Origin of the sequence: Actinobacillus lignieresii (assembly GCF_900444945.1) — a bacterium.
GTDB classification, from domain to species: Bacteria; Pseudomonadota; Gammaproteobacteria; order Enterobacterales; family Pasteurellaceae; genus Actinobacillus; species Actinobacillus lignieresii.
In genome coordinates, this window is the sequence record NZ_UFRM01000001.1 from 1,456,297 (window position 1) to 1,513,967 (window position 57,671).

Sequence of the window (57,671 nt, forward strand, 5' to 3'; positions counted from 1 at the left end):
GCATTAAACAACGTGAAGCGATTGCCTTTGCTCGTAAAGCGAATGCGCTTTCGATGCCGCATCCGGATCGCCGCCCGAATAAAAAGGAACGCCGTGATTTGGTAAAATTTAGAGATCAAATATTGTAATTTATCAATTCGCCCCTATATTGAACTCGATTTGACGGCACACAGTTTACGGTGTGCCTTCTTTTATTTTAACAAGCGGTCAAATTTGTACATTTTTTTGCAAATCACACCGCTTTCATTAGGAAAAACCATGAGTTATACAAAAGACAACGACAAGCTTTATCGCTATTTATTCCAAAACCGTGCCGTGCGTGGCGAATGGGTTCGTTTAAACGATACCTTTACCGAAACGCTGAATACCCACCAATATCCGAAAGCGGTACAAAATTTATTAGGCGAAATGTTGGTCGCAACCAGCCTACTTACTGCGATTATGAAATTTGAAGGGACGATTACCGTCCAAATTCAAGGTGACGGTCCGCTCAAATTAGCGGTGGTAAACGGTAATGAAAAACAACAGTTACGTGCATTAGCGCGTACTCAAGCGGAAATTGCCGATAATGCGAGCTTAAGCGAAATGATCGGCAACGGCGTATTGGTCATTTCGATTATGCCGAATGACGGCGAACGTTACCAAGGGGTGATCGCGTTAGATAAACCGACTATTCGTGAATGTTTGGAAGATTATTTTATTCGTTCCGAACAGCTTCAAACGCATTTAGTGATTCGTACCGGCGAATATGAAGGTAAAGCGGTTGCCGGCGGTTTATTATTACAAATTATGCCGGACGGTACGGGTACGCCGGAAGATTTCGAGCATTTAATGACGCTTGCCGAAACGGTGAAAGACGAAGAATTATTCGGCTTAGAAGCGGAAGAACTTTTATTCCGTCTATATCACGAAGAACAGGTTGAAGTCTATCCGCCGCAAGAGACCGAATTCCATTGCGGCTGTTCCCGCGAACGTTCGGGTAATGCGATTTTATTGTTACCGATGGAAGAAATCGATGAAATGCTTGCTGAGAAAAACGGTGTCATCGATATGCAATGCGAATGCTGCGGCACGCAATATTTCTTTGATAAAAACGCCATTATGGAATTTAAACAAGAAGCGGATAAACTCAATCAATTAGGTTTATAACGCAAAAAATAAGCGGTTCGATTTTGTATAAATTTTACTAAATCGAACCGCTTACTTTATTGAGTCATTAAATCAGAATATTTGCTAATGCAATACCCACACAACATGCGGTAATTACCCCGACTAAACCTGGCGCCATAAAGCTGTGGTTGAAGTAGTATTTACCGATTTTGGTTGTACCTGTCACGTCAAAGTTTACCGTTGCAATATCTGACGGATAGTTAGGAATAAAGAAGTACGCATAGGTTGCAGGCATTAAACCGACTAATAACGGTGCCGGTAAACCGATGGCAATACCGACCGGTAATAACATTTTCGCCGTTACCGCTTGGCTGTTTACCACTACGGATACTGCAAATAATGCGAAGGCGAACGTCCAAGGCTGCGCTTTAATCATTTCGGTTACACCCGCTTTAAATGAAGGCATCGCATAACTGAAATAAGTATCGCTCATCCACGCAATACCGAAGATTGCGATAGTCGCCACCATACCGGATTTAAATACTACGCCGTTCGGTACTTTTTTCACATCGGTTTTGGTTAATACTAAGATTAAACCGCCGAAAGTCAGCATCACGATTTGAATGATTTTATCCATACCGGCCGTTTTGCCCGTATCCGCCATCACCGGTTTAATTGCCGGCACCATTGCGATAATAACGATCGTTGCGATTGCCGCTAAGAATAGATAAACGGAATTTTTCGCACTTGCCGGTAATTGCTCGTCTAATGAAGTAGAACTGGTTTCTTCAATTTGTTTACGCAATACGGGGTCTTGCATACGACGTTGATATTCCGGATCATCCTCAAGCTCTTTACCGCGACGTAAACTATATAAACACATTGCAAGTACACCAACAAATGTTGCAGACATGGTTACCGCTACGATATTTAAAAGTGTAACGCCTTCAAAGCCCGGTAATTTGGTAATTTCGGTTAAGTAATACGCCACTGCAGCTGAAAGCGGGCTACCGGTAATCCCTAATTGCGAAGCAACCGATGCCGCCGCCATCGGGCGTTCAGGACGAATTTTATTTTTTAACGCAATGTCACCGATAATCGGCATAATTGAATATACCGAGTGACCGGTACCTAACATTAAAGTCATTACATAAGTTACGATAGGACCAAGTAGCGTGATGCGTTTCGGATTACTACGTAAGATACGTTCCGCGATTTGTAACATAAATTTCAAACCGCCCGCCGCTTCAAGTACAGACGCACAAGTCACCACGGCTAAAATGACCAACATTACGTCAATCGGTGCTTTTGAAAGCGGCATACCGAGGAAAAATACTTCCACAAATAAACCGATACCGGAAACAACCCCTAAACCGATACCGCCGTAACGGCTACCCGCATAGAGGAATGCTAATAAAAGCAAAAATTCTGCATAAAGCATATAAACTCCAAAAAATTAAAAATAACTAATCACTGTGCGCAAGTGTACTTGAGCGAGTGCCGTGATTCTTTGCATTTGATCAAAAACAGATTAACACTTTAGTAGTATTTTTTCAAAAATTAAAATATTCTGTTATTCCTATCAAAATATCGCTATAAATTGAGCAATGCTTACTTGACGAGCTCGAAAATGTTATTATTTAAACGATATATTTTTGCTCGGAGGAGCTATGCTCGAAATTTATCTGCTTGCCATCCCGTTTTGTTTTCTGATCGTCTTCTTTTCACAATTCTTTCGTCTTGGTTTGCTTAAAGCCGTATTGTTTAGCTTATTGATTGCCGTCACTTGGCCCGTTTCATTCGTCGTTCTTGGGTTTAACCGACTTTTTCGTTCTCGTTAAAGACCGCAATCAATACGTTTAGTCCGTCATCACTATACTCCTATAAATTTTTATTCAATTATAAACAAAAAGCCTTGCATTTAATGAATAAAAATGCAAAATAAAAGAATTATTATTCACACATAAATTTAGATTGAATTAACGACTTGATAGCAAACGTTTGCTTTGTTAGAATTATGCGCCTACTTCTACGAGAAAGGTTAATGGCGACTCTCAAGTACCAACCCCATAAATTTTTAGGAGTAAAAATGTTAAACCCTACCCTTTTTATGCCCGTAAAAGGCATAACGGATAAAATAGCGAATTCTTTCGCCGTATTTGTCCATTTCATTTCAAAGCATTCTCGTCTTGCAATTCCACATTTTATATATCCACGATCTCGAATAAGTTGTTTCACTTATACAAGCGGTCAAATTTTTAAATCTTTTTACTTATAGAACAGGAGCAATATCATGGCATTTAACCTTAAAAATAGACATTTACTCAGCCTTGTAAACCACACTGAACGTGAAATCAAATTCTTATTAGACTTATCCCGCGATCTAAAACGAGCGAAATATGCAGGAACCGAACAACAACGATTAAAAGGTAAAAACATTGCGTTAATTTTTGAGAAAACTTCAACCCGTACCCGTTGCGCTTTTGAAGTGGCGGCTTACGATCAAGGCGCACACGTAACTTATATTGACCCGACTTCATCACAAATCGGTCATAAAGAATCGATGAAAGACACCGCTCGCGTATTGGGCAGAATGTACGATGCGATTGAATACCGCGGCTTTAAACAATCGGTGGTAAACGAATTGGCAGAATATGCCGGCGTACCGGTATTCAACGGTTTAACCGATGAATTCCACCCGACCCAAATGTTAGCCGACGTTCTCACTATGATCGAAAATTGTGAAAAACCGTTAAGCCAAATCAGTTATGTTTATATCGGTGACGCACGTAACAACGTAGGTAACTCATTACTGTTAATCGGTGCGAAATTAGGAATGGACGTCCGTATTTGTGCGCCGCAAGCATTATTACCAGAAGACAGCCTTGTTGAAATGTGCCAAAAATTCGCAGCGGAAAGCGGTGCAAGAATTACCGTAACCGACGATATCGATACCGCAGTAAAAGGGGTGGATTTCGTGCATACCGACGTTTGGGTATCTATGGGCGAGCCGCTTGAAACTTGGGGCGAACGTATCGATATGCTAATGCCGTATCAAGTTACGCCGGAACTCATGAAACGTACCGGTAATCCGAAAGTGAAATTTATGCACTGCTTACCGGCATTCCATAACAGCGAAACAAAAATCGGCAAACAAGTTGCGGAAAAATATCCGGCTTTAGCAAACGGTATCGAAGTAACCGAAGACGTATTCGAATCACCGGCAAACGTCGCTTTCGAACAAGCGGAAAACCGTATGCACACCATCAAAGCTGTCATGGTCGCGAGCTTAGCGTAAGAAGTAGAAAAAGGAACAAACATGAAAATCGTAGTAGCCTTAGGCGGTAACGCTTTATTAAAACGCGGTGAGCCGATGACCGCCCAAAACCAGTCGGCAAATATCAAAATCGCCGCAGAACAGTTAGCAAAAATCAAACCGAATAATGAATTAGTCATTTCACACGGTAACGGTCCTCAAGTCGGATTAAGCGCATTACAACACGCCGCTTACCACGCGATTGATAACAAAATCGAGCCTTATCCGCTTGACGTGTTAGTTTCGCAAACCGTCGGTATGATTGGTTATATGTTACAACAAGAACTGACCAATCTCGTGCCGGAACATCCGACGCAAACCTTAGTCACTCAAGTGATTGTTGATGCGAAAGATCCGGCTTTTGCCAAACCGAGCAAACCGATCGGACAGGTTTACTCAAAAGAAGAAGCGGAAAAACTCGCCGCTGAAAAAGGTTGGACGGTAATGGCGGACGGTCAATACTACCGCCGAGCGGTGCCAAGCCCGAAACCGCAATCGGTTACCGGTATTGAAGCGGTCAAAGCGTTATTGGCACAAGATCAAATCGTGATTTGCGGCGGCGGCGGCGGCGTGCCGAGTATTCGTGACGAACAAGGTAAATTACAAGGCGTTGAAGCGGTTGTGGATAAAGACCTTGCCACTGCGGTAATTTCACAACAACTGGATGCGGATTTATTTATTATCGCAACCGATGTCAAAGCGGCATGCGTAAACTTCAACAAACCGGAGCAACTACAAATTGCCAAAGCTAATCCGGCGGAATTGGAAAAACTGGCGGACGAATTTGCACCGGGTTCAATGGGACCAAAAGTACAAGCTGTGATTAACTTTGTTAAAGCAACCGGTAAAGATGCTGCAATCGGCTCACTTTCCGATATTCAAGATATTGTAGCCGGTAAAGCGGGAACTCGTGTTACCAACAGTATTTCCGGTATCGAGTTTTATAAGTAAGCAAAAACAAGCGGTCGGATTTTACTAAAATCTGCAATATCAAGGGGGCGTACCGAGTACGTCCCTTTTTCATGCAATTGATTAGTTATTGGGAATATTCGTACCATCGTTTTCTGTGAAGTTCCGTGTCTTCCGTGAATAAAATTCTATTTGCAAAAAATCGAACAAATTTAACCGCTTGTTACATAAAAAAGCCCCTACTTTGATCTGACCCCAAAAAGTTAGACTGTTTTAATTTAAGGACTGAATTCTGTATTGTACAGGGCTCAGTCCTTTTAATTTCACTTGAATACGCTCATTGTTGTAATAATGAATGTACTCGTGAATCACTTTCTCAAGTTGTTCGAAAGTGTCAAATCGCTTACCAAAGTAACATTCCGTTTTCAATCGCCCAAAAAAACTTTCCATTGCCCCATTATCCAAACAATTCCCTTTTCTCGACATACTTTGTTTAATATGATGTTTTCTCAGCATTTCTTGATAGTCTGCCATCTGGTATTGCCAGCCTTGGTCGGAATGTAAAATCGGTTTAGCGTTCTTAGGCAGTTTTGCGACCGCTTGCTTTAGCATCCGCATCACTTGCTCAAAGTTCGGACTTCTTGCTAAATCATAAGCAAGAATTTCACTATTAAATAAGTCTTTAATGGGGGATAAATAGAGCTTGCCTTCCGCACATTTAAACTCAGTGATATCCGTTACGAGCTTTTCATTTGGCGAGTCTGCGTGAAAATCCTGTTGCAATACATTCTCGGCAATTTTACCCACTTCACCTTGATAAGAACGATATTTCCTCTGCTTACATTTCCCTTTTAAATCAAGCTGTTGCATTATCCTTTGAATACGCTTATGGTTAATCGCACCAAAAAAATCACGTAACTTTAACGTAATACGACGATAGCCATAATTGCCATCATTATCCTAATAAATCTCAATCACTTTCTGCCTCATCACTGCATTTTTATCGATTTTAGGCGGTAAGTGATAAAAGAACGTACTACGTTTTAAACCCGTCAAAGGGAGGAGGATTTCTAAGGGAAAATCCACTCGCAACGTTTTTACGATGGCTGCTTTTGCCGCATTTTTTGTTGGTTGAACTCCCGCAGCTTTTTTAGGTAAGCTACCTCCGCTTCCAGCTCTAAAATACGATAACGTAAGCGTTCTTCTTCAGTTTTAGGTGGAGGAGGCATTTTCGGGTATTTCGGTTTCATTGTCGGACGACCTTTTGGTTTGGGTAATAAGCCGTTTATACCTTGTTCTTCAAAGATGTGCAACCATTGGCTAATCGAACCTGAATTAGCAATACCAAAATGAAGGGAGGCGCTTTCCGCAGAAAATTGCCCTTTTTTGACCGCTTGTATGACGGTTAATTTGAATTCGGGGGAATATTTTTGCTTCTTACCCATCACCGCTAGTCCATTGATTCCGTTGTGATTAAATTGAGCAATCCACCGAGTTAAGGTTTTCTTGGATAATTGAAAATGTCGTTGAGTGAATAAACGTTTTTTATCATTTTGGAGATAAAACTCGATGACTTGTTGTTTGAATAGCGAGTTATATTTAGTCATAAAAAAATCTGCACCTTAATCCGTTGGAGGTTTAGTCCAACTTTTGGGGGGCAGATCAAACCGCAAGATTTAGGGGCTTTTACTATATTCATCACTAATTATTTAGCTTGCGCTTTTTTCACCCATATCGCTGAGATTGAGAACGCAACGATAAATGAAATCGCCATACCTACCGAGTACATCGCAAGGCTGTCCGGCTTAATTGAAGGCACGCCTAAGAAGCCTGCCGCACCTAATGCGATTGCTTTTACGTTAAAGAATGCGATAAACGCAGAAGCTAAGCCAGATCCTGCCATCGCAGCGATAAATGCTTGGCGGTAACGTAAGTTTACACCGAACATTGCCGGTTCTGTAATACCTAATAATGCCGAGATACCGGACGGCACGGCTAAACCGCGTACTTTCGCATCTTTCATTGCGAACGCTACCCCTAAACACGCCGCACCTTGTGCGATGTTAGACATTGCAGCAATTGGGAAGATAAATGTACCGCCGGTATTCGCCATTTCCGCTAATAATTGCGTTTCTACCGCAATAAAGGTTTGGTGCATACCGGTGATTACGATTGGTGCGTAAAAAGTACCGAAGATTGCCCCGCCGATAAAGCCTAAGCTGTCATATAACCAAGTTAAACCCGCTGAAATCGCCGAACCCGCTTCACGACCGAACGGACCGATTACGGTAAACGCCAAGAAACCGGCGATAAATAACGACATCATAGGGGTAACTAAGTTATCCAAATAAGAAGGCACAAATTTACGGAAACCTTTTTCAAGCGTTGCCAATACCCACGCCGAAACGATAGTCGGGATAACCGTACCTTGATAGCCCACTTTTTCGATTTCTAAGCCAAGTACGTTCCAGTATTTGATATTGCCTTCCATTAAGGTTTTTGCGTAGTTCCAACCGTCCGCTAATGCAGGGTGAACTAACAGCATACCGAGCGCCGCACCTAGGAACGGGTTACCGCCGAATTTACGCGTTGCGGAGAAACCGAGTAACACCGGTAAGAAGACAAACGGTGCGTTTGCAATCGTATTGATAAAATCAATCAGATCCGCAAATTGCGGATATTTACTTGCAACCGACTCACCTTCCCAGAAGAAACCGACCGAAGTCAGCATCGAGTGGATACCCATCAGCAAACCGCCTGCCACGATAGCAGGAATGATCGGCACGAAAATATCCGCTAAGCCTTTCACTAAACGTTGTAATAAGGGTTGGTTTGCCGCACCTGCCGCCGCCACTTCGGAAGTGCTCATATCGCCGATACCCATTTGTTTTTGCATTTCGGCGTGTACTTTATTTACCGTACCGGAACCGAAAATAATTTGGTATTGACCGCTGGTTGAGAATTGACCTTTAACGCCTTCGATATTCTCAATCGCTTGTTTATCCACTTTTGCCTCGTCCGCAAGCGTTAAACGCAAACGTGTCGCACAGTGCGCAAGCGTGGTAATGTTTTCTTTGCCACCGAGCTTAGCAATCGTTTGCTCGGCAATTTTAGGGAAGTTCATAGTTTGCCACCTATTTTTATATAAAAAATTAAATGCACTTATTCTAACTAAAACGGTTTAGCTAAAACAGAAAATTTTGCTAAAACGTTTTAGTTTTGTCGATTAGATCACAATTTTAGTAAATTCAGCCCTTTGCATAGTATAAAATACATACAGAAAATAATGAATTAAGTAAAAAGTAAAATCAGTTAGACAATTAATTTATCCGTTAAAACTTTTCCGTTTTCAATCGTCAAAATACGATCAAATAACGATTTACTTTCTTCAAATTGGTGAGTGACCATCAATAAGGTTAAATTTTGTTGTCGGCAAATCTTTGCCACTAACTCTTGCAGTTCGTTTCTACGTTTTGGATCCAGTGCCGAAAACGGCTCGTCGAGCAGTAAAATCGGTTGCTTGCGTAATAAGGTTCTTGCCAATGCCACCCGCTGTTTTTGTCCGCCGGAAAGCTGATCCGCTCGTCTATTCAGTAAATCGGCAATCCCCATCTGTTCGGCAATTTGTCGAACCTGTGTTTTTTGATCCTTATTAAGTTTTAAACTCGGAATTAACGCCAATCCGATATTCTGCTCGACAGTTAAATGCGGAAACACGTTATTATCCTGAAACAACATTGATACCGGGCGTTCCGCCACTTCCGTTGCGGTATGGTTGCAAGCATTCAGCCAAATTTGACCACTTGTCGGTATTTCAAATCCGGCAATCAAATTTAATAAAGTGCTTTTGCCCGCACCGCTTTCCCCGACAATCGCCACACGTTGTCCTTGCGGCACTTCTAATACAAAGTGCATCGGAGTTTGTTCATAATCAAAACGAACATTCAAGCGAATCATTTGATTTTCTCTTTCTGTGCTATAAATAAAAACGGCAATAATGTGAATAGCATCAATACTAAAGCGGTTACCGCCGCATCTTCGGTTCGGTAGCTCCCTAGCTGTTGATATAACAAATAAGGCAGCGAACTGAAATCCGGGCCGCCGAAAAAAGCAATCACTGCGAAGCTGCCCAAACTGGAAGATATCGCTAAAGCAAACGCACTGACAAGCGGTCTGATTAAGTAATTTTTTTCCACAATCCACCAACGGCGGAATCCGCTCAACCCTAAACTACGCGCTAATTTATCTTGTGCGGTAAGCGAATGCCACATCGCGGCAAAAATAAGGCGATAAATATAGGGTAATAAGGTTAAACCGTTACAAATCCCGACTAACCATAATAAATGCGATGTGCTTAATTCAACATCCATCAATAATAGGAATAAACCGACCGCTAATAGAAATACCGGTAAAATCAAAGGATAAGTCGCAACACCGTTCAAAATACCGTATTGCCATTTTTGATGTTTAAATGCCAATTGTCTGGTTTCCAAGGCTAGTAAATAGGCAATAAATAACACCGAACAAGAGGCAATCAGACTGAGTAAGAATGAAAACCAAGCGGCTTCCCATAACGCCGAATTTAGCAATCGCTCACTGAAATTGGAAACGGAAATACCGGACCAAACCACACTGGCAAGCGGTAAAATAATCAATAAACTTTGCAACAGCAGTACGATTTGTAATCCTTTCTTTTGCCACCCCAGCGGTTTGGGCTTCCAAATCATATCCACTACCGGCGTATATTGTTTGGCGTTGTTAAAGGCATACTTGGCGGTAAAGTCCATTAGCAGTTGCAACAAGATACCTACCGCTAATTGAACCATAATCAATATAACCGCTTTTGCAAAATCAAACTCAAAAGTCACCGCTTGATAGATAGCGACTTCCAATGTGCTGTATTTCGGACTACCGCCTAACATTAGCACGATAGGGAAACTGGTAAAACAAATTAAAAAGACGTTTGCAAAAGCATAGGGTAAAGTCCCGCTTAACATCGGTAATTCGACGATCTTAAAATAAGACCAGCCTTTCAGATTCATTTGTGCGGCTAAACGATGTTGGCTGCTTGGAATAAGAGTTAAACTCTCCACACAATATTTTGTCACTAACGGCACATTAAAAAAAACATGGGCGAGCAAAATGCCTTGTAAACCATACAGTTGAAATTGCCACTCAATACCCAACCATTTTAGAAATGCCGCCATCCATCCCGAATTTCCCCAAAATCCGATTAATGCGAAAATAACCACAAGCGAAGGTAACGCCCAAACAAAGGAAAGAATTTTATACAGATAAGATTTTCCGATAAAGTCCAAATAAAAAAACGCTCTGGCTAATAAAACGCCTAACATACAGGTAAGAACCGCCGATAATCCGGCCTGTAAAAAACTATATTTTAAAATCGGTAATACATCGGAAACACTCCACATACTGTCGTCTTGTCGATGTGCCATTAATGCAAACAGGCTCATGGCATAAATCGCAACAATCGCGAGATACACCAACCAAGCACTACATTTGGATAAGGAACGAGACGGATTTTCCTTTGCCGTAAACGGATGAATAATTTTTAACATGTTCTCAACTATTTTTTACGCAATCGTTTAATTAGCGCTTATTTCCCGAAATTGACGTGAGGCAAAATTCACTCCTTTTGATTAATTAATACGCGTATATTTAATATTTATCAAAAGATTTTCAGGTTTTAAGCGTGTTTTTAGATCTTTTTTGTAGTAAAGTTAGCACAAATAGTAATGGGTTTTAATTACTTAAACCGATTTTTTTCACTTTAAAAATTTAAGAGGAATCTTATATGTACTCAAAAGACGTTGTTATTACTGCACCTAACGGTTTACATACTCGCCCTGCAGCAGAGTTCGTTAAAGCGGCTAAAGGTTTTGCATCGGATATTACGGTAACTTCCGGCGGTAAAAGCTCAAGTGCGAAAAGTCTGTTTAAACTCCAAACATTAGGTTTAACGCAAGGTACGACAATCACTATTTCTGCAGAAGGTGAAGACGAGCAAAAAGCGGTTGATTTCTTGGTGGATTTAATTCCTACTTTAGAATAATTTCTTTCCGTTTCTTATTATGTTGTAAAGCAGCCCTATTGCCTTTCCTATTAAAAAAATAGGGATGGAATAGGGTTGTATTGTGCTATATGAGCATTTAATCACTTTTAGACAAGGACATATTATGATTACAGGTATTGCAGCTTCTCCGGGTGTCGTGTTTGGTAAAGCGCTCGTATTAAAAGAAGAACCTATTGTACTTAATACCCAAAAAATCACAGCGGATCAAATTGAAGCTGAAAAAGCCAAATTCTTTGCCGGTCGTGAAAAAGCGGCGGCACAATTGACTGCGATTAAAGAGAAAGCCAGACGCACGCTCGGCGAGGAAAAAGAAGCGATCTTTGAAGGTCATTTAATGATCTTGGAAGACGAAGAACTTGAAGAAGAAATTCTCGGTTATATTGCGGATAATCTCGTTACCGCCGATGTTGCGGCAAGTAAAGTTATCGATATGCAAGCGTCGATGTTAGCGGAAATTGATGACGAATACTTGAAAGAACGTGCAGGCGATATTCGTGATATCGGTAACCGTTTATTACGTAATATTTTAAATATGCACATCATCGACTTAGGTGATATTCAAGAAGAAGTCATTTTAGTCGCTTACGACTTAACGCCTTCCGAAACCGCACAGTTAAACTTAGATAAAGTGTTAGGTTTTATTACCGATATCGGCGGTCGTACTTCTCATACTTCAATTATGGCTCGCTCGTTAGAGCTTCCTGCCATCGTCGGTACAAACGATATTACCGCTCGTGTTAAAACCGGCGACACGTTAATTTTAGATGCGGTAAACAACCAAATTCATATTAATCCGTCCGAAGAAGCACTTGCCGAATTTAAAGCGGTTCAAGAACGTGTCGAAGCTGAAAAAGCGGAACTTGCCAAATTAAAAGATTTACCGGCGGAAACCTTAGACGGTCATCGTATCGAAGTTGCGGGTAACATCGGCACTATTCGTGATGTGGACGGCGTCTTACGTAACGGCGGCGAATCGGTCGGTTTATACCGTACCGAATTCTTATTTATGGATCGTAGCGAATTACCGAGCGAAGAAGAGCAATTCCAAGCGTATAAAGAAATCGTTGAAGCGATGGACGGTAAACAAGTTGTATTACGTACCATGGATATCGGCGGCGACAAAGAATTACCGTACTTAAACCTACCGAAAGAGATGAATCCGTTCTTAGGCTGGCGTGCGGTGCGTATCGGTTTAACCCGTCGTGAAATCTTAGATACGCAATTACGTGCGGTATTACGTGCTTCGGCATTCGGTAAATTGGCGGTAATGTTCCCGATGATTATCTCGGTTGAAGAGATTCGCGAATTAAAAGCGATCGTTTCCGGACTTAAAGAACAGCTCCGTGCGGAAGGCAAAGCATTCGATGAGAACCTACAATTAGGCATCATGGTTGAAACGCCGTCTGCAGCGGTAAATGCTCGCCACCTAGCGAAAGAAGCGGACTTTTTCAGTATCGGTACGAACGACTTAACTCAATATACCCTAGCGGTTGATCGCGGTAATGAGATTATTGCGCATTTATATAATCCGTTAAGTCCATCAGTATTGAACTTAATCAAACAAGTGATTGACGCCTCACATGCCGAAGGTAAATGGACCGGTATGTGCGGTGAGTTGGCCGGTGACGTTCGTGCAACCGCATTATTACTCGGTATGGGCTTAGACGAGTTCAGTATGAGTGCGATTTCCGTCCCTCACGTGAAAAGACTTGCTCGCTCGATTAATTATGCCGATGCGAAAGCATTAGCGGATGAAGCTTTAGCACAACCGACGGCTGCGGATATTGAAAAGCTGGTCAATGATTTTTACGCTAAACTGAACTAATTTTCAATAAATGGCATACAAAGACAAGATTCTCGTATAGAATGTACGGGTATTTTGTCTATTATTAAAATAACGGAGATTTCTATGGGCTTTTTCGACAAATTATTCGGCTCAAAACAAGCAGCCGCAAAAGAGGTTAAAGTATATTCTCCTCTTTCAGGTGAAATCGTAAACATCGAAGACGTACCGGACGTGGTATTCTCAGAAAAAATCGTAGGTGACGGTGTTGCTATTCGTCCGAATTCAGATACCATCGTTGCACCGGTAAACGGTACAATCGGTAAAATCTTTGAAACCAATCACGCATTTTCAATCGAATCGGAAGAAGGTGTTGAATTATTCGTTCACTTCGGGATTGATACGGTTGAATTAAAAGGTGAAGGCTTCACACGTGTGGCGCAAGAAGGTCAATCGGTAAAAGTCGGCGATCCGATTATTAAATTTGACTTGGAATTACTTGAAGGCAAAGCTAAATCGGTACTGACACCGGTCGTAATTTCCAATATGGATGAAATCAGCAATTTAGATAAAAAAGTCGGTCAAGTTGTTGCCGGCGAAAGTGTTGTATTAACCTTAACCAAATAATTTCATTCAACAAAGAAAAGCATATGCCACGGTACTATATCGTGGCATTTTTGTTTGCTAATTTTATTTAGTTATAGCGAAAAAATAAGCAAACGGGTACAATAAACCGAATTTGTGCGTAAAGGGATTCCTCTTTACGCTTTTATTTTTAACTTATTGATATATTTATTATTTTCTAAAAATTATGGCGAAATTGCATATTACGACTTGGGGCTGCCAAATGAATGAGTACGACTCATCCAAAATGGCGGATCTTTTAAATTCCACACACGGCCTAGAACTGACCGATAAACCGGAAGAAGCGGACGTTTTATTACTTAATACCTGCTCAATCCGCGAAAAAGCGCAAGAAAAAGTCTTCTCGCAACTTGGTCGTTGGAAAAACTGGAAAAAAGATAAACCGGATCTGATTATCGGTGTCGGCGGTTGCGTAGCGTCGCAAGAAGGCGAACATATTCGTGATCGTGCGCCGTTTGTTGATATCGTATTCGGTCCGCAAACATTGCACCGTTTACCGGAAATGATCAACAAAATCCGTGGCGGTGACCGTGCGATCGTCGATATTTCTTTCCCGGAAATTGAAAAATTCGACCGCTTGCCGGAACCGCGTGCCGAAGGCCCGACCGCTTTCGTTTCCATTATGGAAGGTTGTAATAAATACTGCTCGTTCTGCGTAGTGCCTTACACTCGTGGTGAAGAAGTTTCTCGTCCGGTGGATGACGTATTATTTGAAATCGCACAATTAGCGGAACAAGGCGTACGTGAAGTGAACTTACTCGGTCAAAACGTGAATGCTTATCGCGGTGAAACTTTTGACGGTGGAATTTGCACATTTGCAGAGCTACTGCGTTTAGTGGCGGCGATTGACGGTATCGACCGTGTACGCTATACCACCAGCCACCCGATTGAATTTACCGACGACATTATTGAAGTTTATCGTGACACGCCCGAATTAGTGAGCTTCTTACACTTACCGATTCAAAGCGGTGCGGATCGCGTATTAACCATGATGAAGCGTAACCACACGGCATTAGAGTATAAAGCGATTATTCGTAAGTTACGTGAAGTTCGTCCGAATATTCAAATAAGTTCGGACTTTATCGTCGGCTTCCCGGGTGAAACGGCGGAAGACTTCGAACAAACCATGAAAGTGATCGAGCAAGTAAACTTCGATATGAGCTTCAGCTTTATCTACTCTGCTCGTCCGGGTACACCGGCGGCGGATTTGCCGGATGATATTTCGGAAGAAGAGAAAAAAGCGCGTTTAGCTCGTTTACAACAACGTATTAACCACCAAGCAATGCAATTCAGCCGCGCAATGTTAGGTACGGAACAACGTGTATTGGTGGAAGGCCCGTCTAAAAAAGACATTATGGAATTAACCGGTCGTACCGAAAACAACCGTATCGTGAATTTCCAAGGTACACCGGATATGATTGGTAAATTCGTGGATATTAAAATCACCGACGTTTATACCAACTCATTACGCGGTGAGGTGGTGCGTACCGAAGACGAAATGGGTTTACGTGTCGTAGAATCTGCGGCAAGCGTTATCGCACGTACTCGTAAAGAAGACGATCTCGGTGTCGGAAAATATGTAGTCAATCTATAATACTCATTCAAGCAGATCTTATTAAATTAAGATCTGCTTGTTTTTCATATACAATTCAACTCTCGCATATTCACTCTTATAATATCCCTCCCTTCTAATCGGAATCTTTATATACTTTGCAAATCTTTTATCAAATTCGACCGCTTTGATCTATAATAGGATTAACTGTATAAACGAACATTAATTAAATACGAGGCGGTAATGGATTTTTCTTTATTATTAGACGGTTTAAATGATAAGCAGCGAGAGGCTGTCGCTGCGCCGTTGGGCAATTATTTAGTATTGGCGGGAGCCGGTTCCGGTAAAACACGAGTACTGACCCATCGTATTGCATGGTTAATCGGTGTAGAAAACGTACCGGAATCGAATATTCTAGCGGTCACCTTTACCAATAAAGCGGCAGCGGAAATGCGTCATCGTATCGAACATACCCTTTCTTCCAGCAGCCATCACCGCCTGTTCGGTATGTGGGTTGGCACGTTCCACAGCATTGCCAACCGTTTGTTACGCTCGCATTATCTTGATGCCGATTTGCCGCAAGATTTCCAAATTATGGATAGTGAAGATCAGCAGCGTTTACTTAAACGTTTGTTAAAGCTGCATAATATTGATGAAAAGCATTTCCCGCCGAAACACGTAGCGTGGTATATCAGTGCACAAAAAGATAAAGGTAAACGCCCGAAAGATATTGAGCATCATAACGACCCGAACGAGAAGAAATTAGTTCAAATCTACCAAATCTATCAAAATGCCTGCGATCGTGCCGGTCTGTTGGATTTTGCCGAATTATTGATTCGCGCTTATGAACTTTTCCGAGACAAACCGCCTATTTTACAGCGCTATCAGCAACGTTTTCAGCAGATTTTGATCGATGAGTTCCAAGATACCAACAATATTCAATATGACTTAATCCGTCTGCTTGCCGGTGAAACCGGTAATGTGATGATTGTCGGCGATGACGACCAATCGATTTACGGCTGGCGTGGTGCGCAGGTTGAAAATATTCAGCGTTTCTTAAACGATTATCAAAAAGCGGAAACCATTCGTCTTGAGCAAAATTACCGCTCAACCGGTCATATTCTCGCTACGGCAAACGAATTGATTTCCAATAACGAAGACCGTTTGGGTAAGAATTTATGGACGGATCAAGGCGACGGCGATCCGGTTGAAATTTATTGTGCTTTCAACGAATTGGACGAAGCCCGTTTTGTTGCCTCACAAATCAAACAATGGAAAGAAGACGAAGGCAGCCTAAACGAATGTGCGGTGCTATATCGTAGTAACAGCCAATCTCGTGTAATTGAAGAAGCATTGATTCAAGCCAATATTCCGTACCGTATTTACGGCGGTATGCGTTTCTTCGAGCGTCAAGAAATCAAAGATGCGTTAGCCTATTTACGTTTAATTGCGAATCGCCAAGACGATGCGGCATTTGAACGAGTGATTAACACACCGCCAAGAGGAATTGGCGAACGCACCTTAGATACGATTCGTCAAATTATTCGTAATCGCCAAATAACCTTGTGGCAAGCGATTCAAGTGGCTGTGCAAGAAGAACAGCTTTCCGGCAGAGCCGCTTCCGCCTTACTACGTTTTGTCGAATTGATTAATGCGCTCGAGCAAGAAACCGAGCAAATGCCACTGTTTGAACAAACCGATTTTGTAATAAAAAAATCCGGTTTATACGAAATGTATAAACAAGAAAAAGGGGAAAAAGGCGAAGTTCGTATCGAGAACTTAGAAGAGTTGGTCACAGCTACCAAACAATTCAGCAAGCCTGACGAAGCGGAAGAAATGTCGGATCTCACCGCATTTTTAACTCACGCTTCATTAGAAGCCGGCGAAGCGCAAGCCTCTCCGCATCAAGATTATGTCGAATTAATGACGTTACATTCGGCAAAAGGCTTAGAATTCCCCCGTGTATTTATGGTGGGTGTGGAAGAAGGAATCTTCCCGAGCGGAATGAGCTTTGACGAAGGCAGACTGCAAGAAGAGCGCCGTTTGGCTTATGTCGGCATTACCCGCGCGAAGAAAAAATTGACGATTAGTTATGCCGAACTCAGACGTTTATACGGCAAAGAAGAGCGTCATATCGCTTCTCGTTTTATTGCCGAATTGCCCGAGCAGCATATTCGCGAAGTACGTTTGAGAGGCTCTATCAATCGTGCGGCAAGTTTTGCCCAAAGCACGCCTTTTGCAAAAAATTCGGCAAAAACGACCGCTTCTTGTTTAGAAGACAATAGCTGGAAAATGGGGCAAAAGGTGCAACACGCTAAATTCGGACAAGGCACGATTGTTAATGTGGAAGGCAGCGGCGAAGCGACCCGTTTGCAAATCGCCTTTGCAGGTAACGGTATTAAGTGGTTGATTGCTAAGATGGCAAATTTAGAGAAAATTTAAACCGCTTGATATAGAGTGAATATCGGCATATATGATTTATTCATATATGCCTTTTTTCTATTTAATAAAAATATCTCCGCTATCTCTTATATACCTAATTCAGGCTATTTTATGGGTATTGTGATCCTGATCAACTTAGCCGAATTGAAAGTATAGTCTAATCTCTATAATGATCATCATACCTTGTAGTTAGGGAGATAAATATGTGTTCGACTTGCGGATGCGGTAGTGCTCAAGTAAGAATCGGAGAATTGCCGCACACTCATTCTAATGATGGAAAAATTCTCTCAATACCTCAACATTCCAACCCTTTCGTTATCAACGGCATTGCCGAAATACAAAAACCGGATACGGCAAACGTTCAAACTCGCTTACTTAAAATCGAACAGGACGTATTAGGCGAAAACAATCAATATGCACGTTTAAATCGTGATTTCTTTAAACAGAACAATATCTTGGCGTTAAATTTAGTTTCCAGCCCCGGTTCCGGTAAAACGACATTACTCGCTTCTACACTCACTTCTTTGAAAGAACGTAAGCAATGTTATGTAATTGAAGGCGATCAGCAAACCGAAAACGATGCGAATCGAATCAGAGCGACGGGAGTGCCGGCATTACAAATTAATACCGGCAAAGGCTGTCACTTGGATGCCAAAATGGTGTTAGAAGCGTTAGCAAAACTGCAACCGAATCCGAACAGTACCGTATTTATCGAAAATGTCGGCAACTTGGTATGTCCTGCCGAATTTGATTTAGGCGAGTTTGCGAAAGTAGCGATTCTCTCGGTAACGGAAGGCGAAGATAAGCCGCTGAAATATCCGCATATGTTTATGGCGGCTAAATTAATGATTATTAATAAAATAGATCTCCTGCCTTATCTCAATTTCGATTTGGAAAAATGTATTGCCTATGCAAAACAAGTGAATCCGAATATTCAAATCTTTTGTCTTTCCGCCACTTCCGGTGAAGGTATGGAAACGTGGTTGGACTGGTTGGAAAGTCAGACGGCTTAAGGAATTATAGAATGCAATTTGTCGATGAATTTAGAGATCCCGTTCTGGCTCGTAAATTAATTACGCATTTACAGCAATTAATGCAAAAGTTGCCGCAATTCAGTAAAAAACGGCCGCTTTATTTGATGGAAGTATGCGGCGGTCATACCCATACGATTTTTAAATTCGGTTTAGATCGTATTTTGCCGGAAAGTATCGAATTTATTCACGGTCCCGGTTGTCCGGTATGCGTATTACCGATGGGGCGAATTGACGTATGTATTGAAATTGCTCTCCGCCCCGATGTTATTTTTTGTACTTTCGGCGATGCAATGAGAGTAAAAGGCAGACTAGGTTCTTTATTGGATGCCAAAGGACAGGGTGCAGATATTCGTATCGTCTATTCGCCCTTGGATGCTCTTAATATTGCTCAGAAAAATCCGGATAAAAAAGTGGTTTTCTTCTCACTCGGCTTTGAAACGACGATGCCTAGTACGGCGATAACGTTACAACAAGCTAAAAAGCAACAGGTCAATAACTTCTTTATTGTGTGCCAAAATATTACGATTATTCCTACACTGCGAGAATTATTACGCCAAGAACAAGTATTAATCGACGGTTTTATCGCACCGGGTCATGTCAGTATGATTATCGGGACAACGCCTTATCAACCGCTTGCCGAGCAATATCATAAACCATTCGTTGTGACCGGCTTCGAGCCGTTGGATTTACTGCAAGCGATCGTGATGTTGGTCGAACAATTCGTTGAAAATCGTTGTGAAGTTGAAAATCAATACAAACGTATTGTACCGTCGCAGGGGAACCTTATCGCACAACAGGCAATGCAAGAAGTCTTTCAACTGAAAAAAAGCAGCGAATGGCGAGGATTAGGTGAAATTGCGGAATCCGGTGTCGAACTTACCGAGCAATATGCGCAATTCGATGCCGAAAAACATTTTAATACGCATGTACATGCCGTGGCGGATGATCCGTTAGCTCGTTGCGGAGATGTGCTTACCGGGAAATGTAAACCGAGCGATTGCCCTTTATTCGGTCAAAAATGTAATCCGGATAGCGCTTACGGCGCATTAATGGTTTCTTCCGAGGGTGCTTGCTCGGCTTACTATCAATATCGGAGAGAAATGTAAGATGAACGATATGATTACTATGTCTCATGGAAACGGCGGATTATTAATGCAGAAACTAATCCGAGAATACTTTATGGAAGCGTTTGATAATCCTCTGCTTTCGCAGGCGGAAGATCAGGCTCGCCTGCCTTTAACCGCTTTAACGTCACAAGGCGACCAACTCGCTTTTAGTACCGATAGTTTTGTTATAGATCCGATCTTTTTCCCCGGAGGGAATATCGGTAAATTGGCAGTATGCGGCACAGTAAACGATGTTGTGGTAAGCGGTGCCGTTCCCCTTTACCTTTCATGCGGTTTTATTTTAGAAGAAGGTTTCCCGCTCGAACAGTTAAAGCAAGTCATTAGCGAAATGGCAAATTGCGCTAAACAAGCCGGAATCCAAATCGTTACCGGTGATACTAAAGTAGTTCCGAAAGGAGCGGCAGATAAAATTTTCATTAATACCAGCGGTATCGGAGTTATCCCGTCTCATATTCAGTGGGGTATGCATCAAATTAAAGCGGGCGATAAAATTCTTGTCAGCGGCACATCAGGCGATCACGGCGCAACGATCCTAAATTTACGAGAGAAACTCGGTATTCAAACGGATTTGATTAGCGATTGTAATGTCCTAACGCCGTTAGTCGATTTACTACGCCCGATAGACGGTATTAAAACCCTCAGAGATGCAACCAGAGGCGGGGTTAATGCGGTATTACACGAGTTTTCGCAAAGTAGCGGACTCGGTATGCAAATTTATCAAGACGATTTACCGATTCGCAGCGAAGTAAGAGGTATTTGTGAGTTGTTAGGCTTGGAAGCGATAAACTTTGCCAATGAAGGAAAACTCGTCATTATCGTTAGTGCCGAAGCGGCACAAGCTGCATTATCTGCGCTACATTCGCATCCGCTCGGTAAAGATGCTGCAGTTATCGGCGAAGTCATTGAGGAGAAAAAAGTACGCCTAATCGGCTCATTCGGGCAAAGCCGCCTATTAGATCTACCGACTATAGAGCCTTTGCCTCGTATTTGCTAACTATAAAAAATCCGTAATATTACGCGGCGATTGAACAAACGGTATTTATAAGGGCGAATATAATTCGTCCTTATTTATATGAATACTAATACTAATAATAACTTGCGATTACCGCCTGCCCTAGAGCTATACCGCCGTCCCCCATCGGAAATTCATGCCCCGCCAATAGTTTTAAATCACCTAACATCGGTTTAATTAAATAACGCAATAATCGGTTATGCCATACGCCGCCGGATAATACGATTGTTTTGATATGATATTTATCCGCTTGTGAACATGCCAAGTTCGCTAATCCTTGAGCTAACGAATAATGAAAAATCCATGCTTTTTCGGCTTCGGACACATCCAAAGCCAACCAATCCGACCAAAAATCCGCTAAGTTTAATTGATTATGTTCATTTAATGAGATAGTAATGCCGTTACAATGTGTTTCTCCCGTTTGAGCATACTGCCAAGCAAGATTTTCCAATTTACACGCCGCTTCGCCTTCCCAAGTTATCCGATCGGTTACAATACCTAAAGCATAAGCTACCGCATCGAATAAACGCCCTGCGGAAGAAATCAACGGCGCGTTAATGTTAGCTTCAACCGCTCTCACTAAAGGCTGCCAATTTTTATCTCGTATCAGTTCTATGATTTTTTCATTATTTTGCCAATTTGGTACAAAGGCTAAACAATGTGCAAGAAAACTGCGCCATGGTTGTTTAGCGGCAATATCTCCGCCAATCAACGCCACTTGAGGCAATCCGCCTAAATATTGACTACCGTTTTGAGAAACCAATAAACATTCCCCGCCCCATAATTGGGAATGCTCCCCCATTCCGATACCGTCTAATGCCAAACCGATAACTTGTTCTTGCAAACAATTATGTTCCGCCAATACGCTAACGATATGCGCGTGGTGATGTAACACCTCGATCAACGGAATATGATATTTTTCGGATAAAGTCTTTCCCAGTTGATGCGTAAAATAACCGGGGTGTGCATCAACAGCGATCAAATCGGGAGTAAATTGATAAATTTGTTCGAATAATGCGATATTATCAATTAATTGCTGTTGTATTTGTTCATTCTGCATATCCCCTAAGTGTTGGGTAATCACGGCATTTTTCTTACGTAATAAACAGAACGTATTTTTTAAATCGGCACCTAATGCCAAAATATTCTTATCGTTCTCAATAGATAAAGCGGTTTCGTTAGGCACATAACCGCGCGCTCTACGTAACGTTTCTTTACCGTCAAACGATACTCTAACCAGCGAATCGTCCGCTCGTTGCACAATATCTCGATTATGCAGCAACCAGTAATCGGCTAAATCCGCTAACGAATCAAGAGCATCTTGATTATTAAGCGCAGGGGGTAATCCGCTACGGTTTGCACTAGTCATAACCAATGGCATATTCACTTCATGCATAAGCAAATGCTGTAACGGATTGCTAGGTAACATAACGCCGATTTCGGCTAAATCGGGAGCGACTAAATCGTGTACTCCGCGCACTTTATGCTTTGCTAATAACACTATCGGTGCCGCACTACTTTGCAATAATAAACGTTCTTCTTCAGCTAATTCCGTTAGCCAATCAAGATTAGGTAGCATTACAGCAAAAGGTTTACTCGGTCTTGTTTTCCGACGGCGTAATAAATCGATCGTTTTCGCTTGGGTCGCATCACAAGCCAGATGAAATCCGCCTAATCCTTTAACGGCGACAATGCAACCTTGACGTAATTTTTCGACCGCTTCTAAAATTGCGGAATAGTGTTGCGTAATCCGCTGTGTTCTATCGCAGAAAATGATATGCGGTCCGCATTCGGGACAAGCGTTAGGCTGTACGTGGAATCTTCTGTCCGCCGGATCTTTATATTCCTGCTTACAGACAGGGCAAAAAGCAAAATCACGCATGGAGGTGTTATGGCGATCATAAGGTATCGAACGAATAATCGTAAAACGAGGACCGCAGTGAGTACAATTGGTAAACGGGTAATGAAAGCGGCGGTTATTTATATCAAAGATCTCATTAAGACAAGCGGGACAAGTCGCCGCATCCGGAATCACTTGGGTATCCATTTGACTGTTTTCGCTTTCACGAATTAGGAATGCATTCGGATCAAGTATCGAATCCCACTCGGTAGGTTGAATTTGTAATGAAGTAATCTGTGCCAATGGCGGAAGTTTATTTTGTAGATCATATAAAAAGGCATCGAGTTTTTTCGTTTCGCTCTCGGTTAATATTCTAATCAAAACACCTTGCCCGTCATTATTTACATCGCCGTATAAATGGTGTTCATTTGCCAATTGCCAAACGAACGGACGAAAACCGACACCTTGTACCTTTCCTTTTACTCGAATTTCAATACCGTTATACGCCGAATTCCCCATGATGATTTCCCCACTTCAAACAACTTTACTTTTGTTAAACTAACCGACGGTAAATTAATACTCCCCGTTCAAGAAAACAATGATTCTTATCAATAAATACCCCCTTCTACAGCAATCTACCCATTCAGGTGTAATTTCTTAAAAACCTTAATTTTTATGAGATAAATCAAATTTATTGCATATTAAAGAGCCTATGATTAGCCCATATATAAAGTGTGTATTTAGGAGTGAAATATGCAACGATATGATGACCTGTTTTCTGCCCTTACCGATGTTTCTCGTCGGGATTTTATGAAATTATGTACCGCCTTAGCCGCAACGATGGGGTTAAATGCTAAAGCAAGCGCAGAAATGACTAATGCCTTAACCAGCCCGCAACGCCCTCCGGTAATTTGGATTGGCGCGCAAGAATGTACCGGTTGTACGGAATCTTTATTACGTGCGACGCACCCTATTGTAGAAAACCTTGTATTGGATTTGATTTCTCTTGAATATCACGAAGTGCTATCGGCGGCTTTCGGTGACCAAGCGGAAGATAATAAACATAATGCAATGCATAAATATAAAGGTCAGTATATTTTAGTCGTGGACGGTTCTATTCCGGTGAAAGACGACGGTATATATTGTATGATTGCGGGTAAACCCGTTTTAGAACATATCAAAGAAGCCGCTAAAGATGCGATGGCAATCATTGCTATCGGTTCGTGCGCTGCGTGGGGCGGCGTTCCTTCAAGCGGTAATAATCCGACCGGTGCAAGCAATTTATCCGATATTTTACCGGGTATGCCTATTATTAATATCCCGGGTTGTCCTCCTAATCCTCATAATTTCTTGGCGACCGTCGCCTATATTATTACCTATAAAAAATTACCGAATATGGACAAACTTAATCGTCCGTTATTCGCTTACGACAGACTTATTCACGAAAACTGTTATAGAAGACCGCACTTTGATGCGGGAAGATTTGCACGCGAATACGGCGATGAAGGACACCGACAAGGTTGGTGTTTATACCATTTAGGCTGTAAAGGTCCGGAAACTTACGGTAACTGTTCAACCCTTGAATTCTGCGATGTCGGCGGTAATAACTGGCCGGTCGGTATCGGTCATCCTTGCTACGGCTGTAATGAACAAGGCGTCGGATTTACCAAAGGAATTTTCCAATTGGCTACGGTGGAAAACCCGACACCAAGAGTGGATAAGCCGAGTGTAAATATCACGGAGGGAAGTCCCGCCTCAAAAACCGTTATCGGTTTACTCGGCGGAGCCGCCGGGGTACTGACCGGGGTGAGTGTGATGACGTTACGCAGTTTGAGTATTCAACATAAAGCTCAACAACAAGCTTCAAATAATTCTCGGGAACAATATCATGAATAGACGTAAGTTTCTAAAAGTAGGCATCGGCGGCGGATTAGCTTCCGGTCTTACACCGAGCGTTGCTAACGCTAAAGCGGAAAATCGTCCTCGGATACCGACTGCCGTCGGTATGTTGTACGATTCTACGCTTTGTGTAGGTTGCCAAGCTTGTGTCGCCGAATGTCAGAATTTAAATAAAACGGCGATTAATCCTGTCGGAGAGCAAACTTGGTCGAATAACGATAAACTATCACCTTTCACACGAAACATTATTCAAGTTTGGTCAAACGGGGAAGGTAAATATAAGGATCAAGTCAATAACGGTTACGCTTACATTAAAAAACAATGTATGCATTGTGTTGAGCCCAATTGCGTAACAGCCTGTCCGGTGCAAGCGCTGACTAAAGACGAAAAAACCGGTATCGTTAATTATGATCCCGATATTTGTACCGGTTGTCGTTATTGTATGGTTGCCTGTCCGTTTAACGTACCTAAATACGACTATAACAATCCGTTCGGCGAAATCAGCAAATGCGAACTTTGTAACCAAAAAGGATTGGAACGTATTGATAAGGGCGAGAATCCGGGCTGCTGTCAGGTTTGTCCGACCGGCGCGATTATTTTCGGTAGCTATAACGACTTATTAGCCGAAGCTAAACGCCGTCTGACGTTACTGAGAGGGACGGAGTATGACTACCCTCGTCAAACGGTAGATAGTAAAGATACTTATAAGGCTAAAGTACCTCTATATCAACAACATATCTACGGAGAAACCGAAGGCGGCGGTACGCAAGTATTAGTACTTAGCGGCGTTCCGCATGAAAATTTAGATTTACCTCAGTTGCACGAACTGGCGACAGGTACGCGAGCGGCACATTTACAGCATACCTTATATAAAGGCATGATCTTACCGCTAGTCGCTTTGGCGGGTCTAACCGCAATGACTTATAGAAGTCTGCATGCGGATAAAATCGAAGCTAAAAAACAGGAATGGAAATTAGCTCGCGAACAGATGAAAGTAGAAGAAGAGAAGGAGGATCACCATGGCTAAAGCTCGTCCTCTCGGCGGTCGTTTAATATCAATCCCCGTATTGGTATTCGCACCGCTTGCCGCTATTTGCGCTTTATTAATATTACGTCGTCTGATTTTCGGTATCGGTTCCGTGACCGAACTGAACGGCGGTTATCCCTGGGGGTTATGGATCGGTTTCGACTTATTGGTCGGAACGGGATTGGCCTGCGGAGGTTGGGCGTTAGCATGGACGGTATATGTCTTTAATAAAGGTAAATACCATCCTTTAGTACGTCCCGCATTGTTAGCCAGCTTATTCGGATATACCTTAGGCGGCTTATCCATTACTATCGATATGGGGCGTTATTGGCATCTGCCTTATTTTTTCATGCCGGGACAATTTAATACCTCTTCCGTATTATTTGAAACGGCGGCATGTATGACCGTCTATATATGTGTCGTAACCTTAGAGTTCGCACCGGTCATTTTAGGTTATTTCGGTTTGAAAAAATGGTTCGATAAGCTGAATAAAATCATGTTTTTCTTAGTTGCGTTAGGCGCTTTATTACCGATGATGCACCAATCCTCAATGGGTTCTTTGATGATTGTTGCAGGTCATAAAGTACACCCTGTATGGCAAAGTTACGAAATGCTGCCTATCTTTTCGTTATTTACCGCATTTATTATGGGCTTCTCCATTATTATTTTCGAAGGCTCATTAGTAAAAGCGGGATTAGCGGGAAAAGCACCGGACGAAAGACATTTATTCACACGTTTAGCCAGAGTAGCGGCAATTCTAATCGGATTATTTATCGTCGTTCGTTTCGGAGAGTTAATTTATAACGATAAGTTACATTACGTCTTACAAGGCGATTTCTATTCATTAATGTTTTGGTTGGAAGTAAGCTTAATGTCCCTACCTATTTTCACATTATTCTTAGGCGACAAATTTTCCGATAGCCGTTGGTTGTTTATCTCGGCACTTTGTATGATCGGCGGCTCGGCATTATGGCGTATGAATTATTCCATCATTATGTTTGATCCGGGCATGGGGTACGATTACTTCCCGTCGGCTCCGGAACTATTAATTTCAATCGGTTTTATTTCTATTGAAATTTGCGCCTATATATTAATTGTTAGATTATTCCCTGTATTACCAGTTATCCAAGAAGCACATCAAGAAAATAATATTCAATCCGGAGTGAGAGCATGACAACTAAACAACGTATTACTATCGACCCTGTTACGCGTATCGAAGGTCATTTACGTATCGATTGTGAAATCGAAGACGGAAAAGTCACCAATGCTTGGTCATCAGGTACCATGTGGCGAGGCATGGAAAATATTATTCAGGGAAAAGATCCTCGCGATGCTTGGATGATTATGCAACGAATTTGCGGCGTTTGTACGACGGTACACGCTATTGTCAGCGTGAGAGCAGTGGAAGACGCAATCGGTGCGAAAGTACCGCTAAATGCGCAATATATTCGCAATATGATTTTAGCCGCACATACGATGCATGACCATATCGTACATTTTTATCAACTTTCCGCAATGGACTGGGTGGATATTACTTCTGCGCTCGAAGCCGATCCTGAAAAAGCGGAAGCGATGTTGAAAGGTGTTTCCACATGGTCGCTGAATAGTGCAAACGAATTCCGTAACGTGCAAAATAAATTAAAAGCGTTGGTTGCAAGCGGGCAATTAGGTATTTTTGCCAACGGATATTTCGGTCATCCGGAGATGAAGTTACCGCCGGAAGTAAATTTAATTGCGGTCGCTCACTATTTACAAGCGTTGGAATGTCAGCGTGATGCCAACCGTATCGTGGCGTTATTAGGTAGTAAAACCCCTCATATTCAAAACTTAGCGATAGGCGGCGTTGCGAACCCGATTAACTTAGACGCCCAATCCGTACTCAATTTAGAACGGCTAATGTTCGTGAAAAGTTGTATAGACAAATTGAACGATTTTGTGAACCAAGTTTATAAAATCGATACCGCCGTTATTGCCGCACATTATCCGGAATGGTTACAACTAGGAAAAACATCACGTAACTATTTATCCGTACCGGAATATCCTTTAAATGAAGATAATACGAAATTCGTACTTTCCGGCGGTTACATTGAAAACGGAGATTTATCTACTTTCCGCAATATTGCTGACTATAAAGACGAATTTCTCTTAAAAGGGATTAAAGAAAGCGGCAAACATGCTTGGTATGAAGATGATGAAGCTTTAGAACCGTGGGCGGGATTAACCCGTCCTAAATATACCGGATGGCAAGAAGACGGAAAATATTCTTGGGTAAAAGCCCCTTCTTTCTATAATAAAGTCGTTGAAGTCGGTCCTTTAGCTTATCTTATGTGCGGATTGGCAACCGAAAACAAATTAACCGTAAAACACTTCAATGAAGTGAAAAACTTATATAAAACTCTCACGCAAAACGAATTATCCGTTGATGATTTGCATTCTACCTTAGGACGAATCATCGGACGTACCGTACATTGTTGTACGCTTAACGATTTACTTGTTCAACAATGGCAATTGCTGATAGAGAATATCGGTAGAGGCGATACCGATGCTTACTTAAAAGCGGAAATTCCGCCGACAGGCGAATTTAAAGGTGTTGGTTTTAGCGAAGTACCGAGAGGTATGCTATCTCATTGGATTGTAATCAAAGACGGTAAAATCGCGAATTATCAAGCCGTAGTACCGTCCACTTGGAACTCCGGTCCGCGCAACCAAAACGATGAAATGGGACCTTATGAGCTATCTTTAATCGGTACGCCTGTTGCTGATCCGAAGAAACCGTTAGAAATCGTTCGTACGATTCACTCGTTCGATCCTTGTATGTCTTGTGCCGTACATGTCGTTAATACCGAAACGGACGAAGTAACCGAGGTTAAGGTACTATAATGAAACCGTTAATCTTAGGAATCGGAAACATTTTATTAAGCGATGAGGGTATCGGTGTCAGAGCAGTTCAGGAACTGGAACAAAAACCGGAACTTACGGCGTTCTTAGATATTGTTGATGGCGGAACATGCGGAATGGAACTCCTCGATTGTATCGCCAATCGCAAACATCTGATTATTATAGATGCGGTACTTGCCAACAAAAATGCGGGAGAAATTATCGTATTGCACAATGAAAAAATCCCGACATTTTTTTCACGTAAAATATCGCCGCATCAGCTTGGTATTTGCGATGTATTATCGGCATTGACCTTAACGGAAGAATTGCCTGAACATCTATGCCTAATCGGCATCCAACCGGAATCGTTGGAATCCGGAATCGGATTAACTAAAACAATAGAAAATGCGTTTCCGTCTATTTTTCATTGTTTAGCGCAACAACTGGCGGCTTACGGATTTAATGATCCGTTATTACTTCGAGAGTTGGAAAATGTATAGACACCAAAATACATCAATCGATAGCCCATTATCCGAAGTAATGGGGTTTAACGACAATCCGGGAGTATTATTTCGAAAGGAGATGGAAAAAATATCCGCTAATATGCAGGATTTACCGTTTTATCGGCACGATATTCCTTGTTTCACACCTAATTTCGTTTTGTATGAAGGACAATGGATAGGTTCCGTTTTAACACCTTGGATGATAAGTATCGTCATTATCCCAGGACCGGAACAATTATGGGAAGGAAGAACGGTTGGAGATAAGCTCGGCTTACAATTGCCCTATAAAGCAATGACGTTTACCGTAAGTAGTATCGACTCAATACCGCAGTATTTAAGTTGTTCGTTACTCTCTCCGATTGATCCGAATTTAACCGCCGAACAAGCGGTCCAATTAACGAAAGATTGCTTAACAATGTTACTGTCGTTACCTATAAAACAGCAGGTGCCTGATATAAGTAAACGTAATATTTTTAGTGCCATGTTAAAATAACCCATCTAAAAGAATAGGAAAATTATTATGTGTTTAGGCGTACCGGGAAAAATCGTCAAAATCGGGCAAAGTGCGTTCGAACTTGCTACCGTAGATGTTTGCGGCGTGCAAAGAGAAGTTAATATCACTTTAATCTGTGATAGAGATCCCCAAGAGTTATTAGGTAAATGGGTATTAATTCATGTCGGTTTTGCTATGAGCATCATGGATGAACAAGAAGCTAAAAATACTTTAGACGCTCTACTGTCCATAAATCAGCTGGAACATGAATTAACTGATTTTGAAGGATTAAGACCTGCATCTTAGTGAGATAGCTAAAAATAAATAGAAAAAAAAGCCGAATAAAAAGTGTTTATAACACAACGTTATTCGGCTTTCTTATACCAATCAAGAAAATACTTTTATTTTACCGCCAGTTCTTTTATTTTTAATTCGCTGCCTTGTTGAATATGCAAATCCTGAGAACCGCAATGAGGACATATCGTTTGGGCTACGGCTAATTCGACCGATTGACTACAGCCCCAGCACCACGCTTTTGCAGGTATATCGATAAAGTGTAATTGACAGCCTTCCGCTATCGTATCTCGACAAACTGTATTAAAACAAAATTCCAATGACGATTTTTCCACACAAGATAAAGCGCCGATTTCCAGCCATAAATCGGTTACCTGTTTAACGTTTTGAGGCTGACATTCTTTTTCTATGATTTGAAGAATACTTTGGCATAAAGACATCTCGTGCATAACCATTCCTTATTTTATTAAATTACAAATGTCGTTAGAAAAAACGATATAAATTTTGCTTAATTATAATATAAATAAGTTAATACGAAGATACTTAAGATAGGTAATATAACGGATTTAAATATAGAATGGAGCGGGAAACGAGGCTCGAACTCGCGACCCCGACCTTGGCAAGGTCGTGCTCTACCAACTGAGCTATTCCCGCATTGAGATTATTTTAATTTAAAATAATTTGGAAGTTTATTATCGAATGGTGCCCGAGGCCAGACTTGAACTGGCACGCCCCGAAAGGCGAGGGATTTTAAATCCCTTGCGTCTACCGATTCCGCCACTCGGGCTTCGATAATTAATTTTATTTTAAGCTTTAAAATGGTGCCCGAGGCCAGACTTGAACTGGCACGCCCCGAAAGGCGAGGGATTTTAAATCCCTTGCGTCTACCGATTCCGCCACTCGGGCACAACCGTTTTAAATCTTAAAATGGAGCGGGAAACGAGGCTCGAACTCGCGACCCCGACCTTGGCAAGGTCGTGCTCTACCAACTGAGCTATTCCCGCGTAATTTAAATTTTATCATTCTAAAATGGTGCCCGAGGCCAGACTTGAACTGGCACGCCCCGAAAGGCGAGGGATTTTAAATCCCTTGCGTCTACCGATTCCGCCACTCGGGCTCATCTTAAAATGGAGCGGGAAACGAGACTCGAACTCGCGACCCCGACCTTGGCAAGGTCGTGCTCTACCAACTGAGCTATTCCCGCAATAAAAACGCTACGTTATTTCGTAGCGATTTATGTGCCGTATTTTAGGGATTTTTGAAACATTGTCAAACACAAATTTCAAAAAAAGTTTCATTAGGCGAAAATTCAATCCATTTGTTGAAATTTTGCAAAAAACCGGTAAAAGTTCACCGCTTGTTTTTTATAAATCAAACCAATTTTTCAATCAGTTCCGAGACAAATTCCAATCGTTCCGCATTATCGGCAAGCGGTAAATTAAAACGGAATTTTTGCGCCCCTTCAAATTTATAAACGCTCTTATCCGATTGAATCAATTGTAAGAACTTCATCGGATCAGGTTGAGCGCTTGGTTTAAATTCCAAGTAGCCGCCGTTAATCCCCGCATCAACTTTCTTCAAGCCGAGCGGTGTTGCCAAATGACGAAGCTGAGTAATTTGGAACAGATTTTTCGTTGCTTCCGGTAATAATCCGAAACGGTCAATCAATTCGACCTTCAGATCTTTCAATGCTTCAACACTTTCTGCCGAGGCGATACGTTTATAGAACGATAAACGCATATTCACATCCGGTACATAATCGTCCGGTAGCAATGCCGGTATGCGTAACTCGATATCCACTTGATTTTGGGTGATTTCTTCTAAAGTCGGTTCACGCCCTTCTTGTAAGGCTTTTACCGCATTTTCGAGCAGATCCATATAGAGCGAGAAGCCGATGCTTTCGATTTGCCCGCTTTGTTCCGAACCGAGTAATTCGCCCGCACCACGAATCTCTAAATCGTGAGTAGCTAATACAAAGCCCGCACCGAGGTTATCAATCGAACTTATTGCTTCCAAACGCTGTTGAGCGTCTTTAGTTAGTGCTTTCGGCGGCGGTGTTAATAAATATGCGTAAGCCTGATGATGAGAACGTCCGACACGTCCACGCAATTGATGTAACTGCGCCAAACCGAATTTATCCGCACGCTCGATAATAATCGTGTTAGCGGTCGGCACGTCAATCCCGGTTTCGATAATGGTTGAACACACTAATAAATTAAAACGCTGATGATAAAAATCGCTCATCACACGCTCCAATTCACGTTCACGCATTTGCCCGTGTCCGATCACAATCCGAGCTTCCGGCACGAGTTCCGCTAATTTGGTGGCACAGTTTTCGATAGTCGCCACATCATTGTGCAGGTAATATACCTGACCGCCACGTAGAATTTCACGCAGAATCGCTTCTTTAACGATCAAATCATCGTGTTGGCGTACAAAGGTTTTAATCGTCAAGCGACGAGCGGGCGGACTGGCAATAACGGAAAGATCTCGCATGCCGTTTAACGCCATATTCAGCGTACGAGGGATCGGCGTTGCGGTGAGCGTGAGAATATCGACGTTAGCCCGTAATTGTTTGATTTTCTCTTTTTGACGCACGCCGAAACGATGCTCTTCATCAATCACGAGTAAACCGAGATCACGGAATTGCACGTCTTCTTGTAGCAGTTTGTGCGTGCCGACTAGAATATCCACTTTGCCTTCCGCCACCTTTTCCAAAATCGCTTTTTGCTCTTTAGCGGTTTTAAAACGAGAAAGCACCTCAACATTAATCGGATAGTTGGCAAAACGGTCTTTGAAATTCTCGAAATGTTGTTGTGCCAATAGCGTGGTCGGCACAAGCACGGCAACTTGTTTATGGTTTTCAACCGCTAAGAAAGTCGCTCGCATCGCCACTTCGGTTTTACCGAAGCCGACATCTCCACAAACCAAACGATCCATTGCTTTTGGCAAGCACATATCGCTAATGACCGCATTGATTGCGGTTTTCTGGTCTTCGGTTTCTTCAAACGGGAAGGTATGGCTAAACTGCATAAAGCCGTCTCGATCGTAGGCAAACGCAAAGCCTTTTTGCGATTCTCGTTTCGCATACACATCAAGTAATTCCGCCGCCACATCTCGGATTTTCTCCGCCGCTTTTTGGCGTGTTTTCGCCCATGCTTCCGAACCGAGTTTGTGTAACGGTGCAGTTTCATCCGCACCGCCGATATAACGGGAAATCAGATGTAGCGATGCCACCGGCACATAGAGCTTCGCCTCGTTTGCATAAAGCAACACAAGGTATTCCGCTTTAATTCCGCCTGCATCCAGTACGGTTAGCCCTGCATAACGCCCAACACCGTTTTCCAAATGCACCACCGCTTGCCCGATTTTCAGCTCCGCAAGGTTACGGATTAGCGTATCCGGATTGACCGTTTTACGATTTTTCTCCGCCCGTTTCGTTTGAACTTTTTCGCCCAAGAAATCCGTTTCGCAAATAATCGCTAAATTTTGACCGCTTGTATTTTCAATGATAAAGCCCTGATCAAGCGGTGAAATAATCAGGGAAATTTGCGAATCAATTTCTGCGAACGATTTAACTTGTTTCGGCTTGAGTTTTAACGGCGCAAGTAATTCGAGCAAAGTTTCTCGGCGGCCTTCACTTTCTACTGAAAATAAAATCCGCCCGTCGAATTTGCTACGGAATTTATTAAATGCGTCAAACGGATCTTTTAACTGCGAGTTAATCGCTAATTCCGGCAATTTTTCAATATTCGCATTTTGTTTAGCCGCCGATTTTCTGACTTTTTCCGCACTTAATGTCAGGCGTGGATAACCTTTCAGATGACGATTGACTTCATCAACCGAGAACCATAATTTGTCCGGCGGCAGTAGCGGACGCATCGGATCGACTCGGCGACTTTCATAGCGTTGTTCAGTATCCTTGTGGAACTGTTCTGCTTTTTCCGCAATACCGTCGAAGGTAATAAATAAGGTATTTTCCGCCAAATAATCAAATAGACTTGCCATTTCTTCAAAGAAAAGCGGCTGCCAATATTCAATCCCAGCGTTTAAGATCCCTTTACTGACTTGCTGATAAATATGCTCCGGTTCACGACGAATCTCACCGAATTGTTCACGAAATTTGCTTCTAAAATGCTCGATTCCATTACTATCAGTCGGGAACTCGTGTGCCGGTAGTAAATTAATTTCGTTGATCTCGGCTATCGTACGCTGACTGTCCGCATCGAAAGTGCGGATCGAATCGATTTCATCATCAAAAAAATCCAAGCGGAACGGGCTTTCCGCTCCCATCGGATAGAGGTCAAGTAATGCGCCACGTACGGCATATTCGCCGTATTCCAACACTTGTTCCACTGCACGATAACCGGCATTTTCCAGCTGTAAACGTAACGATTGAATTGAAAAGCGATCGCCTTTTTTAATCAGTAGTACATTATTTGCGAGATAACTCGGCGGACAAACTTTTTGTAAAAGGGTGCTGATTGGCAACAGAAAAATCTGTTTATTGCCTTTCTGTAAGTGAAACAGTGCCGAAAGGCGCGCGGAAATAATATCTTGATGCGGTGAAAAATTATCGTACGGTAGTGTCTCCCAATCCGGAAAAACCGAAACCGGTAATTTGCTGAATTGCGTTAAGGCTTTTTCAAGGCGTAATGCGGTACGGGTATCCAGCGTGACTACCACGCTTAAACCGTTAAATTGTTCCGTAGCTTGCGCAATAACAAGCGTATCGGCGTGCCCGATTAGATTACCGAGCGTTTGGTGATCTTGATATTTGCCGCCGATTTCCGGCAGATTTAAATTGAAATGGAATGTCATAAGCGGTCAGATTCTTTGGAAAATTTGCGACTATTTTAGTACAATTACGTTCGCTTCTCTATGGCGAGTTTCTTCTTGCCGGATCATTCAAGGAAAATAGTATGCAACCTAAAGCAAAATATAGAAAAGATTATCGCGCGCCGGATTTTACTATCACAAATATTTATCTCGATTTCCAACTTGACCCGAACCGTACTTTCGTCACCTCAACCTTAACCGTAGAACGTAAAAATAATGAGGCGACGCATCTCCGTTTAGACGGACATAGTTTTGATTTTCTCTCATTAAAATTAAACGGTGAAACCTTTGAGCGTTTTGAGAAAGATAGTGAGTCTTTAACCGTTGATGTTACCGGGGTTGCATCTCCATTTGAATTACAAATTGAAACCGGTTTAAATCCTGCACAAAACACTTCTCTACAAGGCTTATACCAATCGGGTGACGGTATTTGTACCCAATGTGAAGCGGAAGGATTCCGTCAAATTACCTATATGTTGGATCGCCCCGACGTACTTGCAAAATATCGTACAAAAATTACCGCTTCTAAAACGAAATATCCGTTCTTGCTTTCTAACGGTAACCGTGTTGCACAAGGTGATTTGGAAGACGGTCGCCATTGGGTGGAATGGGAAGACCCATTCTTTAAACCAAGCTATTTATTCGCATTGGTTGCCGGTGATTTTGATCTGTTACAAGATAAATTTATTACTAAAAGCGGTCGAGAAGTCGCATTAGAGATCTATGTCGATCGCGGCAATTTAGATCGTGCCGGCTGGGCGATGGAAAGTTTAAAACGCTCAATGAAATGGGATGAAGATCGTTTCGGCTTAGAATACGATTTAGATATCTATATGATTGTCGCGGTTGATTTCTTTAATATGGGCGCAATGGAAAACAAAGGCTTAAATGTTTTCAACTCTAAATTTGTGCTGGCAAAACCGGAAACTGCCACCGATACCGACTATTTAGATATTGAGAGCGTGATTGCGCACGAATATTTCCACAACTGGACCGGTAACCGTATTACCTGCCGAGATTGGTTCCAGCTTAGTCTTAAAGAAGGCTTGACCGTGTTCCGTGATCAAGAGTTTACTTCGGATTTATGGTCACGTCCTGCCAAACGTATTGAAGACGTACGCTTATTACGTGCGGTGCAATTTGCCGAAGACGCCAGCCCGATGGCACACCCGATTCGCCCGGAAAAAGTGATTGAAATGAATAACTTCTATACCGTGACCGTCTATGAAAAAGGCGCGGAAGTGATTCGTATGATTCATACTTTATTAGGCGAAGAAAAATTCCAAAAAGGGATGCAATTATACGTTGCGGAAAATGACGGATCTGCGGCAACTTGTGAAGATTTCGTTTCGGCAATGGAGCGGGCTTCAGGCATTGATTTAACCCAATTCCGCCGTTGGTACAGCCAATCCGGTACGCCTGAACTGAGCGTAAGTGACGAATATGATGAAATGCACCATATCTACCGCTTGCATGTTTCACAACATACACCGGCAACAGCGGATCAACTGGAAAAAGTAAACTTACATATTCCGTTCAAAATCGAGTTATATAGCGAACAAGACGGCGCACCGATTAGCTTACAATTTGAAGGCACTACATTAAACAATGTATTGGATGTCGTACAAGAACATCAAACCTTCGAATTTCATAATGTAATGCACAAGCCCGTACCTGCGCTGTTATGCGATTTTTCCGCACCGGTACGTTTAGATTATGCTTATACCAATGCGCAATTAATTTCATTACTCAAATTCGCACGGAACGATTTTGTACGTTGGGATGCGGCACAAACGTTATTTAACAATGAATTACGCCTGAATTTGGCACATCATCAATCGGAAGAAGCCTTTACTTTCTCCGCCGAATTAACCGAAGCGTTGGTTTATTTATTAGATAACTATGAATCGAATCCGGAATTAACCGCTTTAATGCTAACGCTCCCGAAAGAAACCGAATTCGCCGAATTATTCAAAACAATTGATCCAATCGGTATCGCAATTACCCGTGAATTTATGTTACGCACCATCGCCGAAACCTTACGCGATCGTTTACTGAACGTATATAATCGTAATCGTTGCGACGCTTATCGTGTTGCGGCGGAAGATATGTCAAAACGTGCGTTGCGCAATTTATGTTTATCTTATTTAGCCTTTACCGATTTAGGTAACAGTTTAACTTATAAACATTATCAACAAGCGGATAATATGACCGATACTTTAGCGGCACTTTCCGCCGCTACTAAAGCGCAATTAGCTTGTCGTGATCAATTGTTAGCGGACTTCGAACAGAAATGGCATCATGACGGCTTAGTGATGGATAAATGGTTTATGCTCCAAGCGACAAGACCGGACGACAACGTGCTGGAAATCGTTCAAGAGCGACTTAACCATCGTAGTTTTAATTTTAACAATCCGAACAGATTACGTGCGCTAGTCGGTGCGTTCTGTAGCCAGAATCCGAAAGCCTTCCATGCGATTGACGGCTCCGGCTATCGATTCTTAGTGGATATTCTAATCAAATTAAACGATAGTAACCCACAAGTCGCATCACGTTTAATCGAACCGTTGATTAAACTCTCTCGTTATGACAATCAACGTCAAACCTTAATGAAGCGCGGTTTGGAACGTCTTCGCGGCTTGGATAATTTAGCGCGCGATTTATATGAGAAAGTCGAAAAAGCGTTGCAATAAGACGAGAATGAGACAGATAAAAAAGCCTAATTCGTAAGAATTAGGCTTTTTGCCATATTGCTTAAACAAGCGGTTTGATTAAATGGAATTTTTGTAAACTTCTCATTAAATTCAACCGCTTATTCAATCGGAATCTTTTATTTTCTAGCCCACATCGGTTGCTCTTGTCCCCGCTATAAACGCTGAATATTGTCGTGATGGCGATATACCAGCAAACAACATACCAATGCTACCGGAAAGGTAAATTCGGGTAAAAACCACCAAATATAAAACGGCATAACTAATGCGGTAATTACCGCACTTAACGAAGAATATCCGAACAGTAAAAAGACGATTAACCAAGTACATAACCCGGCTGCCGAAGCGGCGAAGCTGATTGAGAGTAATGCACCGAACGCCGTCGCCACGCCTTTACCGCCTCTAAAACGAAAAAACAGCGGAAAAATATGACCTAAAGTTGCCGCCAATGCAATCAATCCGATTTCCGAAGGTTCCAGCTTAAATTTAAACGCCAATAAAACCGGTAACCCCCCCTTCAAAATATCAAACAACAACACACCGAGCGCCGAGAATTTTCCGCCGATACGTAAAACATTCGTCGCGCCCGGATTATGCGAACCGTTCTCTCTGGGATCCGGTAAGCCTGCCAAACGACAGAAAATAATTGCACTTGAGATCGAACCTAACAAATAGGCGAATACTATTAACAAATAGGCGGTCATACTCATAAATTGTCCTTCAATTGGCGTTCTATGCTATATTCTCGGCAATGTTATCACAAACTGATTAAGGAACTAAAATGGCGGATAAAGTTTTTATTCACGAATTAACGGCTTTTGCTTCGATCGGCGCTTACGATTGGGAACATACGATCAAGCAACGCTTAGTGTTTAATATTGAAATGGAATGGGATTTTACCAAAGCGGTAGCAACGGATGACGTGCAATATTGCTTAAATTATGCGGAGGTTTCAGAAAAAATCTTAGCTTTTGTTGAATCCAAGCCATTTAAGCTGGTTGAAACGGTTGCTTATCAAGTCGCGGATTTCTTACAGAACACTTATGCTATTCGCGCCTTACGTATCGAATTACATAAACCGAAAGCGGTCGCGCAAGCAAGTAGCGTCGGTGTGATTGTAGAACGAGGTATTTAACAAATATTCTTTTTAAACCTTTTATCCGATAAGTAAGATCTTCATCACTATAGGAGTGCTTATTTGCGGTTATAATAAGCCCCCGTCAAACAAAGGAGCAAAAGTATAATGCCAACTTTATTTGCACTTCAACAACGTATCGCTCAAGTTGTTCAAGAAAAAAATGATCCTATAATTAATGCTGTTGCTTCAACGCTTGAGGCTCAAGATTATCACGCTTGTTTTTCGGCTGAACAGGTCAAATCATGGACCCAACAGTTTAAACTTTCACCGGTTGAATTGGCACTTGTCTGTTTACCGCTTGCCGCTTGTTATGCGCTTGTACCGATTTCTCAATTTTATGTAGGTGCGGTTGCCATCGGTGAATCCGGTCGCTTTTATTTCGGGGCGAATCAAGAGTTTAGTACGCAAGCGATTCAACAAACCGTACATGCCGAGCAAAGTGCGATTTCCCATGCATGGCTTGCTGGTGAAACGGCGATTACCGATATGGTGGTAAACTATACGCCTTGCGGTCATTGCCGCCAGTTTATGAACGAATTAAACAGTGCGAAAACCTTAAAAATTCATTTACCTCACAGCCAAAATAATTTGTTACGGCAATATTTACCGGACTCTTTCGGCCCTAAAGATCTAAATATTGAAAAGGTATTATTTGATCAACAAACGCATTCGCTACCGCTTCGGGGCGACTTATTAACGCAAGCTGCGATTCAAACGGCGGCACAATCTTATGCACCATATAGCAAATCGTTAAGCGGGATTGCCTTACAAGTCGGCGAACAAATTATTTGCGGACGTTATGCGGAAAATGCGGCGTTTAATCCGAGCTTTTTACCGTTACAAAGCGCGTTAAATTATCTCCGTTTAAGCGGTAAGTCGGATGAACGGATTAGCCGTATTGTGATGGCGGAAAGTAAAGGCACAACCAGTCATCGTCAAATGAGCGAAGCGTTAGCGGAAAGTTTTTTAGGACTAAAACTGGAATATATCGAAGTATAATCGCAAAAACGAAAAAAGCACCTTAGGGTGCTTTTTTATATATTGATTAGTATTTGGAACCGATTCGGAATATATGTCGATTAGTCGCAATTTTTGCCGATAACCAACCGATAAAGATACAAGCGACAATTAGGAAGAACATCTCGCTAAAATCTAAACCGTTTAATTCAAATTTTACTGTGAACATATCGGTAACATACTTCACGACACCGGTAAAGTAACTGATTAACACCGCACTAAACAGAATGGCAAGCAAACTGCCGAAAAAGCCGTAAATCATACCGGTATAAAGGAACGGGCGAGCAATAAAGTGATCGGTTGCGCCTAATAATTGCTGCACTTCAATCGACGCTTTACTATTCGCCACATCGGTACGCACCGCATTACCCACCACTAAAAATACCGCAATTAACATTAGCAAAGTACAAACCATCGCAATGCGAGCGATTAACCAAGTTAAAGCGGTTAATTTTTCCAACCAGCCGTTATCTAAACGAACTTCTTGCACACCTTTGATCGCTTGTAAACCGTTACGAAACTCCAACATCGTATCGTTGTCGGTAAACTGTTTTTTCGGTTTAAGGGTAACTACCGCCGGTAACGGATTATCGTCAATAATATCTAACGCTTCACCGAAACCGGACCAAGAACGAAACTCTTCCAAACTCTGCTGGCGAGAAATATAGTTGAGCGATTCGATTTTATCCGCATCAAAATGGCGAATACGTTCCACCACCGCATTCACATCGTGTTCGGCAAGGTTTTTATGCAGATAAACCGTTAATTCCGGCTCTGGATAAAATTCGGTTGCCGCTTGATGGGTATTTTTCCAAAGTAAGTAACTGACGGTCGGAATGGTAAGCGAAACCGCAATCACCAATACGGTTAAAAAAGTACCGAACTTGCGCTTTTTAAGATCTTGCCAAACCGAACGTAAGGTATAACGTGTTTGCGCACCGAAAGTCGTATTAAATGAACGAGCCATATTGTTTCCTTAATTTCTGAGATGACCTTGCTCTAATACTAAGCACGGTTTCGGACGTTTTGAAATAATATTGGTATCATGCGTTGCCACTAAAACCGTAGTACCCGCCTGATTAAATTCCTCAAACAAACGGAAAATTTCAAACGAGAGTTTTTCGTCTAAGTTACCGGTCGGTTCGTCGGCTAATAATAAAATCGGACGATGTACGATCGCACGGGCAATATCGACACGTTGTTGCTCACCGCCGGAAAGGTGTAACGGCAAATAGTTCGCTTTATTCGCCAAGCCGACACGCTCTAAGGCAATACGCGCTTCACGCTCGACCACCTGCTGATGCATACCTTGAATAATTAATGGTAATGCGACATTATCTAAAATGGTACGATCGGTAAGTAAGCGGTAATCTTGGTGAACCATACCGATTTGGCGACGTAAAAACGGCAACTCGTGCGGCTCAAGACGGGTAATGTCGTGTCCGTTAAACATCACTTGTCCGCCATTTGCGCGCTCAATGCCCATAATTAACTTAAGTAAGGTACTTTTACCGGCGCCGGAATGACCGGTTAAATACGCCATACCGCCGGCAGGCAAATGGAAATTAATCCCCTGCAATGCGGGCTTACCGCCTTTATAAGCTTTACTTACATTTGTGAATTTAATCATTATGTTTACCTTTTCTACTATTAGAAAATAGCGGTTCGATTTCGCTGATTTTTTGCAAAAATTGTCTTTTCAGCCTATTTGTAATCATTGCTATTCTTCGTGTTCGAATAATGCTTCGATAAATTCTTCCGCATTGAACGGACGGAGATCTTCAATTTTTTCTCCGACCCCGATAAAACGAATCGGAATGTTAAATTGGTCGGCTATCGCAAAGATCACACCGCCTTTTGCCGTACCGTCCAGTTTCGTTAATGTAATACCGGTTAAGCCGACCGCTTCGTTAAATAACTTCGCTTGGCTGATCGCATTTTGTCCCGTGCCGGCATCTAAAGTGAGCATAATTTCGTGCGGTGCGCTTTCATCGTATTTTTTCATTACACGCACGATTTTTTTCAGCTCGTCCATTAAGTTGTTTTTATTCTGCAAACGACCTGCGGTATCTGCGATAAGAATATCAATCCCTTTTGAAGCCGCCGATTGCATCGCATCGAAAATTACCGAAGCGGAATCAGAACCGGTAGATTGTGCGACAACAGGAATATTATTCCGTTCACCCCAAACTTGTAACTGCTCCACTGCTGCGGCACGGAAAGTATCGCCGGCGGCAAGCATTACCGATTTGCCTTCCGCTTGGAATTTACGCGCCAATTTACCGATAGTGGTGGTTTTACCGACCCCGTTTACCCCGACCATTAAAATCACATAAGGCTTTTTACTCGTGTCGATTTCAAGCGGCTGGCTAACCGGTTTTAACACCTCGCCAAGTTCAAGTTTTAATTGTTGATAGAGTAAATCGGCATCTTTAAGCTGTTTCTTAGAGGCGTGTTGAGTTAAGTTATTGATAACTTTCGTCGTCGTCGGCATACCTAAATCGGCAACCAATAACTGCTCTTCCAATTCTTCAAATAAATCGTCGTCGATTTTTTTACCGCTAAAGAAATTACGGAAACCGGAACCGATACTTTGTTTGGTTTTAACTAAGCCTTTTAATAGACGGCTGAAAAAACCGCCTTCACTCGGTTTTTCTTGGTATTCGTCCGTTTTTGGTTCGGCTTGTTCGTGTTCCGCTTTTTCCGTTTCAAGCTCGACCAATTCTTCCAGTTCTTCAAAGTTTTCTTCCGCATCAGACTTGGTTTTCACTTCACCGGCAAGCTCGGCATCAACCACTTTCTCAACACGTTTTTCGATTTGCTGATGGCGGTTAATTTCGCTTTCGGTTGCAGATTTTTCGCTAAATTCGACCGCTTGTGAAACGGTTTCAGAGGGTTCAATAGCTGCTAATTCGGGCGTTGTTTGCGGGTCTGTTACCGGTTTGAGCGACTGCTCACTTGCTGCTGTGTCAACAATTGAAACGGAATCCTGTTTTTCTTGCTCGAAAGATTGTTCAACTTCATTTACCGTTTCTTGGAGAAACGTTTTCGCTTCTTCTACTTTATCTTCGACAAATTGTTCGAGATTTTCTGATTTTTGTTCAAAAAATTCTTCGACTTGTTCTAATTTTTGCTCAATAGAATCTTCAATTTTCTCAATAAAGTTTTCAACCGTTTCCGTTTTTTGTTCAACCGTTTCGACAAATTCTTTGATTTCCGGTTGAGAGGCAACTTGCTCAAACTTATCTTCAATTTTATCTTCGAGAGCTTCTAATTTTTGTTCTACCGCTTCTTGTAACTGCTCGACTTTCTCTTCGGCTTGCGTGACTTTCTGCTCTACCGTTTCCGTTGCAGATTCGACATTTTGTTCTGCCGGAATATCGTCTTGTTTCGGTTCGTCTTTTTTGCCAAAACCTAACCAAGACCAAAAACCTTTTTTCTTTTCTGCCATATTTTTCTCACTTTTCCGTTAAAATGGACTAAACTTGTGTAGTTTATCAAATAATCCTTATTTTTCCTTTAGTTAGTATGAAAAAAAATCGTAATTCCACTTTACAAAATAAGCCGACCGGCGAAGTACGCATTATTGCCGGACTGTGGCGAGGGCGAAAGCTGCCGGTGTTAAATGCGGAAGGCTTACGCCCGACTACCGACCGAGTAAAAGAAACGCTGTTTAATTGGCTAATGAATGATGTAGCAGGCAGTCGATGTTTAGATTGTTTTGCGGGCAGTGGTTCACTTGGGATTGAAGCGCTCTCTCGCCAAGCACAAGCGGTTGTTTTTCTTGAGAAATTTGCAAATGCGGCAAATCTGCTGAAAAATAATTTAACCTCGCTTAAAACTACAAATGGCACCGTAATTAATACCGATACGCTGCAATATTTAGCTCAAAAGAATGCGCAGCAAGGATTTGAAGTGGTATTCGTCGATCCGCCTTTTAATCACGGCTTTGTGCCGAAAGTGCTAACATTATTGGCTGAAAATCATTGGCTTGCCGACAATGCGTTGATTTATGTGGAAACGGAAAAGAACCATCCGCCGCTTGAATTACCGAGCAATTGGCAAATTCTTAAAGAAAAAACCGCCGGACAAGTAATAAGTCGCTTGATCCAATGTCTATAAATTTGACTTTCTAAACCTTTATTGGCAAATTAAGTCGCTATTTTTTATATAATATAAAAGAAACAAATTATGAACAAATTAACTCCGGATGAAGCGATTGATCTCGCTTATGATATTTTCCTTGAAATGGCAGGTGAGAACTTGGATCCTGCGGATATTTTATTATTCAATTTACAATTTGAAGAGCGCGGCGCGGTAGAAATGGTCGAAACCTCGGAGAATTGGGATCAAGAAATCGGTACGTTAATCGATCCCGACGCTTTTGCCGAAGTATGGGTCGGTTTAGTAAACGATAAAGATGAAATGGATGACGTATTCGCTCGTTTCTTGATTTCTCACGATGCGGATAACCGAGAATATCATGTGATCTGGAAGGAATAATTTAAAAGGAGCTTTATGTCTTGTATTCCGAAACCTCAAGAGGTACCTGAATTTTCACAACAATTTCGTAATGCGATGGCGCATTTATCCGCTGCGGTAAGTATTGTGACCACAAACGGGTCTGCCGGCAAAATCGGTATTACCGTATCATCGGTTTGTTCGGTGACCGATACGCCGCCGACCTTGCTTTTCTGTATCAATCAAAGCAGTTCCGTTCACGATATCATTAAGCAAAACGGTAAAGTGTGCATCAACGTATTAAGCCACGAACAAGAAGAAATGGCGAAGCATTTTGCTTGTATGATGTGCAGCAGTATGGAAGAACGTTTCGCTTGGGATATTTGGGACGAAGGCTTTGACGGACAACCGGTATTACGCGGTTCGATTTCCGCCTTACAAGGCGATATTGTCGATACGCATTCGGTGGGTACGCATACGATTTTTATGGTGGAACTGAAACATATCGATGTAACGCCGAATACCGGCTTAGTCTATTTCGGTCGTCAATTTAAGGGCATAGCGATCTAATAAATCTTAGGTATTTTTGATATAACCGACTATTTTAGTCGGTTTTTTATTGCCTAGAAAAATCAGAAGAGTAAAATTTATCATCATTATTTTATTCGTTAGAGAGGATTAATTATGCAAAACTTAATTTGCTACAAACAAATGCCGGTTTGGACCAAAGACAGCCTGCCACAAATGTTCCAAGAAAAACACAATACTAAGGAAGGTACTTGGGCAAAACTGACTGTGCTTAAAGGCGAATTAAAATTTTATGAATTGACCGAACAAGGCGAAGAAGTCAATAGCATGATTTTTACCCCTGAAAATCAGCCGCCGTTTGTAGAGCCGCAACTTTGGCATAAAGTCGAAGCGCTGTCCGATGATTTGGAATGTCAGCTCGCATTCTATTGCGAAGCGAAAGATTACTATGCGAAAAAATATAATCTCACCACGACTCATTCCGAAGTGTTAAATGCGGTTAATTATGTGAAAGGTGGTAAAGCGTTGGATTTAGGTTGCGGACGCGGACGCAATTCGCTCTATCTGAATTTATTAGGTTTTGATGTAACGGCGGTTGATCATAATGCCGAGAGTATCGAATTCTTAAACTATATGATTGAGAAAGAGAATCTGCAAAATATCGAAACCGGTGTTTATGATATTAACCAAGCCACTATCGGCAGCCAAAGCGGTGAATATGATCTGATTGTTTCTACGGTTGTGATGATGTTCTTAAACCGTGAATGCATTCCTGCAATTATTGAAAATATGCAGAAAAACACCAAAGTCGGCGGCTATAACTTAATTGTGTGTGCGATGAGTACCGAAGAATATCCGTGTCCGATGCCGTTCTCATTTACCTTCGGCGAGCGAGAATTAGCGAACTATTATCAAGATTGGGAATTAGTGAAGTACAACGAAGATTTGGGCGAATTGCATAAAACCGATGCGAACGGCAACCGTATTAAAATGCGTTTCGCAACCATGTTAGCCAAGAAAACGGCGTAATTTATCCTTTTTATCCTAACAACAAGCAGTCTGATTTATCGGGAAATTTGTAAATTTTTCCCAAAATCAGACCGCTTGCTCGTATATAAAAAAGGTACTCGTCAGAGACGAGCACCATCGATAAAATTTACGCTTTCTCGGCTGCCGGACGCTCAAACGCCAATACCTTCGCCTCTACTCTGCGCAACAGAATCGTCATAATACCGGTAATTACTAAGTAAATCGCTCCGGCAATACCGTAAATGGTAATCGCATCGTATTCCGTACCGTATAACTGGCGGGCATAGCCCATAATATCCAATAAGGTGATGGTTGAAGCTAACGATGTGCCTTTGAACACTAAGATAATCTCATTGCTATACGACGGTAATGCACGGCGTAAAGCATATGGAATTAAGATTTTCAAAGTATCTAAACGGCTTAAACCAAGCGCCGCACAGGTTTCCCACTGCCCTTTCGGAATCGCTTTTACCGCACCGTGGAATAATTGGGTTGAGTATGCCGCACTATTTAACGCTAACGCTAACGCCGCACAAAACCACGCATCCGATAAAAATTGCCAAGCAAAGCTATCGACAATCCACTGGAATTGACCCGGTCCGTGATAAATCAAAAAGAACTGTACCAATAACGGTGTTCCGGTAAATAGCATCAAATAACCGTTTACGATTGCCTTAATCAGCTTGCTTTCCATTGAAAGTAAGAAGGTCAAAATCACCGCTAATACAAACGCAATCAGCAATGAAACGGCGGTTAAGCTCAAACTGGTCGGAATCCCTTGCGCGATAACGGCTAAATAATCTTGAAACATTATTTACCCCCTCTTTCAAAGCGAGTAAAACGTTTTTCAAGTCCGGCAATTATCACTTGGCTGATTAAGGTAATCGCTAAATAAATTAACGCCGCCAAACCGTACCATGTAAAAGGTTGATGCTCATTCGTATTAATTAAATCCGTTTGACGCATTAAATCGTCCACCCCGGTCAAGGAAATCAACGCCGTATCTTTTAATAACACTAACCATTGGTTGCTTAAGCCCGGTAAAGCATGACGCCAAACTTGCGGCATAATAATTCTTAAAAACGTATGCGCACGACTTAGCCCTAGTGCTGCGCCACTTTCCCATTGTCCGTTCGGTACGGCTTGAATCGCACCACGCAACGATTGCGAAGCATAGGCTGAAAAAATTAAGGAAAGCGCTAATACCCCAGAGCTAAACGCACTAAACTCAACATATTCGCCGGTAATTTTTTCAACCAATTCGGTTGAACCGAAGAAAATCAGTAAAACCACTAAAATTTCCGGTAAACCGCGCAATAAAGCTAAAAAAACAGAAGTCGGTTTACTAATACAAGGCTGTTTATTGGTTTCCAGTACCACAAACAGCATTGAAAGTAATAAGCCGACTATCAGGGAAGTCAGTGCCAACCCTAAGGTCATTAGGGTTGCACTATAAATAAGCGGAAGATATTCTGAGAACATAAAAATTATTTAGTCATCCATTTATCGTAGATTTTTTGGTATTCGCCGTTCGCTTTAATTGCCGCTAAACCTTTATTTAATTCCGCCACTAATTCGCCGTTTGACTTATTGACTGCAATACCTAAACCGTTACCGAAATATTTTTTATTGGTTACTTTGTCACCTACGAATGAAAGCTCCGCTTCTTTCGATAACATATCCGATAATACCGCAGTATCGCCGAAGATAATATCAATACGACCGTTTTTTAAATCCAATACCGCATCTTGTAATGAAGCGTATGATTTCGGTGCATATTGTTTTGCTTCCGCAACAACATATTGTTGGAACGTAGTACCGTTTTGTACGCCGACATTTTTAGCCGTATTTAAATCCGCTTTACCTTTTACCGCAATAAAACTTGCCGAACTGTCATAATAAGCATCCGTGAAAGCCACTTGTTTTGCACGTGCTTCGGTAATATCAATCGCCGAGATCGCCGCATCAATGCGTTTTTGTTTTACCGCTTGAATTAAACCGTCAAATGATTGGCTTTTGAATGAACAATTCGCTTGAATTTCCTTACAAATTGCATTGGCAACGTCCACATCGAAACCAATGATTTCGCCTTTTTCATTGGTTAATTCAAACGGCGGATAGCTAGGTTCCATCGCAAAGGTTAAATCTTTTGCTTGTGCTGAAAGTGCTGTAAGTGCGATTGCTGATGCTAATAAAAGTTTTTTCATAATGTGTCCTTGCATAGTGTTTATTCTGAGTGAGAGAGATAGTTTTCAAATTGAGCGGTTTTCGGTCGTTCAAAACAATCTGCGCCGCCTTGTTCGATAATTTTGCCTTTTTCCATATATACCACTTTAGTCGCCACTTTACGCGCTACACCGACTTCGTGAGTCACAATAACTTGGGTAATACCGGTATCTTGCAATTCTTTAATAATATCAACCACTTGAGCGGTAATTTCCGGGTCAAGTGCGGCAGTCGGTTCATCAAATAACAGTACCTGCGGCTGCATCATTAATGCACGAGCAATTGCCACGCGTTGTTGCTGACCACCAGATAATTGTAGCGGAAAACGATCGGCGAATTCGCCTAAACGTAAACGTTCCAAATGCGATTTAGCACGCTGAATCGCTTCTTCTTTCGCCAAACCCAATACCTTCATCGGCGCTTCGATCAGGTTTTGCATTACGCTTAAATGCGGCCATAAGTGATATTGTTGAAACACCATACCGACTTCACGGCGTAATAATGCGATTTCTTTCGCATCAGTCTTCGCCGAAAGATTGAATTTATGTTGTGCAATCTCAAGCGTACCTGATTGTGGAATTTCCATTAAGTTTAGCGTACGAATCAGGGTACTTTTACCCGCACCGCTCGGACCTAACAGCACTACCGTATCGCCTTTTTCGATATCTAAATTAATATCGAATAATGCTTGGCTTGAACCGTAAAAAAAGTTGACGTTGTGAATGCGAATTGCCATTCGTTTAAAATCCTGTACATTTCAAATAACTGAATGAATACTAATTTTTATTGCATAATTATGCAAGATGTTTTTCTTATGATTTTGTAAAAATTTTATAAAAAATAACCGCTTGCAATAAAATTAAATATAACAAGCGGTCATTTTTCTCAAAAGTTTTACCATTACTGGAGCAAGTGTCCCCACTCGTGTCATCTACCTAATTCTTTCTTAGGTATTAACTTAACCCTTAAACATCATAAGTTCCCATTACACTTGCTGTAGCTAAGATATGGTCTTGCATTGCAAAATGCAGATCGTTAAAACGGAAACCGGAAGTTAAATTCAGCTTGGTATCCAACGCATAAACGATAAGTTCATAGCGGTGTTTGCAATTCGGTGGTGCCATGCCGCCATAATTTGAAGCTTCTTCGATTGAGAAGTTGCCTAATTTACTTGCCCACGAGTTAGCACCTTGTACAAAATCAGTTGCCGTTAGACTTTCGTTTTCGGCAATTTTGGTGCGTTCTAAATCGGCAATTAACCAATGAATCCAGACAAAACCGCTTGCGGTAATCGCATCTTTATCTTCCAGTACTACTGCAAAGGATTTCGTCCCTTCAGGTACCTCACTAATTTCAAACGGAATCGAATAACTCGGCATACCGTTCGGGCTGAATTGGCTGCCGCGTTTGCCGTATTTATCTTCAAACGCTCTGTTTTTAATCGCTGAACTCGTTACTTTCATAGCACCTTCCTTATAGTTAATTATCAAAAATTAACCTATACTATACGCCCATTTAATTTATTAGGAAATATGATGTTATACGCTTCACTTGCCATTGTAATCGGCTTAATTTTACTCGTCTGGAGTGCGGATAAATTTGTAGAGGGTGCGGCTTCTTCCGCCCGTCATTTCGGCATGTCTCCGCTTTTAATCGGTATCGTGATTGTCGGTTTCGGCACCTCGGCGCCGGAAATGTTGGTATCCGCCTCTTCGGCACTAAAAGGCGCTTCGGGGATTGCGCTCGGTAACGCTTACGGATCCAATATCACTAATATTGCGCTTATCTTAGGGGTTACCGCCTTAATCAAACCGATTATTGTCGCTTCCGAAGTGATTAAGAAAGAACTGCCTATGTTAATTTTAATTACGTTAGTGTCAGCGTATATGCTGTTCGATGCGCAAGCCACCCAAATAGAAGCGGTCATTTTATTGATTATTTTTGCCGTTTATATGGGATGGACAATATGGGTCGCATTGCGCAGCAAAAATGATACGCTTGCTCAAACGGAATCTTTAAATGAAGAGCGATTGCCGATTGGCAAAGCACTCTTCTGGGTCGTTATAGGTTTACTATTTTTAATGGCAAGTTCCCAATTGCTTGTTTGGGGAGCGGTCGAAATCGCCAAATATTTCGGCGTGAGCGATTTAGTTATCGGTTTAACCATTGTAGCGGTCGGCACGTCATTACCTGAACTGGCCTCTTCAATTATTGCCGCCCGTAAAGGCGAGTCCGATCTTGCTTTAGGAAATATTGTCGGATCAAATTTATTTAATACGTTAGCAGTGGTCGGGATTGCCGGCGCTATCGAACCGATGCAAGTGGAAGCGGAGGTGTTCTCCCGTGATATGCTCGTGATGTTGGCGGTAACCGTTCTGCTATTTTTCTTTGCGTTTAGCTTCCGTAAAAGAGCGGGCAGAATTAATCGGGCGGAAGGTGCGATTCTCTTTATATGCTATGTCGCCTACACCTTATATCTGTTAAAAACAGCGGTTTAAAGAGCCGAATAAAATAAATCAAGCGGTCGTTTTTCTTGGAGACTTTGCAAAAATCTTCGGAAAAACGACCGCTTGTTTTAACGTACCGTTTTGTTTTTATCTAACGGTACGATTTGTAAAGTTTTCCCCAACGGCACAAGCAACTTTAATACCGTCGCCAACGACGGATTAATCGAGCCTTTTTCTACCCGAGCAATCATAGATTGTTTTACGCCGCTTAATTTCTCCAATTTTCGTTGAGAAATACCGAGCTGCTGACGGGTTTCAATGATTTCTAAAATAAGTCGTATGCGAAACTGAGTTTCCGCTATTTCCGACTCGTCAAAAATTTCTTGTTCAAACGATGTCCAACTAGAACCAATAGGGCTCATCTTTTATTCTCTCCTGTAAATCCGCCAACCGAACTTTTGCACGTTCTATTTCTCGTTTCGGAATTCGATAATTCTGTTTGGCAAAATAATGCAACAACACAAATTTTCCCCGAATAATACTTGCAAATAACAGGCAATCGCCCACCGGACGTAACTGCCAAATACGATCTTCCAAATGCTTAATATAATTCTCACCGGCTCGAGTACCGTGCAAATGTAAAATACTCAAATGATGGCTGATTTTGTGTAATCGTTCTCGACTGCCTTCCTGCCGTTCTTTTAGCAGCCTTAACAGAAATTCTTTTACGGGTTCTCTCCCCCGCTTATCTCGATAAAAGACTATTTCATACATCGTTTTTTTCTCCTTTTGAATGAAAACGCGTAAATTAATTATGGCTTTATCGAGTAACTTTCTCAACACAAAATGTCATTTTATGTCAATTTTTTAAGAAATATTCACGATTTTTGTTGTAAGAAGCAGGCATTTTGCCTGACCTTACTTATTTATATTACAATACGCCACCTTTTATCTTTCTGTATCGATATGCTAAAACGTTTTATTTTTCTCTTGGTCAGCATAATGCTAACCCTTTCCGCACACGCCGGTTTATTCGGTAACGACCAGCCCAAATATTTGAGCGGTTCCGAAGCATTCGCTTTTTCAGCCACACCGAAATCCGATAAACAAATTGAGCTGAATTGGCAAATTGCAGACGGTTATTATCTGTATAAAAAAGAAATACAGGTCACGCCGCAAAATGCCGAAATCCAACCGTTAACGTTCCCTGCTGCGGAAAATTATCACGATGAGTTTTTCGGCGAGGTGGAAATTTTCCGTGATCAACTGACGTTGCCGATAACATTCTCTGCAGCACAAGCGAACGCTAGTCTTTCGGTTCGTTATCAAGGCTGTACCAAAGGCTTTTGCTATCCGCCCGAAACGGCCACCGTTAGTTTAGACGGCCAACAAGCGGTCGATTCCGCTCAAAATATTGCAAAAAATAGCGAAAATTCAACCGCTTCTCTGCCTTTGGCTAATGCACCGAAAGCGGAACAGGATCAGCTTGCCGAGAACTTGGCGAATAATCGCTTATCGATTTTCTGGTTCTTTGTACTGGGTATCGGTTTAGCCTTTACCCCGTGCGTATTACCAATGCTGCCGTTATTATCTGCAATTGTGATTGGCAATAAGCAACGCCCTAATACGTTCAAAGCTTTATTACTCAGCTTTGCTTATGTACAAGGTATGGCGCTCACTTATACGCTATTAGGTTTGGTGGTAGCAGCAATCGGCTTACCGTTCCAAGTAGCGTTACAAAGCCCGCCGGTGCTAATTTCACTTGCGATTTTATTCACCATTTTAGCCGCTTCGATGTTCGGCTTATTTGAAATCCGCTTGCCGAATTCATGGCAACAAAAACTGAATGCGATGAGTCAGAAACAGCAAGGCGGTGCATTTGGTAGTGTATTTGTGATGGGGATGATTGCCGGTTTAGTGGCTTCACCTTGTACTTCCGCGCCGTTATCCGGCGCATTACTGTATGTTGCCCAAAGTGGGGACTTACTCACCGGCGGATTAGCACTTTATTTATTAGCTTTAGGAATGGGGATTCCGTTAATTCTGATTACCTTATTCGGTAACCGTATTTTGCCGAAATCGGGCGATTGGTTATTGAAAGTCAAAACCGCCTTCGGGTTTGTGATGTTAGCTTTACCGGTCTTTTTACTTAGCCGTATTTTACCAAGCCATTATGAGCCGTTGATGTGGTCGGCGCTGGCAATGGTGTTTGTTGGCTGGTTGATTAGCGTGATTCCGGCACAAGGCGTCATCAAACAAGCGGTCAGAATTCTACTATTTTTTGCATTTGCGCTTGCTTCTTACCCTTGGGCAAACTTAGTGTGGAATCAAGGTAACAGTAGCCATTCGGCACAAGTAAGCAACCACTTAGCCTTTGAACGCGTGCAATCACTTGCAGAATTACAAGCAAAATTGACCGCTTCACAAGGCAAAAAAGTGATGTTAGATCTGTACGCTGACTGGTGTGTAGCGTGTAAGGAGTTTGAGAAATACACTTTTACCGACCAAGCTGTACAGCAAAAATTGACTGAAATGGTGGTGTTACAAGTGGATATGACCAATAATTCGCCACAAAACGATGAACTGATGAAACACTTCAACGTACTAGGTTTACCGACCATTTTATTCTTTGATGAGGACGGTAATGAACTGACGCAATCAAGAGTTACCGGCTTCTTAGAAGCAAATCAATTTTTAAATTGGCTAAATCAGTTATAATCTTATGGCACAAGTCAATCGCTTGTGCCATTTTTTTATTAACCACAATAAGTTTGCTATGAACCAAGACAATCATAAAATTGAAGACATTATTCGTATTTTCGATGAATGTTTCGCCGAAGAATACAATACTCGCTTAGAAAAGGGCGAAGACTACCCGATTTACTTACCCGCATTTTTAGATGAAGACGGCGTGAAATCCGATCGCCCGTACAATGTAATTTTATTTGCACATGGCTATTACAGCAGTGCATTACACGAAATCGCCCATTGGCTTGTGGCAGGAACCGAACGCCGTAAATTAGAAGATTTCGGTTATTGGTATGAACCGGACGGACGCTCAGCGGAGCGTCAGCGTGAATTTGAATCAGTGGAAGTTAAACCGCAAGCGATTGAATGGGTGTTGGCAACCGCTGCCGGCTTCCGCTATTTTGCCAGTGCGGATAACCTTTCCGGCAACCCGGGCGATAATTCAGCGTTTAAACAAGCGGTTTTCGACCAAGTAAAAATTTATGCGGAGCGTGGTTATTTACCCAAACGTGCCGAAACACTACGTAAAGCGTTAGCCAAATTCTACGGCACAGAAGATAAAATTGATTTAGCAAATTTTGATTTGGCGAGAATCTAACAAATAAGCGGTTAAATTTTTAGGAAATTTAACCGCTTGTATTTTAGTTATCGGAAAGATGTTCTAAACCGTACTGATAAAGCGCATTCTTTTTATAGCCGAAAGTCTCCGCTACGATTGCCGCCGCTTTTTTCAGCGGTAATTCTTGGCAAAGTAAACTGAGTAATTTAACCGCTTGGGTGGAAAATTCTTCATCGTCTTGTTGCGTTTTTCCTTCCACAACTAACACAATCTCACCTTTAATGCGATTGCAGTCTTCATTTAACCATGCAATTAAATTTGCCAACGTATCGCCGTGAATGGTTTCCCACGTTTTGGTAATTTCACGAGCCATCACCACATAACGATCAGCGCCCAACATTTTCTGTATATCTTCAAGCGTATCTAAAATGCGATGCGTAGATTCGTAAAAGATCAGGGTACGAGGTTCATCCGCCACTTCGGCTAATTTATCGCAGCGTGATTTGGTTTTAGCCGGTAAGAACCCTTCAAAGCAAAAGCGGTCAGAGGCAATACCGGACGCACAAAGTGCAGTAATTGCGGCACAAGCGCCGGGTAACGGCACGATTTTAATGCCGGCTTGGCGGCAATGGCGCACCAAATGAAAGCCCGGGTCACTAATTAACGGCGTACCGGCATCGGAGATCAGCGCAATATTCAGCCCTTGTTGTAATTTTTCAACTAATACCGCTGCTTTTTGTTGTTCATTATGATCGTGTAAGGCAAAAAACGGTTTTTTGATACCGTAATGGCTAAGTAATAAACCGCTATGACGAGTATCTTCGGCGGCAATTAAATCGACTTGAGCAAAAGTATCCAGTGCGCGTTGCGTAATATCGCCAAGGTTACCGATTGGTGTCGCCACAATATACAAAGTACCGTTTTGTTCGTTTTTCATTTGATTTTCACTCGTTTGATAAGTAAGATTTCAATATTATTCCGCCCATTATAGTCTATTAGGAGCAATACAATGGCGACTATTTTAAAACAGAAAATAAAAACTGTCTTTGTCCCAACCGCAATGGCGCTTTTTCTTTCTGCTTGTACCGGTACAAGTTTTTTTGAAAACCCATTAACCAAAACGGTCAAAGACGAAGCATACGCAACGTCGGAATTTTATATCAATAAAGCGGATCGAGCCACAGATAAAGAAGATAAAATTACTTATCGCCTATTAGCCGTTCGTAAACTGATTGATGAAAATAAAGCGGCAGAAGCACAAAATACCTTCGACGATCTCACTCTATCGCTCGCCGATATCCAGAAAAATGAAATTCAAAAAGTAGAATATAACTTGGTTGCGGCGCAACTTGCGGCATTACAGGGTAATGAAGCACAAGCCGTTTCACTTTTAAGACTGGTGCCGACGACCCAATTAAGCCGTACGCAAAGTATGCGTTACTATCAAACACAAGCGCGTATTGCGGAAAATCGTAAAGATGTGCTTGAAGCGGTGAGAGCGCGTTCTTTAATGACTTCTCAATTAATCGATAATAAGTTACGCCAAGAAAATAACAATCAAATTTGGTCATTATTACGTAATGCGAATAAAGGTGCATTGTCTATTGCCAATCCGGGACCGGGCGAAACCGAGTTTGCCGGTTGGTTAGCTTTAATTGCGGTTTACAACCAAAACGTTTCGACACCGGCACAAATGCCGCAGGGTATTAATAACTGGAAACAACTCTATCCGAATCATAGTGCGGTAACGGTCATGCCGGCGGAGTTACAAAACGTATCGAATTTCCAACAAACCCAATTAAACGGCGTCGCTTTACTTTTACCGTTAAGCGGTGACGCTAAAATTTTAGGCGATATTATCAAAAAAGGCTTTAATGACGCTAAAGGCGCGGACTCCATTCCGGTGCAAACATACGATACGGATAGCAGTTCGGTCGAAAGTATTTTGGCACAGGCTAAGCAACAAGGCGCACAAACGATTATCGGCCCGTTACTAAAATCTCGTGTCGATGAAATGTTGTTAAGTCCTGAAATCCGAAATGTGAATGTATTGGCTTTAAATTCGACGCCAAATGTAAAAGCGATTCCGGGCGTATGTTATTACGGTTTATCGCCGGAAGCGGAAGCGAGAGCCGGAGCGGATCGCTTATATCGCGACGGTTATTCGCGTGCTATCGTTGCCGCATCACAAGATGATTTCGGACAACGTTCCGCAGATGCATTCTCACAACGTTGGAGACAATTAACCAATACGGATGCGGACGTACGCTATTACAATATTCCTCAAGATGCGGTTGTCGCAATTCAGAATTCGGGCGGTGTTCAAGGTGCGGCATTATATGCGTTAGGTACCGCCGAGCAGTTACTTGAATTAAAACAAGGTATCGACGGTTCATCGCTTGCCGGACAATTGAATATTTATACCTCTTCACGCAGTAATTCGCCGAATAACGGTATTGAATTCCGTACCGCAATGGAAGGAGTGAAATTCAGTGAAATTCCTCTGCTTGCGGACCCAAATTCGGACGAATATAAAAAAGCGGAAACTTTAGCGGAAAGCGATTTCTCGATGATGCGTTTATATGCAATGGGTTCCGATGCTTGGGCGTTAGCAAATAAATTCAATGAATTCCGCCAAATTCCGGGTTATAGCGTTTCAGGTTTAACCGGTAATTTAACCGCCAGCCCGAACTGTAATATCGAACGCGGAATGTCTTGGTTGCAATATCGTAATGGTGCAGTGGAAAACGCTAACTAAACGTTCGCAAGGTGCGAATTTTGAACAAAAAGCCCGTGAATTTTTAGAACGAAACGGGCTTAAGTTTATTGCGGCAAATCAGCAATTCAAATGCGGCGAATTGGATTTGATTATGCGCCAAGGCGATACTTTCGTTTTTGTAGAAGTCCGCCAACGTAAAAGTAATCGATTCGGTTCCGCAGTCGAAAGTATAGATTATAGAAAGCAACAAAAATGGCTGGATGCCGCCAATATGTGGCTGTTTACGCGACATAAGCAAAGTTTGGATACCGCAAATTGCCGCTTTGATGTTGTCGCCTTTGAAGGAAATGATCCGCCTCTTTGGATCCCAAATTTTTTAGGATAGTTCTTTTCATGCTCGAAAAAATTCAAGATCGTTTTACCGAAAGTATCCAGATCCAAATAGCGGCGGCCGAATTACTCCCCAAAACCTTGAGTGAAGCGGCTAATCGTGTAGTCGCCTGTTTATTAAGGGGAAATAAAATCATCGTATGCGGACACGGTCGCTCTTATGCCAATGCGCAACTACTTGTCAGCCATTTATTACATAAATACGATTTAAATCGCCCCAGTTTCTCGGCATTATTATTGCAATTCGACGGCGTACTTGCCGGCGTACTCGCACAAGATAGCGAATTGGTAAATATCTACCGCAAACAGTTACAAGCCGTAGCAAAAGACGGCGATATTTTTATTACCTTTTCGCCTACCGGTAATGAAGAAGCGGTTTTAAATGCGATTCATTCGGCAAAAAATGAAGGGCTGGAAATCATTACTTTTACCAGTAGCCGTAATGACCATACGCAAGGCTTATTGGATGATCACGATCTCGAAATTTCTATGCCGTCCAGTAGCGAACTGAGAGTGATTGAAGGTCATCAATTTTGTGTAAACGTGCTATGCGAATTAGTTGATCACTTACTTTTTTCTTAACTTTATAAAAAGGATATTGTTATGCTTACGTTAAAAAAAATCGGTTTAACCAGTTTATTTGCCGTCAGTCTTCTATCTCTGCAAGGATGTATCGCTACTGCGGTTGTCACTTCCGCTGCGGTTGCCGGCAAAGTGGCGACGGATCCTCGTAGCGCGGGTACTCAAATTGATGATGAAGTGCTTGAAGAGCGTGTGGCGTATAACTTAAGCAAAGATGCTCAGCTTAAAGAAGAAGCCCGTATCAATGTGGTGGCTTACAACGGCAAAGTATTATTAATCGGTCAAGCGCCTACTATGTCAGCTTCGGAAAGTGCTAAAAA

52 protein-coding genes, 6 tRNA genes and 1 pseudogene (2 of these 59 only partly in view) are annotated in these 57,671 nt (G+C 42.0%); 33 read left to right on the top strand and 26 right to left on the bottom strand.

The features are described 5' to 3' along the window. Together hslR and hslO are read left to right on the top strand one after the other, a co-directional pair. Positions 1-128: the 3' portion of a ribosome-associated heat shock protein Hsp15 gene (gene hslR, locus DY200_RS06705; RefSeq protein WP_005598394.1), read on the top strand. Its footprint begins 277 nt before the window's first position; only the last 128 of its 405 coding nucleotides appear in the window; the start codon falls outside the window, past its left edge; the stop codon is at positions 126-128. 130 nt (positions 129-258) lie between these two features. Beyond that, the gene (hslO, locus tag DY200_RS06710; protein WP_115587433.1) at positions 259-1,149 is read left to right on the top strand and encodes an Hsp33 family molecular chaperone HslO; all 891 of its coding nucleotides are present in this window, start codon (positions 259-261) and stop codon (positions 1,147-1,149) included. A 67-nt stretch (positions 1,150-1,216) separates the two neighbouring features. Here hslO and DY200_RS06715 read toward each other — a convergent pair whose 3' ends face one another. Next, on the bottom strand, positions 1,217-2,551 hold the full coding sequence (locus DY200_RS06715; RefSeq protein WP_005598398.1) for an anaerobic C4-dicarboxylate transporter: 1,335 nt from the start codon (positions 2,549-2,551) through the stop codon (positions 1,217-1,219). An 852-nt stretch (positions 2,552-3,403) separates the two neighbouring features. Between DY200_RS06715 and DY200_RS06720 the strand changes: the two genes are divergently transcribed. Further along, positions 3,404-4,408 (top strand): ornithine carbamoyltransferase, encoded by a 1,005-nt coding sequence (locus DY200_RS06720; RefSeq protein WP_115587434.1) that lies wholly within the window; start codon positions 3,404-3,406, stop codon positions 4,406-4,408. Positions 4,409-4,429: 21 nt separating this feature from the next. Next, positions 4,430-5,377, top strand: coding sequence for a carbamate kinase (gene arcC, locus DY200_RS06725; RefSeq protein ID WP_115587435.1), 948 nt, complete (start codon positions 4,430-4,432; stop codon positions 5,375-5,377). A 231-nt stretch (positions 5,378-5,608) separates the two neighbouring features. On the opposite strand, the pseudogene DY200_RS06730 reads toward arcC, so the two are convergent. From DY200_RS06730 to thiP, 4 genes and pseudogenes are all read right to left on the bottom strand, one after another. Further along, positions 5,609-6,942: pseudogene (locus DY200_RS06730) on the bottom strand (IS3 family transposase). 98 nt (positions 6,943-7,040) lie between these two features. Then, positions 7,041-8,459 carry a sucrose-specific PTS transporter subunit IIBC gene (locus DY200_RS06735; RefSeq protein ID WP_115587436.1) on the bottom strand — a complete coding sequence of 473 codons (1,419 nt, stop codon included), beginning with the start codon at positions 8,457-8,459 and terminating at the stop codon, positions 7,041-7,043. A 188-nt stretch (positions 8,460-8,647) separates the two neighbouring features. Beyond that, positions 8,648-9,292, bottom strand: a complete 645-nt coding sequence (thiQ, locus tag DY200_RS06740; RefSeq protein WP_115587437.1) for a thiamine ABC transporter ATP-binding protein — start codon at positions 9,290-9,292, stop codon at positions 8,648-8,650. Beyond that, on the bottom strand, positions 9,289-10,914 hold the full coding sequence (thiP, locus tag DY200_RS06745) for a thiamine/thiamine pyrophosphate ABC transporter permease ThiP (RefSeq protein ID WP_115587438.1): 1,626 nt from the start codon (positions 10,912-10,914) through the stop codon (positions 9,289-9,291). The genes thiQ and thiP overlap by 4 nt, the downstream gene beginning before the upstream one ends. Positions 10,915-11,150: 236 nt before the next feature. On the opposite strand from thiP, the gene ptsH reads away from it, so the two are divergent. The 8 genes from ptsH (at position 11,151) to hypE (ending at position 21,006) form a co-directional block, all read left to right on the top strand. Continuing rightward, a complete protein-coding gene (gene ptsH / locus DY200_RS06750; RefSeq protein WP_005598406.1) occupies positions 11,151-11,408 on the top strand; it encodes a phosphocarrier protein Hpr in 258 nt (85 codons plus the stop codon). Between the two features lie 124 nt (positions 11,409-11,532). Continuing rightward, a complete protein-coding gene (ptsI, locus tag DY200_RS06755) occupies positions 11,533-13,254 on the top strand; it encodes a phosphoenolpyruvate-protein phosphotransferase PtsI (protein ID WP_115587439.1) in 1,722 nt (573 codons plus the stop codon). An 84-nt stretch (positions 13,255-13,338) separates the two neighbouring features. Further along, positions 13,339-13,839 (top strand): PTS glucose transporter subunit IIA, encoded by a 501-nt coding sequence (gene crr / locus DY200_RS06760; RefSeq protein ID WP_005598408.1) that lies wholly within the window; start codon positions 13,339-13,341, stop codon positions 13,837-13,839. Positions 13,840-14,023: 184 nt separating this feature from the next. Beyond that, entirely contained in the window at positions 14,024-15,451 is a 1,428-nt protein-coding gene (gene miaB / locus DY200_RS06765) for a tRNA (N6-isopentenyl adenosine(37)-C2)-methylthiotransferase MiaB (protein ID WP_005601898.1), read from the top strand. A 201-nt stretch (positions 15,452-15,652) separates the two neighbouring features. Beyond that, positions 15,653-17,851 carry a DNA helicase II gene (uvrD, locus tag DY200_RS06770; RefSeq protein ID WP_115587440.1) on the top strand — a complete coding sequence of 733 codons (2,199 nt, stop codon included), beginning with the start codon at positions 15,653-15,655 and terminating at the stop codon, positions 17,849-17,851. 203 nt (positions 17,852-18,054) lie between these two features. After that, positions 18,055-18,864 carry a hydrogenase nickel incorporation protein HypB gene (gene hypB / locus DY200_RS06775; protein WP_115587441.1) on the top strand — a complete coding sequence of 270 codons (810 nt, stop codon included), beginning with the start codon at positions 18,055-18,057 and terminating at the stop codon, positions 18,862-18,864. Between the two features lie 11 nt (positions 18,865-18,875). Next, complete coding sequence (hypD, locus tag DY200_RS06780) at positions 18,876-19,991, top strand: hydrogenase formation protein HypD (RefSeq protein WP_115587442.1); 1,116 nt, start codon at positions 18,876-18,878, stop codon at positions 19,989-19,991. 1 nt (position 19,992) lies between these two features. After that, on the top strand, positions 19,993-21,006 hold the full coding sequence (gene hypE / locus DY200_RS06785; protein WP_115587443.1) for a hydrogenase expression/formation protein HypE: 1,014 nt from the start codon (positions 19,993-19,995) through the stop codon (positions 21,004-21,006). A gap of 91 nt (positions 21,007-21,097) precedes the next feature. On the opposite strand, the gene hypF is transcribed toward hypE, so the two are convergent. Continuing rightward, positions 21,098-23,383, bottom strand: a complete 2,286-nt coding sequence (hypF, locus tag DY200_RS06790) for a carbamoyltransferase HypF (RefSeq protein WP_115587444.1) — start codon at positions 23,381-23,383, stop codon at positions 21,098-21,100. 234 nt (positions 23,384-23,617) lie between these two features. On the opposite strand from hypF, the gene hybO reads away from it, so the two are divergent. From hybO to hybG, 7 genes are read left to right on the top strand one after another with little or no spacing between them, the layout of a single operon-like run. Beyond that, complete coding sequence (hybO, locus tag DY200_RS06795; RefSeq protein ID WP_115587445.1) at positions 23,618-24,760, top strand: hydrogenase 2 small subunit; 1,143 nt, start codon at positions 23,618-23,620, stop codon at positions 24,758-24,760. Further along, positions 24,753-25,790 (top strand): hydrogenase 2 operon protein HybA, encoded by a 1,038-nt coding sequence (gene hybA, locus DY200_RS06800; RefSeq protein WP_115587446.1) that lies wholly within the window; start codon positions 24,753-24,755, stop codon positions 25,788-25,790. The genes hybO and hybA overlap by 8 nt, the downstream gene beginning before the upstream one ends. Continuing rightward, positions 25,783-26,964 carry a Ni/Fe-hydrogenase cytochrome b subunit gene (gene hybB, locus DY200_RS06805; protein ID WP_005601922.1) on the top strand — a complete coding sequence of 394 codons (1,182 nt, stop codon included), beginning with the start codon at positions 25,783-25,785 and terminating at the stop codon, positions 26,962-26,964. The genes hybA and hybB overlap by 8 nt, the downstream gene beginning before the upstream one ends. After that, complete coding sequence (hybC, locus tag DY200_RS06810) at positions 26,961-28,670, top strand: hydrogenase 2 large subunit (RefSeq protein ID WP_115587447.1); 1,710 nt, start codon at positions 26,961-26,963, stop codon at positions 28,668-28,670. Before hybB ends, hybC begins: the two co-directional genes overlap by 4 nt. Continuing rightward, positions 28,670-29,167 (top strand): HyaD/HybD family hydrogenase maturation endopeptidase, encoded by a 498-nt coding sequence (locus tag DY200_RS06815; RefSeq protein WP_115587448.1) that lies wholly within the window; start codon positions 28,670-28,672, stop codon positions 29,165-29,167. The genes hybC and DY200_RS06815 overlap by 1 nt, the downstream gene beginning before the upstream one ends. Then, positions 29,160-29,663, top strand: a complete 504-nt coding sequence (hybE, locus tag DY200_RS06820) for a hydrogenase-2 assembly chaperone (RefSeq protein WP_164550518.1) — start codon at positions 29,160-29,162, stop codon at positions 29,661-29,663. Before DY200_RS06815 ends, hybE begins: the two co-directional genes overlap by 8 nt. Before the next feature lie 27 nt (positions 29,664-29,690). Then, positions 29,691-29,969, top strand: coding sequence for a hydrogenase maturation factor HybG (hybG, locus tag DY200_RS06825; RefSeq protein ID WP_115587450.1), 279 nt, complete (start codon positions 29,691-29,693; stop codon positions 29,967-29,969). Positions 29,970-30,064: 95 nt separating this feature from the next. Here the strand turns inward: hybG and hypA are convergent, their stop codons facing one another. The 8 genes from hypA to mfd form a co-directional block, all read right to left on the bottom strand. Next, positions 30,065-30,406 (bottom strand): hydrogenase maturation nickel metallochaperone HypA, encoded by a 342-nt coding sequence (gene hypA / locus DY200_RS06830; protein WP_043995345.1) that lies wholly within the window; start codon positions 30,404-30,406, stop codon positions 30,065-30,067. Positions 30,407-30,535: 129 nt separating this feature from the next. Continuing rightward, positions 30,536-30,611: transfer RNA gene (locus DY200_RS06835), tRNA-Gly, on the bottom strand. Between the two features lie 46 nt (positions 30,612-30,657). Continuing rightward, positions 30,658-30,744: transfer RNA gene (locus tag DY200_RS06840), tRNA-Leu, on the bottom strand. A 32-nt stretch (positions 30,745-30,776) separates the two neighbouring features. Continuing rightward, a tRNA-Leu gene (locus DY200_RS06845) sits at positions 30,777-30,863 on the bottom strand. A 22-nt stretch (positions 30,864-30,885) separates the two neighbouring features. Further along, a tRNA-Gly gene (locus DY200_RS06850) sits at positions 30,886-30,961 on the bottom strand. 26 nt (positions 30,962-30,987) lie between these two features. Then, positions 30,988-31,074: transfer RNA gene (locus tag DY200_RS06855), tRNA-Leu, on the bottom strand. Positions 31,075-31,085: 11 nt separating this feature from the next. Further along, positions 31,086-31,161: transfer RNA gene (locus DY200_RS06860), tRNA-Gly, on the bottom strand. A 167-nt stretch (positions 31,162-31,328) separates the two neighbouring features. After that, complete coding sequence (gene mfd / locus DY200_RS06865) at positions 31,329-34,778, bottom strand: transcription-repair coupling factor (protein WP_115587451.1); 3,450 nt, start codon at positions 34,776-34,778, stop codon at positions 31,329-31,331. A gap of 101 nt (positions 34,779-34,879) precedes the next feature. Between mfd and pepN the strand changes: the two genes are divergently transcribed. After that, positions 34,880-37,489, top strand: coding sequence for an aminopeptidase N (gene pepN, locus DY200_RS06870; protein ID WP_115587452.1), 2,610 nt, complete (start codon positions 34,880-34,882; stop codon positions 37,487-37,489). A gap of 173 nt (positions 37,490-37,662) precedes the next feature. Here pepN and plsY read toward each other — a convergent pair whose 3' ends face one another. After that, entirely contained in the window at positions 37,663-38,217 is a 555-nt protein-coding gene (gene plsY / locus DY200_RS06875; RefSeq protein ID WP_115587453.1) for a glycerol-3-phosphate 1-O-acyltransferase PlsY, read from the bottom strand. 71 nt (positions 38,218-38,288) lie between these two features. On the opposite strand from plsY, the gene folB reads away from it, so the two are divergent. Together folB and cdd are read left to right on the top strand one after the other, a co-directional pair. Beyond that, the gene (folB, locus tag DY200_RS06880; RefSeq protein ID WP_115587454.1) at positions 38,289-38,642 is read left to right on the top strand and encodes a dihydroneopterin aldolase; all 354 of its coding nucleotides are present in this window, start codon (positions 38,289-38,291) and stop codon (positions 38,640-38,642) included. A gap of 108 nt (positions 38,643-38,750) precedes the next feature. Beyond that, positions 38,751-39,644, top strand: a complete 894-nt coding sequence (gene cdd / locus DY200_RS06885) for a cytidine deaminase (protein WP_115587455.1) — start codon at positions 38,751-38,753, stop codon at positions 39,642-39,644. Between the two features lie 46 nt (positions 39,645-39,690). Here cdd and ftsX read toward each other — a convergent pair whose 3' ends face one another. From ftsX to ftsY, 3 genes are all read right to left on the bottom strand, one after another. Next, a complete protein-coding gene (gene ftsX, locus DY200_RS06890) occupies positions 39,691-40,629 on the bottom strand; it encodes a permease-like cell division protein FtsX (protein WP_115587456.1) in 939 nt (312 codons plus the stop codon). A gap of 9 nt (positions 40,630-40,638) precedes the next feature. Further along, on the bottom strand, positions 40,639-41,292 hold the full coding sequence (ftsE, locus tag DY200_RS06895; RefSeq protein ID WP_005598455.1) for a cell division ATP-binding protein FtsE: 654 nt from the start codon (positions 41,290-41,292) through the stop codon (positions 40,639-40,641). 90 nt (positions 41,293-41,382) lie between these two features. Then, positions 41,383-43,113, bottom strand: coding sequence for a signal recognition particle-docking protein FtsY (gene ftsY, locus DY200_RS06900; RefSeq protein WP_115587457.1), 1,731 nt, complete (start codon positions 43,111-43,113; stop codon positions 41,383-41,385). A 77-nt stretch (positions 43,114-43,190) separates the two neighbouring features. Between ftsY and rsmD the strand changes: the two genes are divergently transcribed. The 4 genes from rsmD (at position 43,191) to tehB (ending at position 45,680) form a co-directional block, all read left to right on the top strand. Then, positions 43,191-43,784 (top strand): 16S rRNA (guanine(966)-N(2))-methyltransferase RsmD, encoded by a 594-nt coding sequence (gene rsmD, locus DY200_RS06905; RefSeq protein ID WP_115587458.1) that lies wholly within the window; start codon positions 43,191-43,193, stop codon positions 43,782-43,784. A 69-nt stretch (positions 43,785-43,853) separates the two neighbouring features. Continuing rightward, positions 43,854-44,165 (top strand): HI1450 family dsDNA-mimic protein, encoded by a 312-nt coding sequence (locus tag DY200_RS06910; RefSeq protein WP_005598462.1) that lies wholly within the window; start codon positions 43,854-43,856, stop codon positions 44,163-44,165. A gap of 15 nt (positions 44,166-44,180) precedes the next feature. After that, on the top strand, positions 44,181-44,693 hold the full coding sequence (hpaC, locus tag DY200_RS06915; RefSeq protein ID WP_005608583.1) for a 4-hydroxyphenylacetate 3-monooxygenase, reductase component: 513 nt from the start codon (positions 44,181-44,183) through the stop codon (positions 44,691-44,693). A gap of 114 nt (positions 44,694-44,807) precedes the next feature. Next, positions 44,808-45,680 carry an SAM-dependent methyltransferase TehB gene (gene tehB, locus DY200_RS06920; protein WP_115587459.1) on the top strand — a complete coding sequence of 291 codons (873 nt, stop codon included), beginning with the start codon at positions 44,808-44,810 and terminating at the stop codon, positions 45,678-45,680. Positions 45,681-45,807: 127 nt separating this feature from the next. On the opposite strand, the gene artM is transcribed toward tehB, so the two are convergent. The 5 genes from artM to DY200_RS06945 all read right to left on the bottom strand — a co-directional run bounded on the left by artM (position 45,808) and on the right by DY200_RS06945 (position 49,369). Beyond that, the gene (gene artM / locus DY200_RS06925) at positions 45,808-46,491 is read right to left on the bottom strand and encodes an arginine ABC transporter permease ArtM (RefSeq protein WP_005608586.1); all 684 of its coding nucleotides are present in this window, start codon (positions 46,489-46,491) and stop codon (positions 45,808-45,810) included. Further along, the gene (artQ, locus tag DY200_RS06930) at positions 46,491-47,162 is read right to left on the bottom strand and encodes an arginine ABC transporter permease ArtQ (RefSeq protein WP_115587460.1); all 672 of its coding nucleotides are present in this window, start codon (positions 47,160-47,162) and stop codon (positions 46,491-46,493) included. The genes artM and artQ overlap by 1 nt, the downstream gene beginning before the upstream one ends. Positions 47,163-47,167: 5 nt before the next feature. Beyond that, on the bottom strand, positions 47,168-47,887 hold the full coding sequence (locus DY200_RS06935) for a transporter substrate-binding domain-containing protein (protein WP_115587461.1): 720 nt from the start codon (positions 47,885-47,887) through the stop codon (positions 47,168-47,170). A gap of 20 nt (positions 47,888-47,907) precedes the next feature. Continuing rightward, positions 47,908-48,642 (bottom strand): arginine ABC transporter ATP-binding protein ArtP, encoded by a 735-nt coding sequence (gene artP, locus DY200_RS06940; protein ID WP_115587462.1) that lies wholly within the window; start codon positions 48,640-48,642, stop codon positions 47,908-47,910. 229 nt (positions 48,643-48,871) lie between these two features. Continuing rightward, entirely contained in the window at positions 48,872-49,369 is a 498-nt protein-coding gene (locus tag DY200_RS06945) for a YbhB/YbcL family Raf kinase inhibitor-like protein (protein WP_115587463.1), read from the bottom strand. 72 nt (positions 49,370-49,441) lie between these two features. Here DY200_RS06945 and DY200_RS06950 point away from each other — a divergent pair, with 72 nt between their 5' ends. Then, entirely contained in the window at positions 49,442-50,404 is a 963-nt protein-coding gene (locus DY200_RS06950; RefSeq protein WP_115587464.1) for a calcium/sodium antiporter, read from the top strand. Between the two features lie 77 nt (positions 50,405-50,481). Here DY200_RS06950 and DY200_RS06955 read toward each other — a convergent pair whose 3' ends face one another. Both DY200_RS06955 and DY200_RS06960 read right to left on the bottom strand, forming a co-directional pair. Then, entirely contained in the window at positions 50,482-50,775 is a 294-nt protein-coding gene (locus DY200_RS06955) for a helix-turn-helix domain-containing protein (RefSeq protein ID WP_115587465.1), read from the bottom strand. Then, a complete protein-coding gene (locus tag DY200_RS06960) occupies positions 50,756-51,127 on the bottom strand; it encodes a type II toxin-antitoxin system RelE/ParE family toxin (protein WP_005619674.1) in 372 nt (123 codons plus the stop codon). Before DY200_RS06960 ends, DY200_RS06955 begins: the two co-directional genes overlap by 20 nt. Before the next feature lie 192 nt (positions 51,128-51,319). Between DY200_RS06960 and DY200_RS06965 the strand changes: the two genes are divergently transcribed. After that, positions 51,320-53,071, top strand: coding sequence for a protein-disulfide reductase DsbD (locus DY200_RS06965; protein ID WP_115587466.1), 1,752 nt, complete (start codon positions 51,320-51,322; stop codon positions 53,069-53,071). A gap of 58 nt (positions 53,072-53,129) precedes the next feature. Then, a complete protein-coding gene (locus DY200_RS06970; protein WP_115587467.1) occupies positions 53,130-53,699 on the top strand; it encodes an elongation factor P hydroxylase in 570 nt (189 codons plus the stop codon). Positions 53,700-53,742: 43 nt separating this feature from the next. Here the strand turns inward: DY200_RS06970 and rsmI are convergent, their stop codons facing one another. Beyond that, positions 53,743-54,597: a 16S rRNA (cytidine(1402)-2'-O)-methyltransferase gene (gene rsmI / locus DY200_RS06975; RefSeq protein ID WP_115587468.1), complete on the bottom strand. Its 855-nt coding sequence runs from the start codon at positions 54,595-54,597 to the stop codon at positions 53,743-53,745. Positions 54,598-54,669: 72 nt separating this feature from the next. Here rsmI and DY200_RS06980 point away from each other — a divergent pair, with 72 nt between their 5' ends. The 4 genes in view from DY200_RS06980 to dolP are tightly spaced (at most 21 nt apart) and all read left to right on the top strand, a layout consistent with a single transcriptional unit that may run on beyond the window. Then, on the top strand, positions 54,670-56,418 hold the full coding sequence (locus DY200_RS06980; RefSeq protein WP_115587469.1) for a penicillin-binding protein activator: 1,749 nt from the start codon (positions 54,670-54,672) through the stop codon (positions 56,416-56,418). Next, positions 56,393-56,764, top strand: a complete 372-nt coding sequence (locus DY200_RS06985) for a YraN family protein (RefSeq protein WP_005598490.1) — start codon at positions 56,393-56,395, stop codon at positions 56,762-56,764. Before DY200_RS06980 ends, DY200_RS06985 begins: the two co-directional genes overlap by 26 nt. Positions 56,765-56,772: 8 nt before the next feature. Then, positions 56,773-57,351 carry a D-sedoheptulose-7-phosphate isomerase gene (locus DY200_RS06990; protein ID WP_115587470.1) on the top strand — a complete coding sequence of 193 codons (579 nt, stop codon included), beginning with the start codon at positions 56,773-56,775 and terminating at the stop codon, positions 57,349-57,351. A 21-nt stretch (positions 57,352-57,372) separates the two neighbouring features. After that, positions 57,373-57,671, top strand: partial view of a division/outer membrane stress-associated lipid-binding lipoprotein gene (gene dolP / locus DY200_RS06995; protein ID WP_115587471.1) — the 5' portion only. 289 nt of this gene lie beyond the right edge of the window; the window shows 299 of its 588 coding nt (coding positions 1-299); it begins with the start codon at positions 57,373-57,375; the stop codon falls past the right edge of the window.

Coding starts and splice junctions, on each gene's coding strand:
- hslO (WP_115587433.1), top strand. CDS start 259: ATGAGTTATACAAAAGACAACGACAAGCTTTATCGCTATTTATTCCAA.
- DY200_RS06715 (WP_005598398.1), bottom strand. CDS start 2,551: ATGCTTTATGCAGAATTTTTGCTTTTATTAGCATTCCTCTATGCGGGT.
- DY200_RS06720 (WP_115587434.1), top strand. CDS start 3,404: ATGGCATTTAACCTTAAAAATAGACATTTACTCAGCCTTGTAAACCAC.
- arcC (WP_115587435.1), top strand. CDS start 4,430: ATGAAAATCGTAGTAGCCTTAGGCGGTAACGCTTTATTAAAACGCGGT.
- DY200_RS06735 (WP_115587436.1), bottom strand. CDS start 8,459: ATGAACTTCCCTAAAATTGCCGAGCAAACGATTGCTAAGCTCGGTGGC.
- thiQ (WP_115587437.1), bottom strand. CDS start 9,292: ATGATTCGCTTGAATGTTCGTTTTGATTATGAACAAACTCCGATGCAC.
- thiP (WP_115587438.1), bottom strand. CDS start 10,914: ATGTTAAAAATTATTCATCCGTTTACGGCAAAGGAAAATCCGTCTCGT.
- ptsH (WP_005598406.1), top strand. CDS start 11,151: ATGTACTCAAAAGACGTTGTTATTACTGCACCTAACGGTTTACATACT.
- ptsI (WP_115587439.1), top strand. CDS start 11,533: ATGATTACAGGTATTGCAGCTTCTCCGGGTGTCGTGTTTGGTAAAGCG.
- crr (WP_005598408.1), top strand. CDS start 13,339: ATGGGCTTTTTCGACAAATTATTCGGCTCAAAACAAGCAGCCGCAAAA.
- miaB (WP_005601898.1), top strand. CDS start 14,024: ATGGCGAAATTGCATATTACGACTTGGGGCTGCCAAATGAATGAGTAC.
- uvrD (WP_115587440.1), top strand. CDS start 15,653: ATGGATTTTTCTTTATTATTAGACGGTTTAAATGATAAGCAGCGAGAG.
- hypB (WP_115587441.1), top strand. CDS start 18,055: ATGTGTTCGACTTGCGGATGCGGTAGTGCTCAAGTAAGAATCGGAGAA.
- hypD (WP_115587442.1), top strand. CDS start 18,876: ATGCAATTTGTCGATGAATTTAGAGATCCCGTTCTGGCTCGTAAATTA.
- hypE (WP_115587443.1), top strand. CDS start 19,993: ATGAACGATATGATTACTATGTCTCATGGAAACGGCGGATTATTAATG.
- hypF (WP_115587444.1), bottom strand. CDS start 23,383: ATGGGGAATTCGGCGTATAACGGTATTGAAATTCGAGTAAAAGGAAAG.
- hybO (WP_115587445.1), top strand. CDS start 23,618: ATGCAACGATATGATGACCTGTTTTCTGCCCTTACCGATGTTTCTCGT.
- hybA (WP_115587446.1), top strand. CDS start 24,753: ATGAATAGACGTAAGTTTCTAAAAGTAGGCATCGGCGGCGGATTAGCT.
- hybB (WP_005601922.1), top strand. CDS start 25,783: ATGGCTAAAGCTCGTCCTCTCGGCGGTCGTTTAATATCAATCCCCGTA.
- hybC (WP_115587447.1), top strand. CDS start 26,961: ATGACAACTAAACAACGTATTACTATCGACCCTGTTACGCGTATCGAA.
- DY200_RS06815 (WP_115587448.1), top strand. CDS start 28,670: ATGAAACCGTTAATCTTAGGAATCGGAAACATTTTATTAAGCGATGAG.
- hybE (WP_164550518.1), top strand. CDS start 29,160: ATGTATAGACACCAAAATACATCAATCGATAGCCCATTATCCGAAGTA.
- hybG (WP_115587450.1), top strand. CDS start 29,691: ATGTGTTTAGGCGTACCGGGAAAAATCGTCAAAATCGGGCAAAGTGCG.
- hypA (WP_043995345.1), bottom strand. CDS start 30,406: ATGCACGAGATGTCTTTATGCCAAAGTATTCTTCAAATCATAGAAAAA.
- mfd (WP_115587451.1), bottom strand. CDS start 34,778: ATGACATTCCATTTCAATTTAAATCTGCCGGAAATCGGCGGCAAATAT.
- pepN (WP_115587452.1), top strand. CDS start 34,880: ATGCAACCTAAAGCAAAATATAGAAAAGATTATCGCGCGCCGGATTTT.
- plsY (WP_115587453.1), bottom strand. CDS start 38,217: ATGAGTATGACCGCCTATTTGTTAATAGTATTCGCCTATTTGTTAGGT.
- folB (WP_115587454.1), top strand. CDS start 38,289: ATGGCGGATAAAGTTTTTATTCACGAATTAACGGCTTTTGCTTCGATC.
- cdd (WP_115587455.1), top strand. CDS start 38,751: ATGCCAACTTTATTTGCACTTCAACAACGTATCGCTCAAGTTGTTCAA.
- ftsX (WP_115587456.1), bottom strand. CDS start 40,629: ATGGCTCGTTCATTTAATACGACTTTCGGTGCGCAAACACGTTATACC.
- ftsE (WP_005598455.1), bottom strand. CDS start 41,292: ATGATTAAATTCACAAATGTAAGTAAAGCTTATAAAGGCGGTAAGCCC.
- ftsY (WP_115587457.1), bottom strand. CDS start 43,113: ATGGCAGAAAAGAAAAAAGGTTTTTGGTCTTGGTTAGGTTTTGGCAAA.
- rsmD (WP_115587458.1), top strand. CDS start 43,191: ATGAAAAAAAATCGTAATTCCACTTTACAAAATAAGCCGACCGGCGAA.
- DY200_RS06910 (WP_005598462.1), top strand. CDS start 43,854: ATGAACAAATTAACTCCGGATGAAGCGATTGATCTCGCTTATGATATT.
- hpaC (WP_005608583.1), top strand. CDS start 44,181: ATGTCTTGTATTCCGAAACCTCAAGAGGTACCTGAATTTTCACAACAA.
- tehB (WP_115587459.1), top strand. CDS start 44,808: ATGCAAAACTTAATTTGCTACAAACAAATGCCGGTTTGGACCAAAGAC.
- artM (WP_005608586.1), bottom strand. CDS start 46,491: ATGTTTCAAGATTATTTAGCCGTTATCGCGCAAGGGATTCCGACCAGT.
- artQ (WP_115587460.1), bottom strand. CDS start 47,162: ATGTTCTCAGAATATCTTCCGCTTATTTATAGTGCAACCCTAATGACC.
- DY200_RS06935 (WP_115587461.1), bottom strand. CDS start 47,887: ATGAAAAAACTTTTATTAGCATCAGCAATCGCACTTACAGCACTTTCA.
- artP (WP_115587462.1), bottom strand. CDS start 48,642: ATGGCAATTCGCATTCACAACGTCAACTTTTTTTACGGTTCAAGCCAA.
- DY200_RS06945 (WP_115587463.1), bottom strand. CDS start 49,369: ATGAAAGTAACGAGTTCAGCGATTAAAAACAGAGCGTTTGAAGATAAA.
- DY200_RS06950 (WP_115587464.1), top strand. CDS start 49,442: ATGTTATACGCTTCACTTGCCATTGTAATCGGCTTAATTTTACTCGTC.
- DY200_RS06955 (WP_115587465.1), bottom strand. CDS start 50,775: ATGAGCCCTATTGGTTCTAGTTGGACATCGTTTGAACAAGAAATTTTT.
- DY200_RS06960 (WP_005619674.1), bottom strand. CDS start 51,127: ATGTATGAAATAGTCTTTTATCGAGATAAGCGGGGGAGAGAACCCGTA.
- DY200_RS06965 (WP_115587466.1), top strand. CDS start 51,320: ATGCTAAAACGTTTTATTTTTCTCTTGGTCAGCATAATGCTAACCCTT.
- DY200_RS06970 (WP_115587467.1), top strand. CDS start 53,130: ATGAACCAAGACAATCATAAAATTGAAGACATTATTCGTATTTTCGAT.
- rsmI (WP_115587468.1), bottom strand. CDS start 54,597: ATGAAAAACGAACAAAACGGTACTTTGTATATTGTGGCGACACCAATC.
- DY200_RS06980 (WP_115587469.1), top strand. CDS start 54,670: ATGGCGACTATTTTAAAACAGAAAATAAAAACTGTCTTTGTCCCAACC.
- DY200_RS06985 (WP_005598490.1), top strand. CDS start 56,393: ATGGTGCAGTGGAAAACGCTAACTAAACGTTCGCAAGGTGCGAATTTT.
- DY200_RS06990 (WP_115587470.1), top strand. CDS start 56,773: ATGCTCGAAAAAATTCAAGATCGTTTTACCGAAAGTATCCAGATCCAA.